At 63.3% G+C, this 57,671-nt stretch carries 50 protein-coding genes and 2 pseudogenes (1 of these 52 running past the window's edge); 34 read left to right on the top strand and 18 right to left on the bottom strand.

Features of this window, described 5'->3' with window-relative positions:
• Together DID96_RS12545 and DID96_RS12540 are read right to left on the bottom strand one after the other, a co-directional pair.
• On the bottom strand, positions 1-779 hold the 5' portion of the coding sequence (locus tag DID96_RS12545) for a helix-turn-helix transcriptional regulator (RefSeq protein WP_124599643.1). It extends 85 nt beyond the left edge of the window; only the first 779 of its 864 coding nucleotides appear in the window; it begins with the start codon at positions 777-779; its stop codon lies off the left edge, out of view.
• Between the two features lie 362 nt (positions 780-1,141).
• Complete coding sequence (locus tag DID96_RS12540; protein WP_124599642.1) at positions 1,142-1,486, bottom strand: helix-turn-helix domain-containing protein; 345 nt, start codon at positions 1,484-1,486, stop codon at positions 1,142-1,144.
• Positions 1,487-1,623: 137 nt separating this feature from the next.
• Between DID96_RS12540 and DID96_RS12535 the strand changes: the two genes are divergently transcribed.
• Positions 1,624-2,256 carry a glutathione binding-like protein gene (locus DID96_RS12535; RefSeq protein ID WP_124599641.1) on the top strand — a complete coding sequence of 211 codons (633 nt, stop codon included), beginning with the start codon at positions 1,624-1,626 and terminating at the stop codon, positions 2,254-2,256.
• Positions 2,257-3,087: 831 nt separating this feature from the next.
• Complete coding sequence (locus DID96_RS12530; protein WP_124599640.1) at positions 3,088-3,318, top strand: hypothetical protein; 231 nt, start codon at positions 3,088-3,090, stop codon at positions 3,316-3,318.
• Between the two features lie 197 nt (positions 3,319-3,515).
• Here the strand turns inward: DID96_RS12530 and DID96_RS12525 are convergent, their stop codons facing one another.
• The 9 genes and pseudogenes from DID96_RS12525 to DID96_RS12485 form a co-directional block, all read right to left on the bottom strand.
• Positions 3,516-4,502, bottom strand: coding sequence for a YncE family protein (locus tag DID96_RS12525; RefSeq protein WP_124599639.1), 987 nt, complete (start codon positions 4,500-4,502; stop codon positions 3,516-3,518).
• A gap of 246 nt (positions 4,503-4,748) precedes the next feature.
• The gene (locus DID96_RS12520; RefSeq protein WP_260463869.1) at positions 4,749-5,843 is read right to left on the bottom strand and encodes a hypothetical protein; all 1,095 of its coding nucleotides are present in this window, start codon (positions 5,841-5,843) and stop codon (positions 4,749-4,751) included.
• Between the two features lie 378 nt (positions 5,844-6,221).
• Positions 6,222-6,950 (bottom strand): hypothetical protein, encoded by a 729-nt coding sequence (locus DID96_RS12515; protein WP_124599637.1) that lies wholly within the window; start codon positions 6,948-6,950, stop codon positions 6,222-6,224.
• Positions 6,947-7,186: a hypothetical protein gene (locus tag DID96_RS12510; protein ID WP_124599636.1), complete on the bottom strand. Its 240-nt coding sequence runs from the start codon at positions 7,184-7,186 to the stop codon at positions 6,947-6,949. Before DID96_RS12510 ends, DID96_RS12515 begins: the two co-directional genes overlap by 4 nt.
• Positions 7,187-7,231: 45 nt before the next feature.
• Positions 7,232-7,891, bottom strand: coding sequence for a hypothetical protein (locus DID96_RS12505; protein ID WP_124599635.1), 660 nt, complete (start codon positions 7,889-7,891; stop codon positions 7,232-7,234).
• A gap of 585 nt (positions 7,892-8,476) precedes the next feature.
• Entirely contained in the window at positions 8,477-8,878 is a 402-nt protein-coding gene (locus DID96_RS12500) for an FKBP-type peptidyl-prolyl cis-trans isomerase (protein WP_260463868.1), read from the bottom strand.
• 91 nt (positions 8,879-8,969) lie between these two features.
• Positions 8,970-9,203: a hypothetical protein gene (locus tag DID96_RS38655; RefSeq protein ID WP_221624583.1), complete on the bottom strand. Its 234-nt coding sequence runs from the start codon at positions 9,201-9,203 to the stop codon at positions 8,970-8,972.
• 71 nt (positions 9,204-9,274) lie between these two features.
• The gene (locus DID96_RS12490) at positions 9,275-9,628 is read right to left on the bottom strand and encodes a copper-binding protein (protein ID WP_124599634.1); all 354 of its coding nucleotides are present in this window, start codon (positions 9,626-9,628) and stop codon (positions 9,275-9,277) included.
• Positions 9,625-10,665, bottom strand: a pseudogene (locus tag DID96_RS12485) (efflux RND transporter permease subunit); the annotation flags it as partial. The pseudogene DID96_RS12485 and the gene DID96_RS12490, both read right to left, overlap by 4 nt.
• Here DID96_RS12485 and DID96_RS12480 point away from each other — a divergent pair.
• The 7 genes and pseudogenes from DID96_RS12480 to DID96_RS12450 all read left to right on the top strand — a co-directional run.
• Positions 10,666-10,767 (top strand): annotated as a pseudogene (locus tag DID96_RS12480) (transposase domain-containing protein); the annotation flags it as partial.
• A 225-nt stretch (positions 10,768-10,992) separates the two neighbouring features.
• Complete coding sequence (locus DID96_RS12475; protein ID WP_124599633.1) at positions 10,993-12,000, top strand: sigma 54-interacting transcriptional regulator; 1,008 nt, start codon at positions 10,993-10,995, stop codon at positions 11,998-12,000.
• Positions 12,001-12,825: 825 nt separating this feature from the next.
• Positions 12,826-13,191, top strand: coding sequence for a hypothetical protein (locus DID96_RS38280; protein ID WP_185732237.1), 366 nt, complete (start codon positions 12,826-12,828; stop codon positions 13,189-13,191).
• The gene (locus tag DID96_RS12465) at positions 13,184-14,086 is read left to right on the top strand and encodes a hypothetical protein (protein WP_124599631.1); all 903 of its coding nucleotides are present in this window, start codon (positions 13,184-13,186) and stop codon (positions 14,084-14,086) included. The genes DID96_RS38280 and DID96_RS12465 overlap by 8 nt, the downstream gene beginning before the upstream one ends.
• 39 nt (positions 14,087-14,125) lie before the next feature.
• Positions 14,126-15,862, top strand: a complete 1,737-nt coding sequence (locus DID96_RS12460; RefSeq protein ID WP_124599630.1) for a hypothetical protein — start codon at positions 14,126-14,128, stop codon at positions 15,860-15,862.
• Between the two features lie 49 nt (positions 15,863-15,911).
• Entirely contained in the window at positions 15,912-17,351 is a 1,440-nt protein-coding gene (locus DID96_RS12455; protein WP_124599629.1) for a hypothetical protein, read from the top strand.
• Between the two features lie 79 nt (positions 17,352-17,430).
• Complete coding sequence (locus tag DID96_RS12450; RefSeq protein ID WP_124599628.1) at positions 17,431-18,615, top strand: hypothetical protein; 1,185 nt, start codon at positions 17,431-17,433, stop codon at positions 18,613-18,615.
• A 370-nt stretch (positions 18,616-18,985) separates the two neighbouring features.
• Here the strand turns inward: DID96_RS12450 and DID96_RS12445 are convergent, their stop codons facing one another.
• Entirely contained in the window at positions 18,986-20,386 is a 1,401-nt protein-coding gene (locus DID96_RS12445; protein WP_124599627.1) for a heavy metal sensor histidine kinase, read from the bottom strand.
• Positions 20,383-21,054 (bottom strand): heavy metal response regulator transcription factor, encoded by a 672-nt coding sequence (locus DID96_RS12440; protein ID WP_124599626.1) that lies wholly within the window; start codon positions 21,052-21,054, stop codon positions 20,383-20,385. The genes DID96_RS12445 and DID96_RS12440 overlap by 4 nt, the downstream gene beginning before the upstream one ends.
• A gap of 798 nt (positions 21,055-21,852) precedes the next feature.
• On the opposite strand from DID96_RS12440, the gene DID96_RS12430 reads away from it, so the two are divergent.
• The 16 genes from DID96_RS12430 (at position 21,853) to DID96_RS12360 (ending at position 38,489) form a co-directional block, all read left to right on the top strand.
• The gene (locus DID96_RS12430; protein WP_124599625.1) at positions 21,853-22,152 is read left to right on the top strand and encodes a hypothetical protein; all 300 of its coding nucleotides are present in this window, start codon (positions 21,853-21,855) and stop codon (positions 22,150-22,152) included.
• Positions 22,149-23,630 (top strand): TolC family protein, encoded by a 1,482-nt coding sequence (locus tag DID96_RS12425; RefSeq protein ID WP_124599624.1) that lies wholly within the window; start codon positions 22,149-22,151, stop codon positions 23,628-23,630. Before DID96_RS12430 ends, DID96_RS12425 begins: the two co-directional genes overlap by 4 nt.
• A 1-nt stretch (position 23,631) precedes the next feature.
• Entirely contained in the window at positions 23,632-24,927 is a 1,296-nt protein-coding gene (locus DID96_RS12420; RefSeq protein WP_124599623.1) for a copper oxidase, read from the top strand.
• A 65-nt stretch (positions 24,928-24,992) separates the two neighbouring features.
• The gene (locus DID96_RS12415; protein WP_124599622.1) at positions 24,993-25,340 is read left to right on the top strand and encodes a copper-binding protein; all 348 of its coding nucleotides are present in this window, start codon (positions 24,993-24,995) and stop codon (positions 25,338-25,340) included.
• A 64-nt stretch (positions 25,341-25,404) separates the two neighbouring features.
• Entirely contained in the window at positions 25,405-25,779 is a 375-nt protein-coding gene (gene copC / locus DID96_RS12410) for a copper homeostasis periplasmic binding protein CopC (protein WP_124599621.1), read from the top strand.
• Entirely contained in the window at positions 25,779-26,720 is a 942-nt protein-coding gene (locus DID96_RS12405; protein WP_124599620.1) for a copper resistance D family protein, read from the top strand. The genes copC and DID96_RS12405 overlap by 1 nt, the downstream gene beginning before the upstream one ends.
• 262 nt (positions 26,721-26,982) lie before the next feature.
• Positions 26,983-27,300: a DUF4148 domain-containing protein gene (locus DID96_RS12400; protein ID WP_124599619.1), complete on the top strand. Its 318-nt coding sequence runs from the start codon at positions 26,983-26,985 to the stop codon at positions 27,298-27,300.
• Between the two features lie 578 nt (positions 27,301-27,878).
• Entirely contained in the window at positions 27,879-28,052 is a 174-nt protein-coding gene (locus DID96_RS38275; protein WP_185732236.1) for a hypothetical protein, read from the top strand.
• Positions 28,049-28,417: a hypothetical protein gene (locus tag DID96_RS12395; protein WP_124599618.1), complete on the top strand. Its 369-nt coding sequence runs from the start codon at positions 28,049-28,051 to the stop codon at positions 28,415-28,417. Before DID96_RS38275 ends, DID96_RS12395 begins: the two co-directional genes overlap by 4 nt.
• A gap of 92 nt (positions 28,418-28,509) precedes the next feature.
• Positions 28,510-29,802, top strand: a complete 1,293-nt coding sequence (locus tag DID96_RS12390; protein WP_124599617.1) for a TolC family protein — start codon at positions 28,510-28,512, stop codon at positions 29,800-29,802.
• An 11-nt stretch (positions 29,803-29,813) separates the two neighbouring features.
• Positions 29,814-31,343, top strand: a complete 1,530-nt coding sequence (locus DID96_RS12385) for an efflux RND transporter periplasmic adaptor subunit (protein WP_124599616.1) — start codon at positions 29,814-29,816, stop codon at positions 31,341-31,343.
• The gene (locus DID96_RS12380; protein WP_124599615.1) at positions 31,340-34,546 is read left to right on the top strand and encodes an efflux RND transporter permease subunit; all 3,207 of its coding nucleotides are present in this window, start codon (positions 31,340-31,342) and stop codon (positions 34,544-34,546) included. The genes DID96_RS12385 and DID96_RS12380 overlap by 4 nt, the downstream gene beginning before the upstream one ends.
• On the top strand, positions 34,543-34,896 hold the full coding sequence (locus DID96_RS12375) for a copper-binding protein (protein WP_124599614.1): 354 nt from the start codon (positions 34,543-34,545) through the stop codon (positions 34,894-34,896). Before DID96_RS12380 ends, DID96_RS12375 begins: the two co-directional genes overlap by 4 nt.
• 111 nt (positions 34,897-35,007) lie before the next feature.
• Positions 35,008-35,325: a P-II family nitrogen regulator gene (locus DID96_RS12370; RefSeq protein WP_124599613.1), complete on the top strand. Its 318-nt coding sequence runs from the start codon at positions 35,008-35,010 to the stop codon at positions 35,323-35,325.
• Between the two features lie 178 nt (positions 35,326-35,503).
• Positions 35,504-35,905, top strand: a complete 402-nt coding sequence (gene cueR / locus DID96_RS12365; RefSeq protein WP_124599612.1) for a Cu(I)-responsive transcriptional regulator — start codon at positions 35,504-35,506, stop codon at positions 35,903-35,905.
• Positions 35,906-36,053: 148 nt separating this feature from the next.
• Positions 36,054-38,489 carry a heavy metal translocating P-type ATPase gene (locus DID96_RS12360; RefSeq protein WP_124599611.1) on the top strand — a complete coding sequence of 812 codons (2,436 nt, stop codon included), beginning with the start codon at positions 36,054-36,056 and terminating at the stop codon, positions 38,487-38,489.
• 138 nt (positions 38,490-38,627) lie between these two features.
• Here DID96_RS12360 and glmS read toward each other — a convergent pair whose 3' ends face one another.
• Positions 38,628-40,457, bottom strand: a complete 1,830-nt coding sequence (gene glmS, locus DID96_RS12355; RefSeq protein ID WP_124599610.1) for a glutamine--fructose-6-phosphate transaminase (isomerizing) — start codon at positions 40,455-40,457, stop codon at positions 38,628-38,630.
• 156 nt (positions 40,458-40,613) lie between these two features.
• Here glmS and DID96_RS12350 point away from each other — a divergent pair, with 156 nt between their 5' ends.
• Complete coding sequence (locus DID96_RS12350) at positions 40,614-41,105, top strand: Lrp/AsnC family transcriptional regulator (RefSeq protein WP_124599609.1); 492 nt, start codon at positions 40,614-40,616, stop codon at positions 41,103-41,105.
• A gap of 39 nt (positions 41,106-41,144) precedes the next feature.
• Here DID96_RS12350 and panB read toward each other — a convergent pair whose 3' ends face one another.
• Positions 41,145-42,011 (bottom strand): 3-methyl-2-oxobutanoate hydroxymethyltransferase, encoded by an 867-nt coding sequence (panB, locus tag DID96_RS12345; protein ID WP_124599608.1) that lies wholly within the window; start codon positions 42,009-42,011, stop codon positions 41,145-41,147.
• A gap of 79 nt (positions 42,012-42,090) precedes the next feature.
• On the opposite strand from panB, the gene DID96_RS12340 reads away from it, so the two are divergent.
• On the top strand, positions 42,091-42,909 hold the full coding sequence (locus DID96_RS12340) for a helix-turn-helix domain-containing protein (RefSeq protein WP_124599607.1): 819 nt from the start codon (positions 42,091-42,093) through the stop codon (positions 42,907-42,909).
• Between the two features lie 308 nt (positions 42,910-43,217).
• Positions 43,218-44,507 carry an MFS transporter gene (locus DID96_RS12335; RefSeq protein WP_124599606.1) on the top strand — a complete coding sequence of 430 codons (1,290 nt, stop codon included), beginning with the start codon at positions 43,218-43,220 and terminating at the stop codon, positions 44,505-44,507.
• Between the two features lie 31 nt (positions 44,508-44,538).
• Here the strand turns inward: DID96_RS12335 and DID96_RS12330 are convergent, their stop codons facing one another.
• Positions 44,539-45,588 (bottom strand): LacI family DNA-binding transcriptional regulator, encoded by a 1,050-nt coding sequence (locus DID96_RS12330; protein WP_124599605.1) that lies wholly within the window; start codon positions 45,586-45,588, stop codon positions 44,539-44,541.
• 153 nt (positions 45,589-45,741) lie between these two features.
• On the opposite strand from DID96_RS12330, the gene DID96_RS12325 reads away from it, so the two are divergent.
• From DID96_RS12325 to DID96_RS12300, 6 genes are all read left to right on the top strand, one after another.
• Positions 45,742-46,587, top strand: a complete 846-nt coding sequence (locus tag DID96_RS12325) for an NAD(P)-dependent oxidoreductase (protein WP_124599604.1) — start codon at positions 45,742-45,744, stop codon at positions 46,585-46,587.
• Positions 46,588-46,684: 97 nt separating this feature from the next.
• Complete coding sequence (locus tag DID96_RS12320; RefSeq protein WP_124599603.1) at positions 46,685-47,374, top strand: response regulator transcription factor; 690 nt, start codon at positions 46,685-46,687, stop codon at positions 47,372-47,374.
• Entirely contained in the window at positions 47,364-48,644 is a 1,281-nt protein-coding gene (locus DID96_RS12315; protein WP_185732235.1) for a HAMP domain-containing sensor histidine kinase, read from the top strand. The genes DID96_RS12320 and DID96_RS12315 overlap by 11 nt, the downstream gene beginning before the upstream one ends.
• A gap of 112 nt (positions 48,645-48,756) precedes the next feature.
• Positions 48,757-50,148, top strand: a complete 1,392-nt coding sequence (locus DID96_RS12310) for a TolC family protein (protein ID WP_124599601.1) — start codon at positions 48,757-48,759, stop codon at positions 50,146-50,148.
• Positions 50,145-51,209, top strand: coding sequence for an efflux RND transporter periplasmic adaptor subunit (locus DID96_RS12305; protein ID WP_124599600.1), 1,065 nt, complete (start codon positions 50,145-50,147; stop codon positions 51,207-51,209). Before DID96_RS12310 ends, DID96_RS12305 begins: the two co-directional genes overlap by 4 nt.
• Positions 51,210-51,251: 42 nt before the next feature.
• Positions 51,252-54,371 (top strand): efflux RND transporter permease subunit, encoded by a 3,120-nt coding sequence (locus tag DID96_RS12300; RefSeq protein WP_124599599.1) that lies wholly within the window; start codon positions 51,252-51,254, stop codon positions 54,369-54,371.
• A gap of 54 nt (positions 54,372-54,425) precedes the next feature.
• Here the strand turns inward: DID96_RS12300 and DID96_RS12295 are convergent, their stop codons facing one another.
• Together DID96_RS12295 and DID96_RS12290 are read right to left on the bottom strand one after the other, a co-directional pair.
• Positions 54,426-55,634: a glycosyltransferase family 87 protein gene (locus tag DID96_RS12295; protein WP_124599598.1), complete on the bottom strand. Its 1,209-nt coding sequence runs from the start codon at positions 55,632-55,634 to the stop codon at positions 54,426-54,428.
• Positions 55,635-55,861: 227 nt separating this feature from the next.
• The gene (locus DID96_RS12290) at positions 55,862-57,490 is read right to left on the bottom strand and encodes an NADP-dependent glyceraldehyde-3-phosphate dehydrogenase (RefSeq protein WP_124599597.1); all 1,629 of its coding nucleotides are present in this window, start codon (positions 57,488-57,490) and stop codon (positions 55,862-55,864) included.
• Positions 57,491-57,671 lie beyond the last annotated feature (181 nt).

Below are 57,671 nucleotides of genomic sequence, written 5' to 3'. Positions count from 1 at the left end.
AGCTTCGCGAACGCGCGCTTCACATACGACTCGGCGGACGCGACGCGCACGCCGAGGATCCCGGCCGTCTCGGGCACGGTCTTGCCGGACAGCAGGTGCTTGCAGGTTTCGTATTCGCGCTTCGACAGCTTGACGCCGTCGGCCGCGAGCCGCGCATCGAACTGCGCGAGCGGATGGACTTCGGGCGTCGGGTGCGCGACGCGCCGCGCGGCGGTGGTCGACGCGTGCAGTTCGAGCAGCGGGAACAGCACGTCGCTGATGCTGCGAAAGCGATTCATCTCGGCGAGCGTGAACGGCGGCCGGTCGCGGCCGCGCTCCAGCGCGATCGAGTGCTGCGAATAGCGCGTGCCGCGCGCGAGCACGCATTCGTGTGCGATCCGCACGTCGTCGAACAGGCGCTGGCGGAATTCGCCGGGCGGGATCGCCGCGATGTCGCGCACGACGAGCATCGTGCCCGTCTTGCCGCGCAGCCCCGCGAACAGCGGGTCGCTGTCGAGGAAGCGCTCGTAGTAGAGCGTCATCACGTCCGAGATTTCTGCCGATTCGGTGCCGATGCCGCTGCTGCCGATCCATTCGCAGCGGTAGCCGGTGGGCATCGTGCCGTCGACGCGCGAGCGCTCGACGTGCGCGACGTCGAGCGGCACGAGGTCGTTCAGCAACTGCGTGAGGCGTGGCACGAAATGAGGCGTGCCGACGGTTTCGATGAGGTCGCCCAACGTCTTGAACGACACGTTGCACGACGCGTCGTCGCGATGGAAGGGGTTCACGTTGAGCAGCATGCGGTTCCCCAAGGGCCTGTTTTTGCTGATAACGGACGTGGCTGGCCCATGAAAAGCCCGCGGATTGTAGCGTCTGCAACCAAAAACGTCTGTCAGGGGAAATGCCGACGACCGCTGCATCGCCTGCGGCTGCCCCGGAAAACGCCGCTTGTCCCCCCCGAAGGGGGGCATACCGGGGCAGCGCAAATGAGTAACTTTGTCTCTGCCTTTCAATCAAGAGAATAGAGATTCACATGAGCAAACTGATCAAGGACATCCTGCCGCTCGGCGCGAACGTGGGCGAAACATCCACGGAGGAAACCCGAAATGGCAGGGGATTGGAAGCAGCACATCGACACGGATGAAGTGCACTTGCTTCGCCGTCAACGCCTATCCGCACAGGCCGCTTCGGCATCGCGCGCTTTCAGCCAGAGCCCGAAATCGCGCATCACCTCGACGACAGGTCGCAGGCGGTTGCCGTCGTCGGTCAGGTCATATTCGACCTTGACCGGCACTTCCGGGTACACCGTGCGCCGCACGAGTCCGGCCTCTTCGAGCGCGCGCAGGTCGAGCGTCAGCATCCGCTGCGAGATGCCCGGCACGTCGCGGCGCAGGTCGCTGAAGCGCTTCGGCCCGTCCAGCAGGTACGACACCAGCAACAGCCGCCAGCGTCCGCCTAGCAGGCGCATCGCTTCTTCCACGGAACATCCGGTCGCACTCGTTTTCATTCGTCAGGCTGGGTTGGTAACGTTTTTGTGACTACGGCACAAACTACTGCCGTCTTCTCTTTCGGGCGTCGATGCGTGATATTAGCGCCCGCGTCGCGGCGAATCGACACACGGACCTCGAAACCTCAAGGAGAGACATGAAGCTCTATCACGCCCCTGGAAGCTGTTCGCAGGCAATCCATATCGTGCTGTGCGAACTGGACATGGACGCGGACATCGTCAAGGTCGATGCGCGCAAGCACCTGATCGAAGACGGGCGAAGCTATTACGACGTCGCCGAGCTCGGTTATGTGCCGCTGCTCGAACTGGACGACGGCACGCGCCTGCGGGAGGGCCCGGTGATCGCGCAGTATCTGGCCGACCGGCGGCCCGAAGGGGGGCTCGCGCCGGCGCACGGCACGCTCGAACGCTATCGGCTGATGGAGTGGCTCAATTTCCTGACGGCGGAGATTCACAAGGGATTCATTCCGTTGCTTTACGCGGTGCAGGCCGGCAAGTATGTCGAACCGGCGCGAGTGAAGCTCGAAAGCCGGTATGCGTGGATCGACCGGCAGCTGGCCGACAGGACGTTCGTGATGGGCGACGCGTTCAGCATCGCCGATGCCTATCTGTTCGCGCTGACGGGATGGGGGAGGGCGGCGTGGATGCGCTCGGTTTATAACGCAGACATCGATCTCGGCGCTTGCGCGCATCTTGGGGCGTGGTACGAACGGGTCCGGGCGAGGCCGTCGGTTCAGCATGTTCTGGCTAGTGATGGATTGCTGGGTTAGGGGGCGCTGACTCGCTGCGGTGCCTCGTTGTGGTGACCGCTTCCGTCCCGCGCGAGTGCGGCCTGTGCGGCGCGACCGGAGAGGATTCCGGCGCGCGCCGCTCTGTATTCCGGATTCCCGTGACGATCCGGAGCAAATACGCATGACCCAATCCGCCGAGGTTTCGACAGTGTTCGAACTCGAGCCTTCTCAACTTGGTCAGTTCCGTTGATGGGGATATGTGCTCACGCTTCAAGCAGAAACAGAAAAAGATTCGAGTCATGCATGGCGGGAAGCTGAATCAGAAAATTCCACCTTTAAAGATCGGCGTTGGTCGGTGTTTTAATTCGGCCTTTGTTTTAAAGGCTTTCTCCGTTCGTACAAGCGCTTGGCCACGATGTTCTGGTTGGACAATGGTAGGTTGATTTCAAATAAATAACGGGTTGCAGTTCGACAAACGCTGTTCTACGCTTTCTCTACCAACCCAAATAGATGTCGTTACTCACCTTCTCGTGAGCGTTAGTGGTGTCCGGGGATAGCGAAGTAGTCAACCAAAACGAATCGGCGACCATGGACACTTGCACGCGACACGCATTCCCTAATCTTTGTCAGTAGTGCCCAAGCGCACCTATTCGGTGCGTGCATGCGTTTACCTCTTCGCTTTCTGAAGAGCGGAGAACGTTTGCGCGTGGCGGCGCTCGCTCGTCCGGTTTCCGGACGGGGTGAACACGACGCACGGTGCTGCCGTGATCGCGCGACGTGCTGCCAGCCTGGGTCTTGAAGACATTCATTCGGTCAGCATCGGTAGACCGTTCCGATGCTCGACTATCGAGCCGTCTGGGAGGAATCGTCATGAACAAGAAAGAGCATCTTATGTTCGGTTTCCTGAATGTATCGGCAACCGCTGCCGTCCCGCTTGCGGCATGGGCCGATTTCGACGCGGGGCTGTTCGGCATGTTCGGTGTGATGGCCGGCGAAACGGCACGTCTGAGCGCTACCAACTTCTCGGCGCCTGCGACATATCCGGTCAGGTCGGGCGGCCGTCTGCTGGACCAGCGAGTCGTCGCGAGGGGTACGTACTGACGGCATCGCGCACGGTCGTGAGCGGGGTGAGCCTCCGTCAACACCGCAGTTCGACCTGACCAAGCCACGCAATGCCGTCATCTCGGCAACGCATCGGCATTCCAACCGGGGCGACTCGCGACATGGCGAGCTGACGCCCTCCTCGCAACTGGACTTCCAGTTCCTTCGAGCGAGGAGGACGTCCACCTAACCAGCCCTCAAGGCTGGCAGATGCCCATGCCGCATATGCCGCTCGCACAGTCAGTGCCCGCCTTGCACATTTTGCCTGCAGCGCACGTCGGGCAAACCCCGCCGCCGCAATCGACATCCGTCTCCAGGCCGTTCTTGATATTGTCGCTGCACGACGGTGCCTGGCAGATGCCTTGCGGACTGCAGACACTGCTCTGGCAGTCAGAGCCTTTCAAACACATTTGGCCCGTGTTGCACGGGACGCAGGTCGGCCCGCCGCAATCGACACCGGTCTCCTGGCCGTTCTTCATGCCGTCCGTGCACGACGACGCCGGAGTCGGAGCGGCCGGCGTGGCGACGTCGAAAGGATTGCCCCCGACTGGCACGGTGGACGAGACGGCATTGGTCGCGGTAGCGATGACGGACACCGTGTGGTCACCCGCATTCGTCACATAGACGCTCGCGCCGTCCGGCGTACTGACGACCTTGTTCGGGACGACACCGACGGATACGGTCGCCACCACTTTTTGCGTGGCTGTGTCGATAACGGAAACGGAATTGGCGCGCGAGTTGGCGACGTACGCGTGTCTCCCGTCTGGCGTGAAAGCGGTACTCACGGGACCCGAGCCCACCACCACCGTGGCGACTACCGTATTGCTCGACGTGGCGATGATGGACACCGTGTTCGTGCCGCTGTTGGCGACATAGACCTGGGTCCTGTCCGGAGTCACTGCAAGGTCAACCGGAACGGACCCGACCGCGATCGTGGTCACAACCGCATGGGTCGTGCGGTCGATGACTGATACGGTATTCGAACGAGCGTTGGCGACAAAAGCATGGTCTTGCGCAATCGCATCCTGCGCAGTTGAAACCATCGTGAGCACGAGGACTGCCAGGATGCGAAGGACGGCTCCGAATTTGAACTGAGCCAACCCCTCACGGCTCGCGGCGCGTAAAAGCACGCCGACCCATCCCAAGGGGAGTGTGAGTCGCTGATACTTTGCATTACGGTTCATATCGACCTCCAATGAAGCGTGTCTGCTCTGGAAGCGGGATTCGTCCGGCGCCTGCCGCCGCACTCCCGATCAGAAAAGCCAACACACGCGCCTCTCCTTCGGACAAGGTGGTGTGCAGCGCCCCACGCTTGTACCCAAGCGCCTGACAGTCCTCGACTATCACCTTGATATCCGGTTCGATTGCCACAATTCCTTCCACTTACCAAGATTCGCCGTGATGAACCACGCGAAACGCGCCAGGAAGATTCAGTCTTCGTTGTATTTAAGCGTCGCGGGGTCGCTGTTTCTGAAGACTGGATACCAGGGCTGCTCCAGCGGGCCGCCAGCGGAATAGGCCTTGACGATGATGTCGCAGTGCACAGGCGTTATCGCCGTACTGCAACGCCATACCTGACCGACCGTCGTGGAATTCATCGGGTCGCCGAACGTGATGGGGATATACAGATTGCTGTGGGGCCCGAAAACAAGTGCCACTTCATGGGCTCTGGGCCCGGGCGGCGTCGATAACGGAATTTCCGTGATGCGGGTTCCGGTCTTGCCATCGAGTTCGACGATTTTGTCGCTATCGTTCGCGTTCGCACGTGAGCTCGCAACCCACAAGTTGCCTGCGTTATCGAAGACCAAGCCCTCAGGGCGGTGCAAATCCGCCACGCTGTTGTTTGATGCGAAAACGTCAACAAATTTCTTTGTGCTGGCATCAAAGCGCAAGATGTAGCCGGTCAGCGGGTTGAAGTGCGGGTCCGTCGGGTCAAGGCAACCTGACGCCGAAACATACAAAAGACCGTCCGGGCCGAACACTACGCCGAGCGGATGGAACTCTGCAGTGAAGGCGTGCCGGTCGAGATTGCCCAGAAAGGCGCCCGCCGCATCATATTCCTTGACGTCGCCTTGATTGGCACATTGGCCATGGTTGAGACCCAAATCAGCCACGTAATAGCCGTTGTCCGGTCCTCCGCGCACAATACCGCGCGGCGCGAAGGGCGCGTTTCGGTCGCTCGAGGCGACAAGTTTGCCGACAAATCTACCTGTCGCGCCGTCAAAACGAAGAATCTCACCGGGATATGGCGTGTTCACATTCTGATTGACGACGATGAGTTGCCCGTCCGTGAAAATCATTCCCCGGGGTCCGTGCAGCCCGGCAGCCGCGGCCCCAGAGGCGACAAATGGACCAACATATGTCCCGTTTGCTTCGAACTGCTTGACTGAATTGTCACCACCGTCGCCAATGAAAAGCGACTGCGCCCGCGTGGCGGGGTCGACCGAAAACGCGCTGAACGCCACCGCTGACAGCAGGAGGGGGCGCAGTAGCGAGCGATAAATTGAACGAACGTTGGTTCGCAAGGAACCACAGCGCGAAGTACGATGAGAGCATGAAAACATTTAATGCCTCCATTTGGTATTGACCACTTCATGCGGACAGCAAGGTAATGCCAGACCCGGCATGGTGCATAGATGTCCTATCATTCGGTTGGTGGCGTCGACGAAGCCGAATTTTCCCCAACTCGCCAAAGGGACCGTGGTTTTCACCGCCATATGCGGTCAATGTCATTGCAGCCACGCTGGCGATTGCTATGCGAGTCTTTCTTGAACGATGAGACCAAGTCATTCATGGGCTCCTCCTCAGAGTGGGTTTGTTGTTGAGTATGTAATCCGGTAAGGCCGCAGCGCCGCTGCAACCTCACATGAACAACCGTTCCGTGCTGCAATCTCCTCTCAGCTCTATTGGACGTTGAGGTGGTAGAGCATGTTGATATTGACGATTCCGGGGAGGCTGGCTGAAAAGCTCAGGGTATGCTGGCCAACCGGCAATGGCTTGATTGCAATCCAATAGCCGTCCGATACGGAGATCGCTGGACCGTTGGTCGAATCGATGCCAGAATAGAAGATGAAATATTTGATTTGCGAGGGCGCCGTGAAAAAGAATGCCGGCGATTGGAAGTGAAACTCGCTCAGAAAATCGATGTTTACGCCATCGAGTGAGACTTTTAAATCGCTGAATTTTGGCAGCGCCTTTTTCGCGTTGGTTGGCAGCGGGACTAGCTGGAGCAGTGCGGCACGGAGGTCGGCGCCGCTGAAATTTTGAAGCTCCAGGTTGGACCATTCTTGATTGGCGATAGGAAATAGAATTGGGCTTCCCGCTGGCACTGTGCAATTGCGAACGACTTGCGGTTGCGGCGATTGCAAGCTAACGCCCGCAAGGAAGAAAACGGGCCCGGCCGGCTGGTTGCCGTTATTGCAGGTGTTATCCGCGGTGGCCACAAACGGGTGACTATTGTTAACGTTGGGGATTTGAAAATAGAACTGCCACCAGGCGGCTGTCCAGTCGCCATAAGTCATGCCAAAAATAAGCTCATTCGGCGCGTAGATACGACTGTCGAATGCTTGAGCATGGGGGATAGGGTTAGCGCATAACAGCGCGATTGCCAACGCAACTGTGCGTGCTTTCATGATGTTGCCTCCTGATTACTCGTGCGTAGCTGCCTACTGACGGTGGTCACAAAAGTGACTAACCCTTTTCCCCGAGTGTCAAAATTCGCTACCTTCCCGCGCTCGATCAAAAGCGCGGAGGCATGTGTCTCGCCTTCAGACAGTGTCGAGCCCAGCGTTTCAAGCCTTTGCCCAAGTGCGTCGAGGTCCGCGACCGTTACCTGGATATTCGATCCGGTTGCCATGATTACTTCCATGTCTTGCTCCCCCCGTATTGGCGGGTCGTCGCAAAAAGCCCCACGCTATCGCGTCACATCGACTTCGTGAGACTTGTTGTTGGAGACGACCGCGTAATACACGGTGAGCGGTAACGCCCCCTGTTGTGTCCATGCGCTCAGCGTCGCGTTCGCCAAGCTGACCGTATTCGCAAAGTGCGAAACGACCAGCGGCGTTCCTGACGGATACGTGGAGTGCGTTGAGCCATCGAGCTCATAGGCAAGGCCGACCCGATTGAGCGTGAGCTGGAAGCCCAGCAAGTCGGTCTGGCCGCCAGGTAACCCGGTCAGTGGAATCTGTCCGGATGCCGTCACGACACGCGGCGTGTCCGTGCCGTTACCGCCTTGGGACGAGAATTGAAAGGTGCTCGTCAAACCAAATTCAGACGTGTACGTTTTCGTGCAGGTATTCACCGTTGAAAGAGACGCCAGCGCCATCGGTGGAGCGTTGGATGAAGCGCCTTGCGACCCGGACGCTGCGACGAAAAGATCACCCGTGACGGTCGTGCAACTGTCCGGAGAAAAGGCGAACTGTGCCTCGCCGCTTGCCCCGATGAAGGACAGGTGGGTGGTGGTTGATTGCGCCAGCAACGGTGCAGACGCATAGCCGCAAGACAGGCACGCGATCGTTGAACATGCGAACTGTATGGCGCGACGTCGCGCGCCAAGGAGTTGGACTTCGCCCACTTGACACCTCCATCTGCGATTTTCAATCGTGGGGAATGTGCCCGGCGCAAGCTGTGCGAACGCGAACGCCGACACATGCAAACGCTCTCCGCACTTCAGAGAGCGAAGAGGTAAGCACGTGCGCGCACCGAATGGGTACGCTTGGGCGCTACGGGCAAAGGATCGGGAATGCGTGTCGTGTGCAAGTGTCCATGGTCGCCGATTCGTCTTGGTTGACTACTGCGCTGTCCCCGGACACCACTAACGCTCACGAGAAGGTGAGTAACGACATCTATTTGGATTGGTAGAGAAAGCGTAGAACAGCGTTTGTCGAACTGCAACCCGTTATTTATTTGAAATCAACTTACCATTGTCTAATCTGCGCATTTCGGATCGGCGGTGGTACGAAGAAAGGAGGCTTTCAAAACGCCAATTGAATCAGGAAGCTCGCAAACGTTATAAATCAGGGATGGCAATCCCTCGATACCAATTGGTTGAAAATACAGGCAGCACGGCCCACCAACAAAAACCCCCGCAAAAGCGGGGGTTGGGAGCACACAGTTCGCGCATCTCGCTCCAACTGATTGGCGACCGTGCGGCGGCGCATTACTTGACGATATCGACGAGTTCGACCTCGAAGTTCAACGTGCTGTTCGGCGGAATCGGGCCGACAGTCCGGCTCCCGTACGCCGTATCCGGCGGGCAGGTGAGCTTCGCCTTTCCGCCGACGCGCAGCTTTTGCACGCCTTGGGTCCAGCACGGAATAACCCGATTGAGCGGGAACGTGGCCACGTCGCCGTGCTTGGCCGAGTTGTCGAACTCCGTTCCGTCGGCAAGGGTACCCCGGTAGCGGACCTTGACGACGTCGGACGCGCTCGGGTGGGCGCCGGTTCCCTCCTGCGTGATTTCCACTTTGACGCCTGACGGCAGACTTTCGACAGTCCCGGCAGCGTGGACTGCCGAGGCACAGATTGCCAGGACGCCGACGGCCAGCATTCGTTTCTTCATATCCCCTCCTTGATGATGGCGGTCAATTCCGCGTGATATCGTCAACTGAGGCTGCCGTCCGCGTCAAGCCCTGCAGGAAACTCGTCAAAGTTCAAAGCGATCTGACAGTTACTTTCAACTTCATCAGTAGCAATGTCAGCAGCAGGCCGATACTGTCGAAGCTTGTCAACGCGAGCCGAAATTGCTCCTGGAACACGAACGGGCTAACGTCCTGCAAGGTCACGGTCGTCGCGAAGGAGCAATGACGACAGCGTGCGATATCGGTATAGCTGGCATGCTGCACGCGGAACGTGCGTGCGGTAACCAAGATTCGTGCGTTTAGCATCGGTTGCCCTCCTTCGCCTTGACGGCGCAGGCCACCCCGAAGGGTGAACCTGCGCGCGTTTCAGCACACCATCAGGATTGCTTCACCAGCTTCACGATGGTGAGCGTTCCGTTGACGTTCTCGACACGGACTTTGACCTTGTCGCCCTCATGAACCTGCTTGACCATCGCAGCATCCTTGGCCTTGAACGCCATCGTCATCGGCGGCATCCCGACGTTCTCGAGTGCACCGTGCTTCAGCGTAACCATGCTGCTGGCCGCATCGACCTTCTTCACTTCCGCGTCCGTGAGCGCGGCATTCGACGACGTCGATGCCGACGCTTTCATCGACATGTTCATGCCGGCCATGTCATCGCCGGCGAACGCCGGAGCAGCAAATGCGCCGATTGCACAGACAGCAATGGTGGTAACAAACAGACTCTTCATTGAGTTTCTCCAGATTGGGTAGAAGGCACTTTCATGCCAGAAGGGACTGCATGGAATGTCCGCATGTGATTCAGCTTTCGCGCGCGACGGCGCTGCAGCAGAAACCAGGCTGCGGGGATAACGAACATGGAAAGCAGCGGCGCGGTGACCATGCCGCCCACCATTGGGGCAGCGATACGTTGCATGACTTCGGAGCCGGCGCCATGCCCGACCATGATGGGGATGAGGCCCGCCAGAACGACGGCGACGGTCATCGCCTTGGGCCGCACGCGCAGGACGGCGCCTTCGCGAATCGCATCGAACAGGAGGGCTTCCGTGAGTGGCTCGCCGGCTTCCAGCCGGCGGTTCAACGCGCCCTTCAGGTATAGCAGCATCACGACGCCGAATTCGGCCGCCACCCCGGCGAGCGCGATGAAGCCGACCGACGTCGCGACGGAAACCGCGTGCCCCAGCACCCAGATGAGCCAAAAGCCGCCGACGAGCGCGAACGGCACGGTCGACATAAGCAGCAGTGCGTCCGCTGCGGAATTGAACGTCAGGAACAACAGCACGAAGATGACGACGAGCGTCACCGGGATGACCGTGCGCAACTTGGCGGCAGCTCGCTCCAGGTACTCGAACTGCCCGGACCAGGCAATCGAATAGCCCGGTGGCAGCTTGACCTGTTGCGCAACGGCCTTCTGCATCGCCTGAACAGCCGACTGAAGGTCCGTGTTGCGAATATCGACGTAGACGTAGCCTGACAGCCGCGCATTTTCGCTACGAATCATCGGCGGGCCGTCGGCAATCGTGATGTGCGCGACGTCCCCGAGCTGGATTTGTGCGCGACGGTCCGTGACAACCGGCAATTCACGCAGCCGCTCAAGCGAATCCCGAACTTCGCGCGGATAACGGATGTTGATAGGGAACCGCTCCCGGCCGGCAATCACCTCGCCGACGTTTTCACCGCCGACTGCCGACGACACGACCGACTGGACGTCCGCGACCGACAGGCCATACCGTGCGGCCGCGAGCCGGTCGATGTCGACGTCGATGTAGCCTATCTGAAGGACGTCCTCACACGCTTGCCGACCCACAAGGCCAGCGACATCGACGCGCTGCTGCCACATCGCTGGCAGCCTCTCTCGACCGCCGCCTAAACTCGGTCGTCAAGACGTATTGGCTGGCCGCTTACGATCGGTTTGAGAATATGCTACAAATGATTCGGGACGTCACCCAGCCCAATGCTGGCTCGTGCCCGCCCGCAGCGGTGAATCGAATGAGATGAATACCGTAATTGCTTAATAAAGCGCTCCGTCAGTCGGAAGCGAAACGCGCATAACTCGAATAGGCATTTCACGATGCCGCCACGGGGGAACCACGTCATGAACGATTTCGCGCGGCTGAACCTGATCGGTCAATCGCCGTGCTTTCTGGCGGCGCTCGAGTTGATACGCAAGTACGCGAACAGCACAGCGGCCGTTCTGATCAAGGGGGAAACCGGTACCGGCAAGGAACTCGCGGCGCGCGCGCTGCACTATCTGAGCGGCCGGCGCGACCTGCCGTTCGTGCCGGTCAACAGCGGCGCGATTCCCGAGCATCTGATCGAGAGCGAGCTGTTCGGCCACGTACGCGGCGCATTCACCGACGCGCGGGAAACACGGCACGGGCTGATCACGGAAGCGCGGGGCGGCACGTTGTTTCTGGACGAGGTCGAGGCCCTCAGCGCGCGCGCGCAGGTCGCGCTGCTGCGTTTCCTGCAGGATCGCGAGTATCGTCCCGTAGGCGGCACGCTGCTGCGCAACGCCGACGTGCGCGTGATTGCCGCGACCAATCTCGACCTCGCCGTGCTCGCCAGGAAGGGCCTGTTCCGCTGCGATCTGCTGTATCGCCTGGATGTGCTGCCGTTGAATCTGCCGCCGCTCAGGGAGCGTGCGGGCGACGTCACGGTGCTGGCCGAGACCTTCGTCGAGCGCCTGAACCGGCAGGGAAACGGACCGGTCAAGGCGCTGCTGGCGAGCTCCCGTGAGGCGCTGAACCGGCATGCGTGGCCCGGCAACGTGCGCGAGCTCGAAAACCTGATCCAGCGCGAATACGTTCTCGCCGGGGACGCTCGGCACATCGATCTGACGCCCGCCGACGACGGATCCGGCCCGGTGGCACTCTTCCCGGCCCCGGTGTCCGCGGACGAATCGTTCAAGGCCGCGAAGGCCCGGGCCGTCGCGGAATTCGAGCGGACCTACATGTTCGCGCTGCTGTCACGCTCCGGCGGCAACCTGAGCCTCGCGTCGCGATTGTCCGGCAAGGATCGCAGCGACATCGGCAAGCTGCTCAGGAAGCACGGGATCGAGCGTCAACGCTTTACGGGCGCGGCGCAGCACAATCCTGAATGACCGATGGGGTGCGCATGGCGTGGGCGTGTTTGCCTGCGTCGTAGCTTTTCTGTTCGCGTGCGTCGTAGCTTTTGCGATCGACCTCGTCGCCAGGTCCGTTTTTATTCTTCGTCCCCATCGTCCTCATCACCGTCTCCGCGCGCTGCTTTGCCCATCGCGCGGGCTCCGCTTTCGTCAGCCGGGGGGATTTTCCCCCGGGGATGCGGCCCGCCCACCCAACGCGCCGCACGTCGCGGCACAACGAACGACGGGCATCCCGTGCATCCCGGGATGAGGTGATTTTCCCCCCACCCGACCATCTGTCGCCACGCCCATCCCCTGACAGCTAAACCGTCTGCGGCCGCCCCGCCGCGTGGCATGGCGCTTGCGTAAGGAGTGGTATCAGCCACTGTCGCGTATCCGCCGGGATGAACATGACGCAGGACGATGACGTGCCCAACCGAATCGCCCAGACGATCGCTCGATACCTGACGAGCCATCCGAACGCGGCCGACACCGTGGACGGCATCGCTAAGTACTGGCTGGCGGAGATCGAAGAGACCGCGGACATGTTTCGGATCGCCCACATTCAGCTCGCGCTGGTCCAGCGTGACGACATTGTCGCCATCATCTCCAAGGCCACGAACGGTGCCAGCGGCATCGACGCGACTTATACAAAGTTCAAGCAGGCCGCCCGTGGCCTGAACTGCCCGTGGGGCTCCTACAACTTCGGCACGGGCGACGACATCCACGCCCAACTCGACAACAAACTACCTCAAGACGGCGAATCCCGAGCCTGGCGACCTGGTGTGCCTGGACTTCGTACCCAATCCTCACGGCTCCAGCATGAGCCTCAGCCAAGCGTGGGACTTCGTGGGCCTGTTCCGCCAAGTGGTCGGCCGGTACGCCGTGCTCTATGCCGGTCACGCGCTCAGGGAAATGCTGAACGGCCAAGCCGATTCGGTGTTGGCCTGCTGCGCGCTGTGGCTGGCCCAGTACGGCCCGGCGCCGGTCCTGCCGCCGGGCTGGGACCACTGCACCTTGTGGCAATTCACCGATGGCAACGTCGGCCCGATGCCGCACGATGTCGATGGCGTCGGCACGTGCGATCGCAGCCAGTTCGCGGGCTCGGTCGATGACCTGCGCGCCCAGTGGCCGTTCGAAGTCCGCGGACCGACAACCTCATCATCCCAGCGAGACCGCCATGCCTGACACACCCGATGCGTCGTATTTCACCGACGGCGAGCAGTTGTCCGACTTCATGAAGGACATGCGGGCCGCCGACACGTTGACAAAGTCGAGCCGAGACGATGCCCATCAGCTCGTGGACACGTTTCGCGCGGCCGATGGCGCCGGCGCCTGGCGCTCGCTCTCGCGTGATGCGGTCGCCAAGCGCCTGGACGATGTCGTCGACAACCCGCGTAGCATCCAACAGGGTCATCTGAACCTGTGCGGGCCGGCCAGCGTCATGTGCTGCTGGGCCGCGCGCGACCCGGTCGCCTTCGTCAATTACGCGACCGTCCTGTTCGAGACGGGAAAGTCGTCCATCGGCACGCTGGCGATCCAACCCAGCGATGCGCTGCTCAACCAAGACCTGAGCACGCTCGGGGACACCGGAACGGATCCCGCAGATTGGATGTTTCTCGGCGCGCTTCGCAACACCACCAACGTGTTCTGGCAGCCCGCCTGGGTTGGGGATCCACAGCAAACCCTGGCTGGCATGACGCGCCCCGAGGAGGTCGCGGCCTGGATGACCGCCACTGGCATCTACTCGCGCGTGCGCAACGAGGGCAACTGGGCTACCGTCGCCGGTCTTCCGCATGCCATGGACATCGATCTGGCCGAGGGCACCGATGTAATCCTGCTGATCAACGTGAGCCTGCTTGCGGCGGCCGACAGCAGTGTGCCCTTCGACCGCACGTTCCTCTTGAACCAGTTCCCCAACCACTACGTCGTCCTGCTCAGCGGCGTCGTGCCACAGCTCAACGGCGACATCGTCCTGCTGTCCGTCTGGACATGGGGGAACAACAAGGTCGACCTGAAGGTGCCCAAACAGGCCTTCATCGACAACTACTACGGGGCGGTCATCGCCAGCCTGGCGCACTGAATCCTCGACACCACCACCACTTCCTCACGGAGTTTGAACATGCCTGATATCGACGACTCGATGCAGAAGGCCGGCGCACTGGCAGATGCCCTGCAAGATCTGCTGCGCCAGATGATCGAGAAGATCATCGGCGGGCCCAGCAAAGGCAAGAACGGTGAACCGCTGCGCGACGTGTGCGTGATGGTGCGACCGCTGGGTGATCCGATCGATCCACGCGACTTCTCTTATGCTTGGGATCCCGCCGGCGGCGATTCTGCGGCGGACATGCAGGACGACGGCAAGCTCGGTACCTCCGCGCTCGCTGCAGCGCCTGCGCCGGCCCCCGGCGCGCCTGCGGCGGCGCCGGTCGTGGACGAGAAGCTGCAACACGCGCTGGCCAGCGCGCGCAACATCGCGACCAAGTTCGACCAGATGATGCGCGTCACCGACGACGGCTCCTACCGTCCGTTCACCAGCGCCGGGACGCTCAGCAGCTCCTACGAGGCCATCATCACCAAGGCCCAGGGCATTCCCGCGCCGCCGTTGCCGGCGAATATCCAGAAGCAGATCGACGATGCGATGCACGTCTTGTACGTCTTCGACGACGCCGGACAGCAAAAGGGACACACGCGCGACTATAAGACCTACCAGCAATTGCGCCTCGCCTATACCCAAGCGGAAGCGGACTTCGCCAATGCGCAGGCTGCGGCCATGTCCAACGCCGCGCTCGGCCAGGCCTGGCCGGTCGCCTCCAAGGCGCTGAAGGCTGCCGTGGACAACGCCTACGACGATTGGCGCTCGGCCAATGCCGAGAAGATCGAGAACGCGCTGGAGACGGTCAAAGGCATCGGCGGCTCGATCGGCAATCACTTCTTGGCGCAGGCGCGCAGCCTGTTCGATGCGTGGAGCCTGTCCTTGGCCGGTGGCGTCGCGGTCGGTGTCCCCTACACCCAGGTGATGCCGTCCACCTGGTACGACCCGAACGACAAGGAGAACGGTTTCACGACGATCACGGCCTCGAATTCCCAATTCCTCGCCTACGGGCAATCGCGCTGCGCCCAACAGGCGTCGAGCTGGTATCAAGGCCATTCCTCGTCGACTAGTGGCGGTGGCGGCGGCATGATCTTCGGCGTGACCTTCGGCGCCAGCGGGGGCCACAGCGATTCCGATCAGCACCAAGGCTCGCAAGGCTCCTCGTCGCAGAGCAGCTCGTTCAGCCATTCGATGAGCAACGTGAGCATTCAGATCGAATTCGGCCTGTGCGACATCTATCGCCCCTGGCTGCTGCGCGAGCTGTTCGTCATCGACGGCTGGTATCTGCCCGGCGAGAAGGACCAGGTCGTCAGCGACGGCACCATCGGCGGCCAAAAGGGCGACGACGACAAGCACCTGCTGCCGATGATCCCGACGCAGTTCCTGGTCGTGCGCAACGTCAAGATCACCGCCGACGGCTGGGGCGACACGGGCAACCAGATGAGCCAGTTCTGCCGCGACGCTTCGTCCGAGGGTGAGTCGAGCAGCAGCCACGTTAGCGGTGGCGTCGGTTTCCTCTGCCTGGGAGGCACGGTCAGCCACGACAACGCGGATTGGTCGGGCTCGGATTCCGAGTCCTCCAGCGCCGCGGGCTCCTGGTACTACAGCGGAGACGCCAACCACGGGACACTCGCGATCAACGGCTGCCAGATCGTCGGTTGGGTCGGCGAAATCGTGCCGGTGGCGCCCAAGATCGATGGCACCAAGCAGAGTGCACCAGCACCCACGCCCGGCCCGGCCCCGGCGCCGGCGCCGGCCGGCTAGGGCGGCCCGAGCCTGCAGCAACCCGCGAATCCAGCAAGGGAGCATCCGCATGGACACCTCGGCAATCGACCAGTTGGCGCAGAGCCTGAAGGAATTCCTTCTGGCGCAGTTCAATGCGCCACCCGGGACGAGCCACACGCTGGCCTTTCTGGGCACCGGCGTGGCGGTTCAGCCGGAGTCCTTCTTGAGCGACGGGCAGTTCAACCCGGCTCGCATCAACCACTGGCTGTCGGTGGTCGCAGATCCTTTGGCCTTGGTCCTCAGGCCCGAGAACCTCGCCCAAGCCACCCCCTGGACCGCGACGACGCTGATGGAAGCCTTGGCCACTCAGGCCCAATCGCTTGCGGCCCCGGACAGCGATGAGCAGAAGGGGTTTCAGCGCGCGCGCAGCCAGGCGGCGGAAAACCTTGGTGGCGACACCAGCGTGGCGACCGCGCCGCTGGATTGGTACGACCCGGCGCAACTACCGCAGTGGCCGCATTGCATCCTGCAGACAGGCCAAACTCAGGTGGACCGCACCGACACAGGGCCCGACGGACCCGGAGAGCGACGGCGCCCCCCCGAGCTTCCGCCGATGCAGGGCGGTGTGCGTCCACCACTGTGGGCCTGGCGCACGATGGCCGCGGTGCACGTCGAGGACAGCGATCAGTTCGTCTCGCGCTTCGCCACCGTGGACCAGCTGCACCTGCCACCGGGGCTGGCGACCCAATTGTTGCTTAACCAGCCCCTGCACGTGGTCGCGGCAGCCGCCGCACCTGCAGCGGCTTCCTCGCCTCCATCATTGAGCGAACCCATCGCGATCCTGCGGCAGCCGATCGCGATGAGAGCGTCTTTGGCCGCGGCGAGGATCGCTTCCAGTTCGATCGTCGAATCGGTCCCAGCGCATCCCGTGCCGACAGTCGAGCGACCGGTATCGGCCTTGTTGATGCCGCAAGCCATCCAAGCCGCCGTCACCGCCACGGCTCCCGCGACGCGTGCGCCGCTGGCCATCCAATCGGTGCCGCGGGCGCGCATCAACGCGCTCCAGGCGTTCGAAATGTCGCAGGCCATTTGCGCCGCCGCCGACACGGCATCGACTCAGACCGTCGCCGCGAACGCCTTCTCGCTGGACATGCGCTACCGCGTGGTCGAGTTGTCGCGTTTACCTTGGTGGAGCGAGCTGCTGTTGACCCTGGCCAATTGGTGCGTGCCGGGCATGGAGCGCGGTGCCCTGGTGGCCGAGGCTACGGCCGATCGGATGACGGGTTTGCCTGTCGCGCTACTGCTGACATCGGACGTCAAGCTGGAGTCCGACTGGTCCGAATCCGACCGCACTGCGGCCAGCAGCAGCACGCATTTTGGCCCGTGGATACTCAACGGCGCCAGCTTTTCATCGAGCACGCAGACCGGCAAGGCCGTCATGGCCATTCCCGGCATTCAGGTCATCGGCTGCATCTACCGCGAGCTGCCCGCACTACCGCCATGCGCTGCGGCGCCGGCTATAGCATGAAGGCGCTCGGTTGGCCGCCAGTCGGATCGCACATGACCGTGGGAGTAGCTCCAATGCAGAGGTTGAGAAAGGAGAAGTGATGACGATGCAGGTAACCGAGCACTCCGTCGCCGGTTGGCAGGCCTTCGCCAACACGGTCTCCTTCGTTCCGGATCCGATGATCCTGCGCGCGGGCGAGGTGTTCGCGAACGGAGCCAAGGGAGCCAAGGCGCTCGCGGCCTCGGACTTGGAGGTGATGACCGCGCTTCGCGACAACATTGGAGGGCTGATCGAATTCTTCGACTTGTTGGTCGCGTATGACCGGATGCCGCTGATCGACTACGAATACACCTTCGACAAGGACTCGGTGCCGATGCCGATCGGAACGTTGCTCGGAGACAAGGCGCTGCCGGTGACGATCGGCTACCGAGCCTATGAATCGGTCAAGATGGGCGCGCTGCGGTTGCTGGCGGCGATGGACCTCGGCCGCATTGCGCAGTTCGGCCACCAACTGGCTGAGTTGAACGCGCTGCGCTACCAGTGGCGGCCGCGTCTGGATGACGGCAACCAGGAGGGGTGGCTAGCTCAGGCGGCGCAACTAGACCCGGCGACGCAACTGGCGGCGCAGTTCCTGCTGGGCGGACTTATTTTCAGCGGCTTCGCGCAGGCGAGTGTCACCGACCACATCATGCAGCCCAAGCGCTCGCGCTTGTACCTAGCGCTGACCGCCGCGCCACCCACCACGGGCGGTGTGACGCATGAAGAAGAGGAGGCGGTGTTCACGGCGGCCGAGCAAGGCCTGCATGGGACGCGTGCGAGCGCACGCCGGCTAGACGCGCTGCCCCCGGTGCTGCCTTATCTGCTGGCAAAGGCTCCCGACACGGTGACGGCCGCCGACCTGCTGAAGCAGGCGCTGGACTTCGCCAACACGAACGAGGGCGACTCCTATCACCAGGCGGCGGCGCTGATCCGTGGGGATGGGATACAGGCGGCACAGACCGCCGATTTGGCGAAGGCCGCTAGGGCGCAGGCGCAGGCGCTGCTAACACCCTTCTCGAAGCTGGCGGATGGCGAAGGGGGGCTGAAAGTGGAGGCGAGCGTAGGGTTCGAAGGGCCCAAGCTGTCCGCCAGCAAGACGCTTTACGCGCCAGCCTGGCTGAAGCTGTGGTGGAACGACCAAACGCCGTTCGGCGGCTTGCGCAAGACCTTCCGCCGGATGTGGCTGGCCCACGAAAGCTATGAGGCGCTGGAGAAGCGACTGATCGCCGCATGGGCGCGGGGCTGACCCGTTTCCACGCTCCGCAGGCCTCCAGGAAAAGGTGTCTCGAAGGCACCGACGAGACGACCGATCGGCTCGTCGTGACGACCGCTACAGACCAATGAGCCGCTCTCGTTGTGGGCTGTTACCGTACCGCTCGTTGTATTTGCCGTGTGGTTCTTCGCGACCGGCGTATTCTTCGCCTGGCTAAACAATCGCCTCTGGCCAGACCGTTGACGAAGAAATTGGGTTCGCATATTCCACCTCGGATGTAGCAACGCATGAACGACAGGGGCTCTACGGCTTCACCCTCAACAGAGGGGCGTCAAGGGAGCACATTCCATTCCCTGTTCGAGGCGCCAAGAACGACCACTGGCAGTAGGCGTTGAGCATTGCGTCAAGCGGTGGAATTGTTGGGAAACTGCAATGCAAAGGTCGTTCCGGCATCGCCACTTGTCACTTCCACTTTGCCTCGGTGAAGTTCCATGATGGACTTGACGATAGCGAGCCCGAGGCCGGCATTCTTTGACGAACCGTGTCGCGATGGGTCCACTCGATAGAATCTCTCAAAAATTTTGTCGAGGTGTTCCGGCGCAATCAAGTTTCCTTGATTCGTTACCTCGATTACCGTGTATTGAGCCGAGTGCGTTGACTTCAGCCTTACGGTCGAGCCCGGGAAGGCATGGTCGAGCGCGTTCGAAACCAGGTTGCTGACCGCACGTCTGAAGAGCGTTGCGTCAGCGGAGACCTGGTCGGCTCCCTCGACGATGATGTTGACGTCCTTGTCCTCCGCGATGCTTTGGAAGTACGAAGCTAGCCGCCGCAGCTCAGCCGCCGCATCGATGTCGGATAGTTTGAGATGCTGTTGGGCGTTGGTGGTGCGCGCGAGAAACAGCATGTTCTCAATCATTCGCTGCAGGCGTTCGCACTCCTCGATGTTGGAGTCGATGAGCGCCTCGTATTCGTCGGTGGTCCTGGGGCGCGACAGCGTAATTTGGGACGAACTGATGACGTTCGCGAGCGGGGTTCGCATGTCATGGGCGAGGTCCGACGAGAACTGGGAAAGGCGTGCGAACGCCCGTTCCAGACGGTCCAGCATACGGTTGACCGAGGCGGCAAGTTCGTGAAGCTCGACAGGGCCGCCTCGTATATCGAGACGTTCGCTTAGATTGTGTGCCTCAATGTTCGAAGTCTGTCGACCGAGGGTCTTGACCGGCCGTAACCCTCGACGTGCCACTGCATAGCCTAGCGCTCCGACGAGAAACGCACCGGCGGCTACCGCAACCCAGATATCTACACGGTAGCTCTCGAGCAACGAGTACCGGTCGGTGGCAGTTCGCACGAGCGCTACACGAACGATTTCACCCGATGGCAGTTTCTCCTCTGCACTTATGCACCGGGATGTCCCAATACCGATGGGGGCGCACGTATAGGCCACGCGGGCGGAATGTCGGTCTTCGATGACAGATTTCAGTGTCCCGCCGGGCTTGTCGGTATGTTCGACTAATGGTTTGTTCTGTCCGTCGTAAATGGCGAGATATACCCCGGGATGCGACAGCAGCACTTCGTGGAAAACTGCTGGGTCCGCGCGCACGGCTGCCGCCGAACCGCTCGCCCGGACGAGCTGAAGGAATTGGCTGAGCTTGCCGGAAATTTCGATATCGTCACGCCGCTTCAGCTCCGCAGACAGAGACCGATAGAGGTAGGTGCCCGTCAGCGCGAATACGAGCGCCGCAACCACCGCGAACGCGAGGGTTAGCCGCCGGAGCAGCGAATACGGGGCCGAACGGTCGGTCACGAGCGGTCCTCCAGCACATAGCCCATTCCCCGAATCGTATGGATGAGCTTCTTCTCGTATGCATTGTCCAATTTGGCGCGTAGTCGCTTGATGGCCGCATCGACGACATTCGTGTCACTGTCGAAGTTCATGTCCCAAATCTGGGAAGTGATGAACGTACGGGTCAGCACTTCGCCTTCGCGTTCCGCGAGCAACTGCAGCAATGCGAATTCCTGGGCAGTCAAGTCGATACGATTCTCGCCGCGGCGCACGCGCCGCTTGATGAGGTCTACTTCGAGGTCGGCGACCAGCAGGATGTCGCGGACATTGCGTGGAGCACGACGCAGCAACGACCGGATGCGAGCGAGAAACTCGGCGTAGGCGAAGGGCTTCAGCAGATAGTCGTCGGCCCCGAGTTCGAGTCCGGTGACCTTGTCCTCAATTGCTTCGCGTGCCGTGAGGAGGAGCACTGGGGTCTGCTTCTGACCCCGAAGGCGCTTGAGCACCTCGAAGCCGTCCATCTCGGGCAGCATGACGTCCAGCACGATAAGGTCGAAGTCCTCGTGCAGGGCCAGGAACAGTCCGTCCCTGCCGTTCTCGGCGACATCGACCGTGTAGCTCGCCTCCATCAATCCCTTCCGGAGGTACGACGCCATTTTGAGTTCGTCTTCGACAATGAGTATTCGCATGGTTGAGCGAGCTGGCTGTTGGTCAGGCTGGACAGTTCACTGCCGGAGCTTACGAGGCCCGACATGCGCGAAAAATGACCATTGGATGACGATTTTTTCATGAAACGCCCGAAACGGTCATCCGGCCCCAGATGCATGCCGTCGCGTGGAGTGCTGTGTGAAAATTCGGTCATTTTGCGGCCACGCCGTCGTCACGCTGGTAGCTATAAGCTTCGGCCGTACATCGGAACCGGGTGAGCCCGATGCCAGTTACACCCTGACACCTTCTCGACCTATCGAGCCTGATGGCCGCGTGCTAGACTCCGCAACCATGTCGTATTGGCGCAAACTCTTCATCGTCGTATTGCTGGCACTGAGCCTTCCGGTTCAGTCGTTCGCTGCTATCTCGATGAAGTGCATTGCTGCTCACGCTGAAGCAGGTGAACCGGCAGTCCGGCACGTAGTGGAGTCGATGCCGGGGCACCACCATGAAGCACATGGGTTGGCGCTTGCCGACGGCGAGCATCTGCACCATCACCACGGGAATACCCAACACGCGCATTCGTGTTCAACATGCGCGTCTTGCTGTTTCGGAACCGGTCTACCCGTCATTCCGGTCGTTGCCGATTCCTCGGATGTAACCCGCGTTACTGTTCCGTTCCCGCCTTCCGCCGGTGCCCCGTCGTTCTTGACCGACGGCATCGAGCGACCTCCACGCAGCCTTCTCGTCTAGTCATCTGTCGCGGTTAGTACGCCGCGACGCGTTCCATTCTGGCGGTTTCGCAGGACACCGCCGGTCGACTCACGACGAGAAAACGTATGCGACTGATATTTGCAGCGCTGTTCGGCGCGGCGGCTACCTTGCCGTCGCTCGTGCACGCGACGACAACCATTCCTGACCCCACGGACGCAGCGGCCTCGGTGCCGGCCATCACCGTGCCGTCCGCCTTCGACGGATACCAGCCCTATCGGGATAGCGACGGACCGACGTGGCAACAACTCAATCGGGCCGTGATGGATAAACCCGCGAAGGGCGGCATGAAGCGCGATGCCATGCCAAAGAAGCCCACCGACAGCACCGGCACGCACCACTCGATGCACGGGGATGCGGCCCAATGACAAAGCGATTCATTTCCGCGCGGATAGGTACGGGGCTTGCCGTGATGGCGTTCCTCGCCGGCTGTACGACTTTTTCGAAGGATGGCGGATTCAACACGGTCTCGTCCACGGCATCGGAGCGGCTCGGCAAGGACGCCGTCATCGTCAAGACCGACGCTGACCGGGAATCGGTTGCCAAACGGACGCAAGACCTGCTGGCAAAGCCGCTGACGATGGATGATGCAGTACAGGTCGCGTTGCTGAACAATCGCGGCCTCCAGGCTTCCTACGCGGAGCTTGGGCTGTCGGAAGCTGACTTGGTGCAGGCCGGCCGGCTGCCGAATCCCGGCTTCACATTCAGCCGGACGCGTGCCGGCAATGGCGACCTGAGTATCGGGCGAACATTCTCGGCCAATGTTCTCAGCATTCTGACGCTGCCGTTCGCCGCGCACATCGAAGGCCGTCGGTTCGAGCAGACGAAACTCGAAACCGCCGACGCGATGCTGAAGGTGGCCGCCGATGCGCGTCGCGCCTATGTCAACGCAGTCGCCGCCGAACAGGCGGCAAAGTACGCGGAGCAGGTGAAGGATTCGGCTGAAGCCGGTGCCGAGCTCGCTTTGCGTATGCGTCAGGCGGGCAATTTCAGCAAGCTCGACTACGCGCGCGAGCAGGCTTTCTATGCCGACTCGATTGCGCAGCAGGCCAAGACGCGTCAACAAGCCGTGGCTGCACGCGAAAAGCTCACGCGCACGATGGGCGTGTGGGGCACGGGAACCCAATATCAGCTTCCGGAGCGCTTGCCCGACTTGCCAAAGGAGCGCCCAGACCTCAAGGACCTGGAAAGCTACTCGATGCAGAACCGCCTCGATATTCAGGCGGCAAAGCTACGGAACCAAGGCGTGGCTTCGTCGTTGGGACTGAGCAAGGCCACGCGCTTCATCAATGCACTCGACGTTGGCTATCTGAACAACTACGAGACCGACAAGGGGCACGAGCACGGCTACGAAATCAGCGTGGAAATTCCCCTCTTCGACTTCGGCAGCGCCAAGGTTGCCCGCGCGGAGGCCATCTACATGCAGTCGGCAAACCGGCTTGCGCAGACGGCCGTCGATGCCAGTTCGGAGGTTCGCGAGTCGTACTCGGCCTATGTGACCAGCTATGACGTCGCCAGGCACTATCGCGACGAGGTCGTTCCGCTACGCAAAACCATCTCGGACGAGCTGCTGCTTCGATACAACGGCATGCTGGCCAGCGTGTTCGAGCTGCTTGCCGATTCGCGCGAGCAGGTCGGTGCAGTCAACAGCTACATCGATGCGCTGAAGGACTACTGGCTCGCGGAAACGGACCTCCAGCAAGCGCTCGGCGGGCGTCTGCCTCGAGCGGATGAGGCTCAAGGAGCGAAGCGCGAACGCGCGGTCAACGCGGCTCAGCCCGCCGCGCAATCTACTTCGGCTCCTGCGGCGCAACCGGCGCCGGCAACAAATACGGAAGGTAAATGACATGGTGTCCCGTCGACAATTTTTGAGCGGCTCGGGGGCCGCGCTTCTGGGCGCTGCAATGGTCAGCAAGGCTGGCGCTGCAACGCTGCCTGAAGCGCCCACGATGGCGAAAGCCACCACGCAGCCGCCTCTCGTGCCGCCCAACGGACGCCCGTACACGCCGGTCGCGACGCTCAATGGCTGGACGCTGCCGTGGCGGATGAAGAATGGCTGGAAGGAATTCCATCTGACGGCCGAGCCGGTCGTGCGCGAAATGGCGCCCGGTATGAAAGCCAATCTCTGGGGCTACAACGGTCAGTCTCCTGGTCCGACCATCGAAGCCGTCGAGGGAGACAAGGTCCGAATCTTCGTCACGAACAAGCTGCCCGAGCACACGACCGTTCACTGGCACGGCATGTTGCTGCCCAATGGAATGGACGGTGTGGGTGGTCTGACGCAACCGCATATCCCGCCCGGCAAGACATTCGTCTACGAGTTCCAGCTCGAGAAGCACGGCACGTTTATGTACCACCCGCACGCCGACGAGATGACGCAGATGGCGATGGGGATGATGGGCATGTTCATTGTCCATCCGAAAGACCGCAGTGTGATGCCGGTCGACCGCGACTTCGTGTTCCTGCTGGCCGCATACGACATCGACCCCGGCAGCTACACGCCGCGCGTCAACGAAATGACGGATTTCAACATGTGGACGTTCAACTCGCGCGTATTCCCCGGCATCGACCCGTTGCCGGTTCGCGCGGGCGACCGCGTACGCATCCGGTTCGGCAATCTGACGATGACGAACCACCCGATTCACCTGCACGGCTACAGCTTTGAAGTGGCGGGCACCGATGGCGGATGGATTCCGCCGTCGGCGCGCTGGCCCGAAGTGACGGCGGACGTCGCGGTCGGCCAGATGCGCGCCATCGAGTTCACGGCCGACAGGCCGGGCGATTGGGCATTCCATTGCCACAAATCTCACCACACGATGAACGCGATGGGGCACCAGGTCCCCAACCTGATTGGCGTGCCGCAAAAGGACCTGGCGAAACGCATCAACAGGCTGGTGCCCGACTATATGGCCATGGGGAGTACCGGCGGCGCAATGGGCGAGATGGAGATGCCGCTGCCCGACAACACGCTGCCGATGATGACCGGCACGGGTCCTTTCGGTCCGCTCGAAATGGGCGGCATGTTCACGGTCGTCAAGGTGCGACAAGGGCTCGGCCGCAATGACTACCGCGACCCGGGCTGGTTCAAGCACCCCAAGGGAACCGTGGCTTACGAATACACCGGCGAGCTGCCGGATAGCTGAATTACACAACAAGGTCGGCACTAACCGACCATTGAATTCATCACCTCAACTCTGGAGAAAGCACGATGAAAAAGGCATTTGTTTCGATTGCGATGGGCTGTGCGCTGGCATTTTCCTCGGCGTCGTATGCGGCAGGCGACACGGCAAATACGGACGCGAGCGCCACTGCAAAGCAAAGCGGCGAGGTGAACAACAGCATGTCGCACGGCGAAATCAAGAAGGTCGATACCGCCAACGGCAAGCTGACCATCAAGCACGGTCCGCTCGAGAACCTCGGCATGGAAGCGATGACGATGGTCTTCAAGATGAAGGACCCGGCCATGCTGTCGCAGGTCAAGGTCGGCGACAAGATTGATTTCGTGGCCGAGGACGTGAACGGCGCGCTCACCGTGACGAAGCTGCAGAAGCAGTAACGGTGTCCGACGGCGGAGCGCTTGTGGCGTGCCCCCGCATCGACTCTACGAGACGAGAAAAAACATGAAAGCCCTGACTCTCAAACATTTGGCCGGATTGGCTTCGGCGACTGTCGTTGCTTTGACGCCGGTTGCAGCATTGGCACACGGGATACTGAAAGGTGCGACGCCTGCCGCCGGCAGCACGGTCGACGTTACGCCCGAAGCCGTGCGGCTGACCTTCAATGAAGGCCTCGAGCCGATGTTCAGCTCGGTGAAAATCTCCGACGCAAATGGCGCGGCTGTCACGCAGGAAAAGGCGAAGGTGGATGCCTCCAGTCCCAACGTCATGACCGTCGCGCTGCCGAAGCTGGCATCCGGCGCCTACACGGTGCAGTGGGCCGTGATGACCGCCGATTCGCACAAGACCAAGGGTACGTATACCTTCAAGGTGAAGTGATGAACGAAGGGTTCCTCGGCGTCCTCCGACTGGCCTCGGTGGCTATCCAGAACGTCGGTTTCGCCGTCATCGTCGGTGCGCTGCTCAGCAGCCAATGGCTTGCACGCGGTGCGTCAGCTTGGCAAGACCGTGTCGGACGGCGTCTGGCCGTGACACTGCGCGTCGCAGCGATTGTTTCGTTGCTCGCGAGCATGCTGTCTTTTTGGGCACACTGCGCGTTGATGGGCGATTCGACGTTGCTCGAGGCCGGACCGGCCGTTTGGTCGATGCTGGTTGGAACCGGGTTTGGGCATGCGTGGTTGGTCGCGGCCACATTCATGCTCGGCATCGTGATTTTGTCGTTCCTGCGCTCAGGTCACGAAGCCCGTTTCCCGTTTGCGATGTGGGTCGCCCTCGCTGGCGTGGCGCTGGCGCGCAGTAACGGCGGGCATCCGGTGGACTCTGGGCTTTTCAGTTTGCCAGTGTGGGTCGACTGGTTGCATCTGCTGGCTATCAGCGCATGGGTCGGGCTCGTGCTCGTGACAACTTATGTCGTCATGCCGCACCTGCTTGACGCACCGGGAAGTGAGCGGCGAAGCAGCGCATCGTTCGTTCAATCACTTTCGGACGCAGCGACGTACGCGCTCGTTATCCTGTTCAGCACGGGCGCGTACAACGGATGGCGAGGCGTCAACACGCCTGCCAATCTTCTTGTGTCGACGTATGGCCAGGTGCTGCTGCTCAAGTTGGCGCTTGTGCTGATTGCCGCAGTGCTGGGCGGACACAATCGCTTCTTCGAGATGCCGAAACTCATGGCTGCACTCAAGAGTCCCTCAGCAGCCGAGCCCGATGGCCTCCTTCGCCGCTTTGGCCTAGTCCTTCACATCGAGTCCATCGTGCTCGCCGGTGTTCTGATGGTGGCCGCCGTACTGGTTTCTAGCCCTTTGCCTGGTACCACATAATCCAGGTCATTTTCCCCGTCCGTCCACGCGGGTGGTTCGCCTATGAAGATACGGTCTTCTCGGTGAGCCATCTCTTGTAAGCCCGGCTCAGCAGCCGGGTTCCTTTTTTATGGAAGGCGTATAGCTTCCCGCGAACCGACGGATGAACGCGGTGTGACCAAAAGGTCATTTCCACGTCACCGCTCATTCAGAGTTCGCTCTCCAGAATGTTGACTGTCGGGGTTGCGTTTGACAGCCCCGCGATTCGAAACGGAGAGAGAACGTGAATACCCGAATTGTCGCTGCCATCATCGTTGCCGTAACTGCCGCCACGTCCGCATTCGCGGACGCCGGACACGACTACCCGAACACCGTCGTATCGACCGTCGGCAACACCTCGCCTGCCTCGACGGTAAACCAATCCGAAAGCACGGTTCAGCAAGGCAAGACGCGAGAGCAGGTCCGCCAAGAACTGATTCAGGCGTATCACGATGGCATGCTGCCTAATAGCAAGCGCGACTACCCGCCGAGCCGGGAAACCATCGCCCGAAATAAGGAACTCCACAACCTGTTCGAGCCGAAGTGGGCCGCGCAGCATTGACCCGTGAAAGGGCGGCGGTGGTGCAGGCAGTATCAAGGCCAGCGCCGACTGCACCATCCGAGTGGCATACCCAATGCTGGTTATCTGGATTTAATCCATTGAAAATGGTCGTGATGAACCCGACAAGGAAAGTGAAGCGGTATGCGTTGGCGTTCCTGACCATTCTCGTGCTTGGTGGCTGCACGAGCCTGTCAAGCCAAAGAGTTATGGGCACGTCCGAGCAGCCGATAGCGATGTCCTCCACCGTTCGGTTGCCGAAGTCTTATCCGTGTCAGAACCTTCATGTGAAGCTACCGAACTGCCCGCTGCGCTGAATCGGAAAAGCAGACTACCGAGAATGCCTTCGTCGGGGCACGGCGAAGGCATCAGATATGAGGTCCTGTTGCAAGAAAACCTCAGCGGGCCATCGCCCGGCGTCCTGCACGCACTGCTTAAAATGGTCGTGCGATGTTTCTCACACTCGGCTGCGCAGGCCGCAGACTGCTCCGCAGAGGGAAAAAATAGTCGTTTCCTGACTGCTGCCGCGTGCCATTGCGCCGAACGCGAGTCGGCAACGAGCCGAGAAGTTCAGGTCAAGTATGAATGCGGCCTTCACCGTACTGCACTACTTGCGGCAATTCAATTCGGTGAGTCAACGCCGCTGGCCCAAGGCGCTGCTCGGGGCGCTGTTCATCTTTATGGTGGGGGATTGTCCTATTTCGGCAGCGGTGTTGGTCTTGGATAAAATCGGCGCGCTATACTCCACACTATGAAATTGCTCCGGACCATCATCCTCTTGCTGCTTTGCGCGGTGCTGCCCATCAGTGGGCTGGCAGCCAGCGGCTTGACCGGCGAGTGTCCGATGCAGCAAGCCATGTCCATGGACACCGACTCGAACATGTCCGCCGACATGCCCGGTTGTGACTCGATGAAGTCCCAGTCGGTCGACAAAGCCAAGGCCAAGGGCATGTTCTGCAAAGTCACTGCCCAGTGCCAGTTCGGCAGCCTGTACCATCCAGCTGCCCGCGCCGATATCAGTCGCCCAGCAGCGCTCGTCCGTCCGGTCGTCTTCCACTACGGCGAATCCCTCTCCGTCCGTGACCCTAACGGGTTGTGGCGGCCTCCACGCCTCATCTAATCCCACGCTGACAGGTTCACCGCGAATGCGGTGAGGTTCGTCCAATACCAGGACGTGGAATCCCTATGGGATTTCGCCATTGGGGTTAGAACATGCCATTCATTTTTGGCACGCCGCTGAGTCGGCGTGTTCCGTGGCGCGCGCATACGCTTTTCGCCGCGCTTTTAATTGCGGGCGGCGCGCACGCCCAACAAACAGCTTTCACACTCGACGCCGCGTTGCAGTCGGCGACTGACCATTCCGCGTCGATGCAGGCGGCACAGGCCTCCGTTCGCGCCAGTTCGGAAGCGGCCGTCAAGGCCGGCCAGTTGCCCGACCCAATGCTCAAGGCGGGCGTCGACAATCTGCCGGTAAACGGTCCGCAACGCCTCACCATCGGCCAGGATTTCATGACGATGCGGCGCATCGGCATCGAACAGGAATGGGTTTCAGGTGAGAAGCGGCGTCTCCGCTCGGCGCTGGCCAGCGAAATGGTCGGACGCGAACGCGCCAGCTATTTGATGCAACTGGCCAATGTCCGCCAGCAAGCCGCGACGGCATGGCTGAATGCCATCTTCGCGAAGCAAGCGCTCGCGCTTCAGCAAGCGTTGCTGGACCATATGACCCACGAACTGGCGGCCACGAAAGCCTCCTACCGTGGTGCGAAGGCGAGCGCGGCCGACGTCGTTCAAGCCCAAGCCATGCTGGCGCAGACCCAAGACCAGGTGCTGAAGGCACAGCAGACCTACCAGACCGGACTGATTGGCCTGTCTCGCTGGACGGCGATGCCGGTTACTGACGTTACCGGGCAGCCGCCCGCGCCAGAGTCCTTCGTCTCATCGCTGCCCCCGGATGAACTGCGCCTTTCGCAGCCGTCGCTCGTAGCCGCAGCCGACGACATTGCTGTGGCTGAGGCAGATACAGCGGTGGCCAACAGTGAGCGCAGCCCAAACTGGACGTGGGAAGTCGCGTACCAGCAACGTGGCGGAGCGTACTCGAACATGGTGTCGGTCGGCGTCACCATCCCGCTGCCGCTCAATCGGAAGAATCGCCAGAACCGCGATGTCGCCGAGAAGACCGAACTGGCGACCAAGGCACGCCTGACGTACGAGGACACACTTCGACAGGTGCAGGCCGACATTCGCAGCCAGTCCGCCGTCCTGGCGAGCGGCCGTGAGCGCATCGCCAATCTGAGCCAATCTCTGTTGCCGGCGGCGGACCAACGTGTCCAGCTTGCGAACGCCGCCTATCGCGCCGGTACGGGGTCACTCGCAGACACGTTCGCCGCCCGCCGCGCGCAACTGGATGCCCAGCTTCAGGTGCTCGACCTCAAGCGCGAGGTCTCGCAGACCTGGGCTCAACTCGAATATCAGGTCGTGCCGTCCACGATGGCCGCTGCTCAGTGAGGGAGAACAACATGACCAACAATCCGCTGAAGCGCACCGTGCTGACCGTGTTCGCGGGCGCAGCCTTGCTTGGGGCTGGCTATTTCATGGGCACACGCCACACCTCGACCGGTGCTGCGGCAGCGCCTGCCGTAACGGTCTCAGCTGGCGACAAGATTGACCCGAAGACTGGCAGGAAGGTGCTGTACTGGCATGACCCAATGGTGCCGAACCAGCACTTCGACAAGCCGGGTAAATCGCCATTCATGGACATGCAGCTCGAGCCCGTCTACGCAGACGAAGGCGGCGGCTCATCCGGCATCAAGATTGACCCGGGCCTTCAGCAGAATCTCGGCATTCGCTATGCGACCGTTCGCCGGCAGGACACGACGGGCGGATTCGATGCCGTTGGCACGACGCAATTCGATGAGTCGCGCTCGGACGTCGTTCAGTCGCGTGTAACAGGCTATATCGACCACCTGTACGCCAGCGCACCGATGCAGCGAATCGCCAGGGGTGCGCCGATTGCGTCGCTGTTCGTGCCGGACTGGCTGGCGCCGCAAGAGGAATACCTCGCGCTCAAGCATGGCAGCATGGACAGTAGCCTCCTCGATGCGTCACGTGCACGCATGCGCGCGCTGTCGATTCCCGATGGCGTCATCGCCAATCTCGACCGGACCGGTAAAGCGCAAACCCACGTCGTTCTGACTTCGCCCGAGACGGGCGTCGTCAGCGAACTGAGTGTTCGGGACGGTGCGATGGTGGCGCCGGGACAGACGCTGGCCAAGATATCCGGTTTGTCGAAGCTTTGGCTCATCGTCGAAATTCCAGAAGCGCTCGCGATGAGCGTGCAGCCAGGCATGACGGTCGACGCGGCATTCGCAGGCGACCCGGCTCAGCATTTCGCAGGGCACATTCGGGAAGTTCTCCCTGGCATCAGCACCAGTAGCCGTACGCTGCAAGCCCGTCTGGAAATCGATAACAGCGCGATGAAGCTGACGCCGGGCATGCTGATGCGCGTGCGCGTCGGCGGGCAGAAAGCAGTGTCGCGCTTGCTCGTGCCGTCCGAAGCGGTCATCACGACCGGCAAGCGCTCGGTCGTCATCGTGAAGAACAGCGATGGCCGCCTGCAACCGGCGACGGTCACGGTCGGCAATGACGTCGGCAACGAAACCGAGGTGCTCAGCGGTTTGAACGAAGGCGATACGGTCGTCGCGTCGGGCCAGTTCCTCATCGATTCCGAGGCCAGTCTGAAATCGGTGCTCCCGCGTCTGGCGAGCAGCACGAGCGCGAGTGCCATCACACCCGCGTCTGGCGCAAGCGCTGCCGCGCAGACGTACGAAACGACCGGCAAGGTCGAAAAGGTGACCGCCACGGACATCACGTTTTCGCACCAGCCCGTTCCCGCGCTCGGCTGGGGCGCAATGACGATGGCGTTCAACAAGCCCGCTCCGAATGCCTTCCCGGACGTCCAGGCCGGGCAGACCGTGCACTTCGTCTTCAAGCAATCGGACGACGGTTATCAACTGACCAAGGTTGAACCGACCGGAGACGCAAAATGATTGCGCGCCTCATTCGATGGTCCATTCATAACCGGTTCCTTGTGCTGCTTGCGACCGTGCTGGTCACCGCATGGGGTGTTTACTCGCTGAAGGAAACGCCGCTCGATGCGCTGCCAGACCTGTCGGATACGCAGGTCATCATCAAGGCGTCGTATCCAGGCAAGGCGCCTCAGGTCATCGAGGACCAGGTCACGTACCCACTTACGACGACACTGCTCGGCGTACCCGGAGCGAAGACCATTCGCGCCTACTCGTCGTTCGGGGACGCGTTCGTCTATGTGCTGTTCGACGACAAGACGGACCAGTATTGGGCGCGCTCGCGCGTGCTGGAGTACCTGAATCAGGTGCAGAGCCGATTGCCGCAGGGCGCGACCGTCTCGCTTGGCCCCGATGCGACGGGCGTCGGCTGGGTGTATGAGTACGCGCTTGTCGACCGGAGCGGGCAACACGACCTCGGGCAACTGCGCGCACTCAACGACTGGTTCCTCAAATTCGAGTTGAAGTCGGTGCCGGACGTCTCCGAAGTCGCCAGCATCGGCGGGATGGTGCGTCAGTATCAGGTGGTGCTCGACCCGGACAAACTGCGCGCCTACGGCATCACGCAGGCGATGGTGGCCGATTCGCTGGGCAAGGCCAACCAGGAGTCCGGCGGCTCGGTCGTCGAACTCGCCGAGTCGGAGTACATGGTGCGCTCGTCCGGCTACCTGCGCTCGCTCGATGACTTCCGCAATATCGTGCTGCGGACGAACGACGCCGGCACACCGGTGTTGTTGGGAGACGTTGCGCGTATCCAGATTGGTCCGGAAATGCGTCGCGGCATTGCCGAACTGAACGGAGAGGGGGAAGTCGCGGGCGGCGTTATCGTCATGCGCTCAGGTAAGAACGCGTTGACGACCATCGATGCCGTCAAGGCGAAGCTCGCCGACCTGAAGCGTTCATTGCCGTCCGGCGTGGAGGTCGTCACGACGTATGACCGCTCGCAGCTCATCGAACGCGCAGTGGACAACCTGAAGGACAAGCTCATCGAGGAGTTCATCATTGTCGGGCTCGTCTGTGCGGTGTTCCTGTTTCATATGCGAAGCGCTTTCGTCGCCATCCTGTCACTGCCGCTCGGCGTCCTGGCAGCGTTCATCGTGATGCGCTACCAGGGCGTGAACGCGAACCTGATGTCGCTCGGCGGCATCGCGATTGCCATTGGCGCGATGATTGACGCGGCCATCGTGATGATAGAAAACGCGCACAAGCATCTGGAGGCGTACGAGCACGAGCACCCAGGCGTGTCGATATCGACCGCACACAGGTGGGAGCTCGTCGCGACCTCTGCGGCGGAAGTCGGGCCCGCACTGTTCTTCTCGCTGCTCATCATCACGCTCTCGTTCATTCCGGTGTTCTCGCTGGAAGGTCAGGAAGGCAAGCTGTTCTCACCGCTCGCGTTCACGAAAACCTACACGATTGCCGCTGCCGCCGGACTGTCGGTGACGCTCGTGCCCGTGTTGATGGGATATCTCATCCGTGGACGCATTCCGCACGAGAACGCGAATCCCATCAACCGTGCGCTGATTCGGCTATACAGGCCGCTGCTCGAGGGAACGCTACGACGTCCGTGGTTCGCCATCGGTCTGGCGGCCGTGGCACTGGTACTGACCATCATCCCGGTCTCCCGTCTCGGAGGTGAATTCATGCCGCCGCTCGACGAGGGCGATTTGCTGTACATGCCAACCGCGTTGCCCGGTATTTCGGCGCAGAAGGCATCCGAACTGCTGCAGCAGACCGACCGCCTCATCAAGACGGTGCCTGAGGTCGCGACCGTATTCGGCAAGTCCGGGCGCGCTGATACGGCCACAGACCCCGCACCCCTCGAGATGTTCGAGACGACGATTCAATTCAAGCCGCGTAGCCAGTGGCGTCCCGGCATGACGCCGGAGAAGCTGGTCGACGAGCTGGACCGCACCGTCAAGGTTCCCGGCCTGTCGAACGTCTGGGTACCGCCTATCCGGAACCGCCTCGACATGCTGTCCACGGGAATCAAGACGCCGGTCGGGGTCAAGATTTCCGGCCCGGACCTGATGCAAATCGACAGCATTGCGACGCAAGTCGAAGCCGCCGTGAAGAGCGTGCCCGGCGTGACGTCCGCGCTGGCGGAGCGGCTGAATGGCGGCCGGTACATCGACGTCGACATCGACCGGCTCGCGGCCGCACGGTATGGCCTGTCGGTCGCGGACGTCCAGTCGGTCGTGTCGTCGGCTGTCGGCGGTGAAAACGTCGGCGAGGTGATTGCCGGCCGGGAGCGGTTCCCTATCAACATCCGTTATCCGCGCGAAGTTCGGGACTCGCTTGAGCGGCTGCGTGAATTGCCGGTTGTCACGGACCGTGGCGCACAAATCCAGCTCGGGGACGTCGCGCACATCACGATTGCCGACGGCCCGCCGATGATTCGTAGCGAAAATGCGCGGCTGTCAGGCTACGTCTACGTCGATATTCGCAACACGGACCTTCAGTCGGCTGTTCAGGCGATGCAGAAGGCCGTTGCGCACCAGGTCAAGCTGCCACCGGGCTATTCGATTGCCTGGTCCGGGCAGTTCGAGTACATGGAGCGAGCAGCCGCCAAGTTGCGCACGGTCATCCCGGTGACGCTCGTCGTCATCTTCGTGCTGCTGTTCCTGACGTTCAATTCCGCAGCGGACGCACTGCTGCTTATGTCGACCGTGCCGTTCGCGCTCGTCGGCGGGTTCTGGCTCATCTGGGTGCTGGGGCACGCGGTTTCCGTCGCGACGTCGGTGGGTTTCATCGCGCTCGCCGGCGTGGCGGCCGAATTCGGCGTCGTGATGCTGCTATACCTGAAGGGCGCGCTGAACCGCCGGCTGGAAGCCGGCGAGCCACTCACGGAAGCCCTATTGTTCGACGCGATTCGCGAAGGCGCTGTACTGCGCGTGCGGCCCAAGGCGATGACCGTCGCCGTCGTTCTGGCGGGCCTCATCCCCATCATGGTCGGGCATGGCGCCGGCTCCGAAGTCATGCAACGCATTGCTGCCCCAATGGTGGGCGGCATGGTCACCGCACCGCTGCTTTCCATGTTCGTTATCCCCGCAGCCTGGTTTCTGCTGCAGCGCCGTCGCGCGCGAAAGCTGAATCACATGCGGACATTCCATGCAGTCCCATCCGGCGTGAAAGTGCCTTCTACCCGATCTGGAGAAACTCAATGAAAAAACTGTTTGTTACCACCGTCGCTGTCTGTGCTATCGGCGCGTTTGCCGCTCCGGCGTTAGCTGGCGATGACATGGCCGGCATGAACATGTCGATGAAAGCGTCGGCTTCGACGTCATCGAATGCCATGCTCACCGACGCGGAAGTGAAGAAGGTCGACGCCGCCACCGGCATGGTCACACTGAAGCACGGTGCACTCGAGAACGTGGGCATGCCCCCGATGACGATGGCGTTCAAGGCCAAGGACGCCGCGATGGTCAAGCAGATTCACGAGGGTGACAAAGTCAAAGTCCGTGTCGAGAGCGTCAACGGAACGCTCACCGTCGTGAAGCTGGTGAAGCAATCCTGACGGTGTGCTGAAACGCGCGCAGGCTCGCCGTTCGGGGTGGCCTGCGCCGTCACAGCGAAGGAGGACAAGGGATGAGCGACTGAAGCTTCTATCTAGGAACAGGAGGGTGCTATGGAACTGAAATGCGTTATCGCGGTGGTACGTCCAGACGTGTTGAAGGTGCTTGAGCGCCGCTTGGGCGCGCTTCACATCCACGGTATGACTGCAACCAACGTTCGGGGATTTGGTGCTCATCCGAATCTCTTCGCGAACGACTGGACGACGGAGCACATCAAGATTGAAGTCTTCACAACGGTTGACAACGTCGATGCGCTCACGAAGGAAATCATGGGCGTCGCAGAGGAGCAGTCGGGCTGCGACGGCATTGTTGCTGTCATACCAGTTGAACGCTTCTGGCGCGTGAGTACTGCTTCGGAATCGGTGCCTTGAGTCGTATCAAGCCCGCCGAGTGCACAACCTCCGGTGGACGAAGCCTCCCGCCTTGAATTATCGACTTGTCCGACTGTCCTCGTCGTGGTGCCAGCGTCCATCGGCGCCCTTGACTCTCCCATTGTGGGAAGGTTGAGGATGTAGCTGATAAGGTGGCGGTTGCGCCAAGGGAGGGCTCATGAATATCGGAGAAGTCGCGAAATCATCGGGTGTTTCGGCCAAGATGATTCGCCACTATGAGGAGTCCGGGCTTATCCGGCCTGCGACGCGCACTGATTCGAATTACCGTCTGTACACCAGGCGGGACGTTGAGGTTCTACGTTTTATACGGCGGGCTCGCCATCTTGGCTTTTCGACCAAGCAGATTTCGGCGTTGCTGGCGTTGTGGGAAGACCGCGACCGGCCGAGTAGCGAAGTCAAGCATCTGGTTGCAGAGCACATCGATGACTTGAACGAGCGCATCCGGGAACTCGTAGAGATGAGGGACACACTCAAGTATCTGTCGGACCACTGCAGGGGCGACAACCGCCCTGATTGCCCCATCCTCGACGAGTTGGCCGGTCAATTGGATTGTGGTTGACCCAAGACAGCAACAAAACGCGGAAACCGTGCCCCAATGCACTCAACCCCAATTGAAGTCAACAATGGACCTTATGGCATGGACGGCACGCGCAAAAAATGCCGTACTTCATGTGATGACGTCCTGGAGTGACTAAAGGAGCGTCGAGATGAACGGTCATCGTGGCGTAGTCAGGTCGTACCAGCGACATGTTCAGGAACAACCTTTGCCGGACGCGCATCATGTCCATGACGGACATGGGCACAGTCATTCCGCTGGGAACGCAAATGATTCACAAGCCCATCATCACGGAGACGGTGCCTCTGGCCATACATTGCGCGACCCGGTTTGTGGAATGGCGGTTACTGAGGAATCGCGCTTCCACGCTGACTTCAGTAGCAAGAAATATTTTTTTTGCAGCGAGGCATGTCTGGCCAAGTTTCAGTTGGCGCCCGAGAAATACATCGAACCAACCACGCCAGAGGCTGCCCCGTCAGCGCCGGAAGGGACAATCTATACATGCCCGATGCACCCGGAAATCCGCCAGGACCATCCGGGGCAATGCCCCAAGTGTGGGATGACCCTTGAGCCGGTTTTGCCCAGCATTGAGGAAGGCGAGAATCCGGAGCTAGTCGATTTCCGACATCGATTTTGGCGGACGCTGCCACTGACGGTCATTGTGTTCGCGCTGGCTATGTTCGGGCATAGACTCGAATTGATGTCCGCGTCGACTGAAAGCTGGGTCGAGTTCACTCTGTCCACACCGGTTATTTTATGGGCCGGATTTCCATTTTTTGCCCGGTGCCTGCAGTCGTTCGTCAACCGCAGCCCCAACATGTGGACGCTCATCGGGCTGGGAACGGGCGCGGCCTACACATATAGCGTCATCGCGACTATTTTCCCCGGTGTGTTCCCAGAAACGTACAGCGCTCACGGACACGTCAGTGTGTACTTCGAAGCCGCTGCGGTCATCATTTCGTTGACGCTGCTCGGGCAACTGCTCGAGCTGAAGGCGCGCTCGGAAACGTCTGCCGCCATCAAGGCGCTTCTGGGGCTTGCGCCAAAGACCGCGCGTCGAATGAACGTTGACGGCTCGGAGGAAGACATCCCGTTGTCGCACGTGCACGTTGGGGACCTGCTTCGAGTGCGGCCGGGCGAAAAGGTGCCAGTCGACGGGGTCGTGACGGAGGGTTCCAGTTCGCTCGACGAGTCCATGATTACGGGGGAATCCATGCCCGTAACCAAGCGCGTCGGCGACCATGTGATAGGCGCCACGATGAATGCGACCGGTAGCTTGGTCATTCGCTCCGAAAAGGTGGGTTCACAGACCGTGCTGTCGCAAATCGTGCAGATGGTCGCGCAGGCTCAGCGGTCGCGCGCACCTATGCAGCGTATGGCCGACAAGGTCGCGGGGATATTTGTTATCGCCGTGGTTGGCGTCGCTCTGCTGACCTTCGTGGCCTGGGGACTTTTCGGACCCGAGCCGAGCTGGGTATTCGGTCTTATCAACGCCGTCGCGGTACTCATAATCGCGTGCCCTTGCGCGCTCGGTCTTGCTACGCCGATGTCCATCATGGTGGCGAGCGGCAAAGGTGCATCAACGGGCGTTCTCTTTCGGGACGCCGCCGCCATCGAGAATTTGCGGAAGGTCGATGTTTTAATCGTCGACAAGACCGGAACCTTGACCAAAGGCCGGCCAGCGTTCGAAAGAGCTGTTGGCGCGAACGGGTATACCGCCGACGAGGTGCTGCGGCTCGCTGCCAGCTTGGACCAAGGCAGTGAACACCCACTGGCTGCGGCCATCGTTGCGGCAGCACGCGGAAAGGACTTGCCTCTAGACCGAGCGGAGAATTTCGAGTCGGCAACGGGCATCGGCGTTCGAGGAACGGTTGCAGGCCGGAGGCTGGCGCTTGGCAACACGGCACTGATGCAAACCGATTCGGTATTGGTAGAGGCACTTGCCAAAGAAGCTGACGCGATGCGTGCGCAAGGCGCGAGCGTCATGTACCTAGCGGCTGACGGTCAGCTAGCTGGCCTGTTGGCGGTTGCCGACCCGATAAAGGAGACAACACCCGAAGCGCTCTCAACGCTAAAGGAAAACGGAATCCGTGTCGTGATGGCGACAGGGGACGGTGTGGTCACGGCTAAGGCCGTCGCCGAGAAGCTGGGGTTGGATGAATACCACGGTGAAGTCAAACCGGCCGACAAGCTCGGCTTGGTTTCGAAGATGCAGCAAGCCAAACACATCGTGGCGATGGCGGGGGACGGCATCAATGACGCCCCGGCGCTCGCCAAGGCTGACGTCGGTGTTGCCATGGGAACAGGCACAGACGTCGCGATGAGCAGCGCGCAAGTGACGTTAGTCAAAGGGGACTTACGCGGCATCGCCCGCGCCCGAGAACTGTCGGAGGCGACTGTTGCGAACATGAAGCAAAATCTCGGCTTCGCATTCGTGTACAACGCGTTTGGCGTTCCCTTGGCTGCGGGTGTCCTTTATCCGTTCACGGGGTTACTGCTTTCGCCGATGATTGCGGCGCTTGCGATGAGCTTGAGTTCAGCCTCGGTGATTTCAAACGCGCTGAGGTTGCGTAACGCCAAGATTTAGGCGGTGTCTCCTGCGGAATGGCAACGTTCGGGTCTCCGCGCGCGCAGTTCTCGGGTCGATGCCGAGCTCGAGAATCCGTGCGCTGACTCGCTCGTCACGCCCTCGGACGCGGAATCCGGCGAAACCCACCCCCACCCACTACTCCACCGTCACCGACTTCGCCAGGTTCCTCGGCTTGTCAATATCCGTCCCCCGCGCAAGCGCCGCATGATACGCAAGCAACTGCATCGGGATCGTATGCAGAATCGGCGACAACGGCCCGTAATACTCACTGAGCCGAATGACCTCGATCCCCGCACCGGGCGTCAGCCCGCAATCGACATCGGCGAATACGAACAGCTGGCCATTGCGCGCACTGACCTCATGCATGTTCGACCGCAGCTTTTCCAGCAGCGCATCGTTCGGCGCGACCGCAATCACGGGCATCTCGTTGCTCACGAGCGCGAGCGGCCCATGCTTCAGTTCGCCGGCCGGATACGCCTCCGCGTGGATATACGAAATCTCCTTCATCTTCAGCGCGCCTTCGAGCGCGATCGGATAGTGCATCCCGCGCCCGAGGAACAGCATGTTCTCGCGGCGCGCGAGCAGTTCCGACCACGCGATGATCTGCGGCTCGAGCGCAAGCACCTTCGACATCGCGTCGGGCAAGTGACGCAGCGCGCGAAGATGGCGCTTCTCGTCGTCGTCACTCAGCCGCCCGCGCACCTGCGCGAGCGCGAGCGTCAGCAGGAACAGCGCGACCAGCTGCGTCGTGAACGCCTTCGTCGACGCGACGCCGATCTCGATGCCCGCGCGCGTCACGAACTGCAGCGCACATTCGCGCATCAGCGCACTCGTCGCGACGTTGCAGATCGCGAGCGTGTGCCGCATGCCGAGCTGTCTGGCGACATGCACGGCGCCCAGCACGTCGGCCGTCTCGCCGCTCTGCGACACCGCGACGACGAGCGTGCGCGGATTCGGCACGCTGTCGCGATAGCGGAACTCGCTCGCGATCTCGACGCTGGCCGGCAGCCGCGCGATGCTCTCGATCCAGTACTTCGCGGTGAGCGCCGCGTGATAGCTGCCGCCGCATGCGAGCAGCAGCACCGAGTCGACGTCGTTGAACACGCGCCAGGCCGCGTCGCCGAACAGCTCCGGCATGATCGACGTGACGTCGAGCAGCGTATCGGCCACCGCCTGCGGCTGCTCGAAAATCTCCTTCTGCATGTAGTAGCGGTACGCGCCGAGATCGGCCGCGCCGCTGTGCGCGGCGACCCGCTGCACGGTGCGCTCGACGCGCCGGCCGCCGGCATCGACGATCCAGTAGCGATGCAGCTGGATGTCGGCGACGTCGCCGTTCTCCAGGTACGCGATCCGGTCGGTGATGCCGGCGAGCGCGATCGCGTCGGACGCGAGGAAGTGCTCGCCGTCGCCGACGCCGACGACGAGCGGCATGCCGTCGCGCGCGCCGACGATGCGGTGCGGCTCGTCGCGGCACATCACCGCGATCGCGTAGCTGCCCCGCAGTCGCGCGACCGCACGCCGGACGGCATCGAACAGGTCGCCGTCGTACAGGTGATCGATCAGGTGCGCGATCGCCTCGCTGTCGGTCTGGCTCGCGAACACGTAGCCGTGCGCCTCGAGCTCCGCGCGCAGCGCGTCGCAGTTCTCGATGATCCCGTTGTGCGACAGCGCGATGCGCGCGTTGTCGTCGCCAGGCGAGAAATGCGGATGCGCGTTGAGCGTGACCGGCGCGCCGTGCGTCGCCCAGCGCGTATGGGCGATCCCCGTGTAGCCCGACAGCGCCCGCTCCGCGATCTCGCGGTGCAGGTTCGCGACGCGCTCGACGCCGCGCGCCCGCACGAGCGCCCGGTCGCGGTACACGACGACGCCGCACGAGTCGTAGCCGCGGTATTCGAGCCGCTTCAGGCCGTCGACGAGGTTCGGCAGGATGTCCCGCTGGGCAACGGCTCCGACAATTCCACACATGGCGCGCTCCTTGGAAGGTGCTGTTTCGGTCAGTGACAGCGATGGTAGGGGCGGCGTGATGGAATTAAATTTCAAAAATGATTCGATCTTGAAACGGCTCGGCGGTCACGTATCATGCTGAAATTAAATTTCACATGCGGCTGACCGGAGGCGACCTTGGCGAGCGTGACCCTCGACGATCTGGACCTGCGCATCCTCGCGATCCTGCAAGCGGACGCGTCGGTGTCGAACCTGGAGCTGGCGGAGCGTGCGCTGTCGTCGCCGCCCACCTGCATGCGCCGCGTGCGCCGGCTGCGGGAGGCGGGCGTGATCCGCCGGCAGGTTGCGATTCTCGATCAGCAGATGATCGGCTCGGCCGTCACGGCGATCATCGAGATCAGCCTCGACCGCCAGACGGCGGAGGACTACGACGCGTTCGAGGCTTACGTATGCGCCGAGCCGGCCGTCACGCAGTGCTATCGCGTGTCGCCGGGGCCGGACTTCGTCGTGCTCGCGGATCTCGCGGACGTCGCCGGGTACGACGCGTTCGCGCGACGGCTGTTCACCGGCGCATCGAACGTGCGCAACGTGCGGACGTTCTTCTCGACGCATCGCGCGAAGTTCGAGGCGAACGCGCCGGTCGCGCATGCGCTGCGCAAGCACGGGTGACCTTCGGCATCGGCGACGGTCACGCGCAGCCGTGCGATTTCACGCGGCCTGTCGGTCATCGGGGGCGCCGGCGGACAACTGCAGCGGCTTGCCGGCCGCGAAGCAATGCTGCAGTTCCGGAAATGCCTGCTGCCGCACGTCGTGCGCGTATTGCGCGATCGCGACGCGCATCACCGCGTTGACGTCCGCATAGCGCTTCACGAAGCGCGGCGTGTACGTGTCGAAGCCGCCGACCATGTCCTCGGTCACCAGCACCTGGCCGTCGCACACGGGCGACGCGCCGATGCCGATCGTCGGAATCTCGAGCGTGGACGTGATGTGGCGCGCGAGCGCCTCGGCGGTGCCTTCGACGACGACGCTGAACGCGCCCGCCTGCTCGACCGCGCACGCGGCTGCGAACACGCGCTCGGCGGAGCATGCATCGTTCCCCTGCGCCTTGAAGCCGCCCGTCGCGTTCGCCTGCTGCGGCATCAGGCCGATGTGCGCCATCACGGGCACGCCGCGATCGGTCAGGAAACGGATCGTGTCGGCCATTTCGGCGCCGCCTTCGAGCTTCACGGCCTGCGCGCCGGTTTCGGCGAGCACGCGCGCGGCCGAGCGGAACGCCTGCGCGGGCGATTCCTGATACGTCGCGAACGGCAGGTCGACGACGACGCACGCACACTGCGCTCCGCGAACGACGGCCGCGCCGTGTGCGATCATCATGTCGAGCGTGACGCCGAGCGTGCTGGGCATTCCGTACAGCACCATGCCGACCGAATCGCCGACGATGATGATGTCCGCGAATTCGTCGACGAGCCGTGCCATCGGCGTCGAATAGGCGGTCAGCGACACGAGGCTGCCGGCGCCCTTCGTGGCGCGGATCGCGGTGACGGTCTGGCGGGTCGTGTTGGTATGCGCGCTCATGAATCGTTGCCCTGTCGGATTGGAGGTGCGTCACGGTATCACCGCGCCGTCGCGCGCAATGGCATTCAGAGGACGTCTTATGCTGCTCGCAGGACAATCGGAAAACGCCTACACGGTGCCGGCCATCGCAAGGTTGCCGAGGCCGCTTTACGTGCGGGCGTTCGAGATGCCCGGGCACGCGAACGTCGACGCGCACAGCCATCCGTGGGCGCAGTTCATGTATGCGACCGCCGGCGTGATCGAGGTCGACACGCCATCCGGGCGGCACCTGCTGCCGCCGCACTATGCGATGTGGATCCCGCCGCAAATGCCGCACGCGGTCTCGACGCGCGACTGCGTTGCATTCCACAGCCTGTACCTGGACGACGCGATCGTCGGCGCCGATGCCGGCGATGCGTGCCGGATTCTGTGCATGACGCCGTTGCTCCGGGAGCTGATCGTCGCGACGGCGGAACTGCCGGTGGACTACGACGAAGCGGGGCCGGACGGCGCGCTCGTCTGCGTGATCGCCGATCGCATCCGGCGCTTGCGGCCCGCACCGCTCACCGTGCCGCTGCCGCGCGATCCGCGCCTGCTGAAGATCGCCCGCGCGCTGCATGCCGATCCGGGTGACACGCGCAGCCTTGAAGCGTGGGGGCAGCACGTCGGCGCGACGCGTCGCACGCTGTCGCGGCTGTTCCGGCTCGACACGGGGCTGTCGTTCACCGAATGGCGGCAGGCCGTGCGCCTCCTGGCCGCGGTGCCGCTGCTGGAGGCCGGCGCGGCGGTCGGCACCGTCGCCGCACAACTGGGCTACGACTCGACGTCGTCGTTCATCGGGCTCTTTCATGCGAAATTCCACGTGACGCCCGGCGCGTTCGCGAAGCGGGCGGCGCGGCGGACGACGACGGCAGGTTGAGCCCGGGCTGGCAGTCGGAATGCTCGAGTCCCGGCCGCCACGACCCCAGACGGCACGATAAAAAACGATTAACTCCGATATCTGGGTAGGTCATCTCTTTTCCATCTCCTGTCGAGAGATGACTCATCGAAATCCCGCACTGGTCAGACGTCTGAAATCTCCCTATTCTTTGAAAAACGTTTTCCAAACCGATGGGCGGGACGTGGCGCGGCGGGCACGACGCATCGCGACGCCACCCGCCCCGGCGCTCGTCGCCGGCGATAGACAGCGTGCGGTGCGACGAGCGACGCCGCGCAACGGAGACATTCATGCAATCTGCCGTCGTCGGCGTCGCGCGCGCCGCGAGCCGCTACCGCTGGGCCGTGTGCGGGCTGCTGTTCCTGGCCACTGTCATCAACTACATGGACCGCCAGATTCTCGGCCTGCTGGCGCCGATGCTCCAGCACGACATCGGCTGGACCCAGGTCCAGTACGGCCGCATCGTGATGGCGTTTTCCGCGTTCTATGCGATCGGCCTGCTGTGCTTCGGCCGCGTGGTGGACTGGCTCGGCACGCGCGTGTCGTATGCGCTCGCGATGCTGTTCTGGAGCATCGCCGCGATGCTGCATGCGCTGGTCGGTTCGGTGATGGGCTTCGCGTTCGTGCGCGCGTTGCTCGGCATCGGCGAGGGCGGCAACTTCCCGGCGGCGATCAAGACCACGGCCGAGTGGTTCCCGCGCCGCGAGCGTGCGCTCGCAACCGGCATCTTCAACTCGGGCGCGAACATCGGCGCGGTGTTCGCGCCGGCGATCATTCCGGCGATCGCGGTCGCGTACGGCTGGCGCGCGGCGTTCGTGATCATCGGCGCGATCGGCCTCGTCTGGCTCGCCGTATGGCTCGTGTTCTACAAGCCCGCGGACCCGCAGGCGCTCGCGCAGGAATTCGACGAGCCGCGCGACGAAGTGGAGGCGCTCGACGCCGGTAACGCGAATGCGGGCTCGCCGGGCTGGGGGATGCTGCTGCGCAAGCGCGAGACGTGGGCGTTCCTGATCGGCAAGTTCCTGACCGACCCGGTCTGGTGGTTCTACCTGTTCTGGCTGCCGAAGTGGCTCAACGAATCGCGCGGGATGGACATGCAGCACATCGGCATGCCGCTCGTCTGCATCTATGCGCTGACGACGGTCGGCAGCATCGGCGGCGGCTGGATCTCGTCGACGATGCTGCGTTCCGGCTGGAGCGTGAACGCCGCGCGCAAGACCGCGATGCTGATCTGCGCATGCTGCGTGCTGCCGATTGCGTTCGTGTCGCAGGTGCAGAACCTGTGGGGCGCGGTGCTGATCGTCGGGCTTGCCGCCGCCGCGCACCAGGGCTGGTCGGCGAACCTGTTCACGACTGCGTCGGACCTGTTTCCTCGCCGCGCAGTTGCGTCGGTGGTCGGCATCGGCGGGATGGCCGGCTCGATCGGCGGTGTGCTGTTCTCCGAAGTAATTGGCCAGGTGCTGCAGCGCACGGGCCACTACTGGGTGCTGTTCGCGATCGGCGCGCTTGCCTACCTGATCGCGCTTGCGGTCATGCATGCGCTCACGCCGCGCATGAAGCCGGCGAAGCTCGATGCGTGATCGAGAAGGCGCTCGGCACAAGCCGCCGCGCTCACGCGCTGGCGGCCGTCGACGCGCGCACGATCAGCCGCGGCTCGAACGACGAATAGCTGACGTCGGTCTGGCCCGCGAGCGCGTCGATCAGCTTCTGCATCGCGAGTTCGCCCATTTTCTCGCTCTGGATGTCGACGGTCGTCAGCGCGGGCGCCGCATACGCGCCGTACGGCACGTTGTCGATGCCCGCAACCGACACGTCCTGCGGCAGCCGGAAGCCGAGCGACGCCGCTTCCTTCATGAAGCCGAGCGCGATCAGGTCGTTGTAGCAGATCACCGCATGCGGGCGCTGCGGCCCGAGCATCACGCGCGAGCAGGCACGCTCGCCGGCTTCCGCGGTGGGCGCATGCGCATCGTGCACGTCGAGCGTGAGCCCCGCTTCCGCGAGGCAGTCGCGCGCGCCCTCGATGCGTTCGTCGTTGATGCGCGTCTGCCCGAAGCCGAGATACGCGATGCGCCGGTGGCCGAGATTCAACAGATGGCGCGCGAGCATGTAGGTCGCCATCCGGCTGTCGATGCCGACGCCCGGAATCGGCAGATCCGGGCTGTGCCGCAGCAGCACGAGCGGCTTGTGGAGATCGAGCATCCACCGCACCTCGTCGTCGGGCAGGCGAGAGCTGACGATCAGCCCGTCGACGCGCGGCGCGAGCGCCTCGATCAGCGTGCGCTCGCGGGCCTGGTTCTCTTCGGTGTCGACGAGCAGCAGCGTGTAGTCGTGCTGCAGCGCGATGCGGTTCGCGCCTTTCACGACGTTCGTGAAGTGCGGGTTGCTGATGTCGAGGATCACGAGGCCGATCGTGCGCGTGCGTCCCGTGATCATCGAGCGCGCGAGCGGGTTCGACCGGTAGCCGAGCTTGTCGATCGCGGCCTTGAGCCGCGCCTCGACCGACGGCGAGAAGCGCTGCGCGCCGTTCACGTATTTCGACACCGTCGCGACCGACACGCCGGCTTCGGCGGCGACGTCGCGAATCGTCGTGGAAACTTTTTTCATGCGAAGGGTAACGTTTTCGTCCGGTAGCTCCGGATTGTGGCAGAAAACGGCCGGCACGCGGCGCGGCGCCGGGCTACGGAAACACCGGGGATCGCCGACGCAGCGTGCGATTGACGCCGCGTCGGCGTCGAAGCTATGATTGGAAAACGTTTTCCCTGCGCTTTCCAATTCAGGTAAAAAATTCAGGCAAGACTCAAGGAAGGAGACTCAATGAACGCGTCATCTACTGATGGAGCGCGCAAGCCTTTCGGGCGCCTGCTGCTGACGGGCGCGGCCGGCAATCTCGGCTGCCAGGTGCGCGGCGCGCTCGCGGACTGGGCGGACGTCGTGCGCGTCAGCGATATCGCGGCGGTCGGCGAAGCGGCCGCGCACGAGGAAACCCGCGTGGTCGATCTTTCGGACCGGCAGGCGGTGATGGCGCTGGTCGAAGGTGTCGATGCGATCGTGCATCTCGGCGGCATCTCGGTCGACGCGCCGTTCGACGACCTGCTCGAAGCGAACATCCGCGGCACGTACAACCTGTATGAAGCGGCGCGCAAGCACGGCGTGAAGCGGATCGTGTTCGCGAGTTCGAATCACGCGATCGGCTTTCATCCGGTGACGGACGTGCTCGACGCCGATTCGCCGCAGCGTCCGGACAGCCTGTACGGCGTGACGAAGTGCTTCGGCGAGGCGCTGTCGCGCTACTACTACGACCGCTTCGGGATCGAGACGGTGTGCCTGCGGATCGGCTCGTCGTTCGACGCGCCGAAGAATCCGCGCATGCTCGTCACGTATCTCAGCTATCGCGACTTCATCGAGCTCGTGCGCTGCTCGCTGTTCACGAACCGGGTCGGGCACGTGATCGCCTATGGCGTGTCGGACAACCCCGTGAAATGGTGGGACAACACGAAGGCCGGCTTCCTCGGCTTCCGTCCGAAGGACAGCTCGGAGCAGTTTGTCGGGCTGTTCCCGGCCACCGCGCCGACCGCCGACTACGACGACCCGGCGCAACGCTTCCAGGGGGGCGGATTCGTCGTCGGCGAACCGATGGCGCGGCGCGAACAGGCGGAGTAACCGGGCGCGATCCCGGATGCGTTCTCGAATTGGGGGCATGCGGCACAGCGCGCGCATGCCAAAATAAACCCGGCTCGACGACCTATGGGAGAACATCGTGCGCGTACTCGTCATCGAAGACGATGCCAGCATCGCGACCAACCTCTACGATTATCTCGAGAGCGCCGGTTACGAAGTCGACACCGCGGCGAGCGGCCCGGCCGGGCTCCAGCTCGCGACGGCGCAGGCCTGGGATGCGATCCTGCTGGACCTGTCGCTGCCGGGCATGGACGGGCTGACGCTGTGCCGCAAGCTGCGCGAGGAGGTCCACCGCGATACGCCGGTGCTGATGCTGACTGCCCGGGACACGCTGGACGACAAGCTCGCCGGCTTCGTGCATGGGGCCGACGATTACCTGGTCAAACCGTTCTCGCTGAAGGAAGTCGGTGCGCGGCTCGGTGCGCTGATCAAGCGGTACCGGGGGCAGGTCACGCAGGCGTCGCTGTGCTGCGCGGACGTGCGCCTCGACCTGCAGACGCTGAGCGTCGAGCGCGCCGGGCGGCCGGTGAAGATGCCGCCCAAATGCCTGCACCTGCTGCGCCTGCTGATGCAGACGCCGAACCGGGTCATCGGCCATGCGGAACTCGAAACCGAAATCTGGGGCGACGCTTTGCCCGACAGCGACACGTTGCGCGCACACATCTACACGCTGCGCCGCGCACTCACCGCACATGGCGAGCCCGATCTGATCGAGACGGTTCACGGGCTCGGCTACCGGCTCGTGGCGGGTGACGACGATGCGTCGTAGCCTGCGCGTCAAGGTCGCGCTGTTTTTCTCCGGGCTGACGATCGTCCTGCTGATTGCGCAGGCGCTCGGTGTAAAGGCACTCGCCGAAGCCCAGGAAGAAAGACTGATCAGCGCACTGATTCGTGACGACCTCGCGAACCTGTTGCGGTCCTACCGCAGCGACCCGGCGCTGTTGCCGCCGTTCGACGCGCGCCTCGAAGGCTACGTGTCGTCGGCAGACCGCCCGCCGCTTGCGCTGCCGGCGTCGGTCAGGCAGCTTGCCGACGGCACGCACGAGATCATTCTCGACGGGCGCGAGATTCATGTCGCGGTCGTGCCGTTTGGCCCGAGCCGGGTCTATCGCGTCTACGACTTCAGCGTGTACGAAGAGCGCTTCAGGCAGGTGATCAATGCGCTGATGGCCGGCACGGGCGTGTTTGCGCTGTTCACGATCTGGTGTGCGTTCTGGCTGTCGGGCCTGCTGGTCCGGCAGGTCGCGGGCCTTGCGCAGCAGGTGAAGGCGCTCCGCCTTGGCGGATCGGTGTCGATCAATCCCGGGAAATACGACGAGGCGGAAGTCGCGGAACTGGTCGATGCGTTCAATGACTATCATCGGCGCATGGCCGAGATGGTCGAACGCGAAAAGGACTTCACCGGCAACGTCAGCCACGAACTGCGCACGCCGCTCACCGCGATCAAGACCAGTTGCGAATTGCTCGAGCAGGACGAATCGATCGGCACGCGCTCGCGCGCACGTGTGCGGCAGATCGAACGCGCGGCCGACAGCATGAAGGATCTCGTCAATGCGCTGCTGCTGCTCGCGCGTGAAGAGTCGCCCGCCGATGTCGGTGCGGTGCGTCTTGCCGGCGCGATCGAGGACGCGCTCGATCCGGCTGCCGCGACGCTGAAGGCCAACGATGTCCGGACCCGGATCGATGTCGATCCCGCGCTGCACGTCGACGCGAACCGGTCCGTGCTCGTGCTCGTGCTGTCGAACGTGGTCGACAATGCCGTCCGCTATACGAATCGCGGCGAGATCCGCTTCGTGTTCGCGGATGGCTGGCTGCACATCGAAGACACCGGGCGCGGCATTGAGCCGGATGCATTGCCGCACGTGTTCGATCGTTTCTATCGGGCAGGCCCGGCAGGTGCCGCGGCGCAAGGCTTCGGCATCGGCCTGTCGATCGTGAAGAAAATCTGCGATGGCCATGGATGGTCGATCCGGATCGACAGCGAGCCGGGAAAGGGCACCTGCGTGTCGATTCGCTTGCCGACGACGAAGCGGGCGTGAGTATGCGTCACTGGGGCCCGACACTTTCTTGACGAAAACTTCACAACCGCTTGCGTAGCATTCGGACCAGAAGCCGGCATACCGTCGGCAATGGAACCGCGTGGATATTCGTATGCGCCGAGCGCTGCTGCTTGTCTGTGTGTTGTCGGGCGGCTGTTCGACCTATCATCCGCAGCCGATCGCGCCTACCGAGCTCGCCCGGCAATTCGAGGAACGCACGCTCGCGAGCAACGAACTGCATGCGTACCTCGCCCGCGAACTCGGACACGACGTCGAGCCGTGGCCGCTGCCAAGCTGGAATCGCGAGACGCTGACGCTCGCGGCCTGGTATTACAGTCCGGCACTCGATGTGGCCCGTGCGCATTGGGGGACCGCGAAGGCCGGCATCGACGTCGCGGGCTCGATCCCGAACCCGGTGCTGCAGTTGCCGTTTCAGTGGGCGACGCCGAACCCGGGGCCGGGCGCGCCATTCACGACCGGCCCCGCGCTCGATATCCCGATCGAGACGGCGGGCAAGCGCGGCTATCGGATCGACCAGGCGTCGCACCTGTCGGAGGCCGCTCGACTCGCGATCCGCAACGAGGCGTGGAAGGTCGGTGCGCAAGTGCGCGACGCGCTGCTCGCGCTCTATGCGGCGCGCACGCGCAGCGCAGTGCTGTCGCGCAAGGTCGACGCCGAACGGCAGATCGTCGCGATGGTCACGAAGCGCCGCTCGGTCGGCGAGAGCGCCGGCCCCGACGTCGATGCGGCGCTCGTCGTGGCCACCCAGGCACAGGCGGACCTGGCCACCGCCCAGGCCGCCGAACAGGATGCGCGCGCGCAGCTCGCCGCGGCGATCGGCGTGCCGGTATCCGCGCTCGATGGCGTCCGGTTCGACCTGAACGGATTCGACGCCGTGCCGCCTTCACCGCCTGTGGCCGACGCGCAGCGCGACGCGATCCTGCATCGCGCGGACCTGCTGGGCTCGCTCGCCGAATACGCGGCGGCCGAATCGGCGCTGCAACTCGAAGTCGCGAAGCAGTATCCCGACATCCACCTCGGCCCCGGCTATACGTACGACACCGGCACGCACAAGATCGGATTCGGGCTGGCCGGCATCACGCTGCCGATCTTCGACCAGAACCAGGGCGGCATTGCCGAGGCCGAAGCGAAGCGCAAGGAAGGCGCCGCCCGCACCGCTGCATTGCAGGACACGATCCTCGGCGATCTGGACCGCGCATTGACCCGCTATCGCGCCAGCATCGATGCGTTGACGCTGACCGAAGCGCATCGCGCCGCCGCGCGCAGGCAACTCGACAGCCAGGCCGCGGGTTTTGCGGCAGGCAACGTGGATCGCCTCGCATTCACGCAGGCAAAGGCCGATTACGCATCGAGCGAGATCGCGCACCTGGACGCGATCGTCGCGATCCGTCAGGCGGCCGGCGCGCTCGAGGACACGATGCAGCGCCCGCTGACACCGGTAACCGGCCGCCCAACCGACACCTCGCGCGAGAGTGCACCATGAAGCTTCGATTGCTCTTTTTTTCCGTCGTCTCCGCGGTGCTGGCCGCCGGCGCCGGGTGGTACATCTACCGGACGCTCAATCCGGTCGCGCCGCCGTCGGCCGCAGCCACGCCGACGACATCGCAGCCCACCGTACAGACGGTGAACGGCGAAACGGTCGTCGTCGTGCCGCCGGACGAACAGCGCGCGAGCCGCATCGAAGTCGCGCCGCTGGCCGCGACGACGGTCCGCTCCGAGCGCACCGCGTATGCAACCGTCGTCGACCTGCAACCGCTGTTCGACCTGCACAACCGGCTGGCGTCGGCGCTCGCCGACCGCGACAGCGCGCGAGAGCTGGCCGCGACGTCGCAAGCACAGTACGAGCGCAGCCGCGTGTTGTATGCGGACGATCGCAACGTGTCGCAGAAGGCATTGCAGGATGCGCAGGCCGCCGCGCAGGCCGCGCGGGCCAAGCTGCAGTCCGCCGATGCGACGCAAAGCGCATTGGCCGCGACGATGCGTCAGCAGTTCGGCGATGCATTGACGGGCGCCGCGATGACGCCCGATGCGGGGCTGTTCCCGCGCCTGCTTGCCGGCCGGGCGGTGGTCGTGCGCGTGACGCTGCCGTCCGGCGACGCGGATGCCGCGCCCGCGCGCGTCACCGTCGACGGGCCGGATGGCCAGCCGGTCGCGGCGCAGAAGCTCTCGGTGTCGCCGCTCGGCGATCCGGCGGTGCAGGGGATGCCGTGGCTGTATGTGGCCGAGCGTGCGCTGCCGGTCGGCATGCGCACGAGCGCACACCTGCCGTCGCCAAACCCGGGCGCGGCCACGCTCGTGATCCCCGAACGCGCGGTGGTGTGGTATGGCGGGCAACCGTGGGCGTATGTGCGCACCGCGCCCGACCGCTTCACGCGTCGCGCGGTGCCCGCCGATTCGGCCGGCGATCGGGGTTTCGTCGCGACGACCGGTTTTCATGCGGGCGATGCGCTGGTGACGCAAGGCGCCCAGCTGCTGCTGTCCGAGGAGCAGAAGCCGCAGGGCATCGCGACAGCCTGCAAGGATCCGCCCGAATGCGACGACTGAAACCGACGCCGGTCCTGCACGACACGAATCCGACGACTGCCCATGCTTAACGCGATCATCCGTTTCTCGCTGCGCTTTCGCGGCATCATCTACGCACTGGCCGTGCTGGCTGCCGGTTACGGCCTCTATACGCTGACGCGCGCGAAGCTCGACGTGTTTCCGGAGTTCGCGCCGCCGATGAGCATCGTCCAGATCGAGGCGCCGGGCTTGACCAGCGAGCAGGTCGAAACGCTCGTGACCCAGCCCGTCGAGAACGGCCTGGGCGGGATGGTGGGCCTGCAGTCGATGCGCTCGCGCTCGATGCAGGGCCTGTCCGCGATCACGCTGGTGTTCGACGCGCACGCGAACGTGATGCAGATCCGCCAACTGGTGTCCGAGCGCGTGAATGCGCTGGCCGCGGCGTTGCCGGCGGGCGTGTTGCCGCCGCGCCTGCTGCCGCTGACGACGACGACCAGTGTGGTCCGCACGATCGGCCTGACGTCGAAGACGCGCTCGCCGATGGACCTGTACGACATCGCGCAGTGGATTGTCAGGCCGCAACTGCTGAGCGCGCCGGGCGTTGCCGATGCGATCGTGTTTGGCGGCGAGACGCGACAGCTGCAGATCCAGGTCGATGCCGCGAAGCTGATGCGCTACGGCCTGTCGATCCAGGACGTGATCGCCGCCGCACGCCAGTCGACCGGCGTGCGCGGCGCCGGCTTCATCGAGAACGACAACCAGCGCATCGCCGTCAATGCGGACGGCCAGATCGCCACGCCCGACAGGCTCGCGGGCGTCGTGCTGCGCTGGAGCAACGGGGTCGCCGTGCACCTGGCCGATGTCGCGACCGTCACCTGGGGCAGCGCGCCGCTGGTGGGCGCCGCGTCGATCATGGGGAAGCCGGGCGTGATGCTGGTGCTCGAAAGCCAGTACGGCACCAATACGCTGGCCGTGACGAACCATATCGACAGTACGCTCGACGCGCTCCGGCCGGTGCTCGCCACGCAAGGCGTCGACGTGCAGCCAGACGTGTTCCGACCGGCCAGTTTCATCGACGCGTCGGTCGGGCACCTGCGTACCGCGCTGCTGGTCGGCGCCGTGCTCGTGATCGCGGTGCTGTTCCTGTTCCTGCTCAACGTGCGCACCGCGGTCATATCGGCTGTCGCGATCCCGCTGTCGCTGCTGGTCGCGATCATCGTGCTGACCTCGTTCGGCGTGAGCCTGAACACGATGACGCTCGGCGGCCTCGCGATCGCGCTCGGTGAAGTGGTCGACGACGCGATCATCGATGTCGAGAACATCTACCGACGGCTTCGCGAGAATCGCGCGCGGCCCGCGCCGTTGCCCGTGTTTCGCGTCGTGCTGCGCGCATCGCTCGAAGTGCGCAGCGCGGTCGTGTTCGCCACCTTCATCGTGATGCTGATCTTCCTGCCGGTGCTGACGCTGTCGGGGGTGGCCGGCAAGCTCTTCGCGCCACTCGGCATCGCGTACATCCTTGCGGTGCTGGCGTCGCTCGGCGTCGCGCTGACGCTCACGCCGGCGATGGCCCTCGCATTGCTCGCGCGCGGACCGCTGCCCGAGCACGAGCCGCGCCTGATTGCGCGGCTGAAGGAGCGCTATGCGGCGCTGCTGCTGAAGGTCGAGCAGCGCGTCAAGACCGTGATGGCGGTCGTGGCGCTGCTGTGCGCTGCCGCGCTCGCGGCGCTTCCGTTCATGAGCGGCAACTTCATCCCGGAGCTGCGCGAAGGGCACTATATCGTCCACATGGGGCTTGCACCGGGGTCGTCGCTGGCCGAGTCGATGCGCATCGGCACGCAGGTCTCGCACGCGTTGATGCAGGTGCCCGGCGTGCGGCTCGTCGCGCAGCGCGCGGGGCGCGCCAACGACGTGGTCGACCCGATGGGCGTGCAACTGAGCGAATTCGAGGTCGATCTGAAGCCGATGGGCGCGTCCGGGCAGGGCGAGACGCTGCGCCGCATCCGGCAATCGCTTGCGCAATTCCCGGGGCTCACCACGTCGGTCAACACGTTTCTGGTCGAACGGATCGACGAGACGATTTCGGGCGTGACGGCGCCCGTCGTCGTCAACGTGTTCGGCGACGAGCTCGACATCATCGATCGCAAGGCGCAGGAGATCGCCCGCCTGCTCGGGACGATGCACGGCGTCGCGAGCGTTCGGGTCGAGTCGCCGCCCGGCATTCCCGAGCTCGAGGTGAGGCTCAGGCCCGAGCAATTGAGCCGCTGGGGCTTCCGGCCGGTGGACGTGCTCGACGCGATCCAGGGCGCCTACCAGGGCACCACGGCGTCGCAGGTCTATCAGGGCAGCCGCACCTACGACGTGGTCGTCGTTCTGTCGCCGGATGCGCGCCGGAGCCTCGCCGACGTCGGCGCGCTGACGATGCGCAATCCGGAGGGGCTCGCGGTGCCGTTGCGCGCGCTGGCAACCATCGGCCAGGTGTCGGGCCGTTACCAGATTACCCATGACGGCGGCCGGCGCATGCAGACGGTCTCCGTAACCCTCGGCAGCCGTTCCGTCAGCGATTTCGTGCGCGACGCGCAGGTGCGCGTGAGCCGCGAGGTCGCGATGCCCGCGCGCACCTATGCGGTGTTCTCCGGCGAGAGCGAAGCGCGTTCCCAGTCGCAGCACGACCTGCTCGTCTACGGCGCGATGTCCGCAGTCGGCATCGCGTTGCTGCTGTTCCTCGCGATGAAGAGCCCGCGCGGGGTCGCGCTCGTGATGATCAACCTGCCGTTCGCGCTGGTGGGCGGCGTGCTGAGCGTCGTGCTGACGGGCGGCGACCTGTCGCTCGGCGGCATGGTCGGGTTCGTCACGCTGTTCGGCATTTCATTGCGCAACTCGATCATGCTGATCAGCCATTACGAGCATCTCGTCCACATCGAGCGCATACCGTGGGGGATCGACACCGCGGTGCGCGGCGCATCGGAGCGCCTGATCCCGATCCTGATGACGGCGCTCGTAACCGCGCTTGCGCTGTTGCCGCTCGCCTTGACGAGCGGTGCCGCCGGCAACGAGATCGAGGGGCCGATGGCGACCGTCATCCTCGGCGGCCTCGTCACGTCGACCGCGCTGAACCTGATCGTGTTGCCCACGCTGGCGCTGCGGTATGGGCGTTTCGAGCGCGACATGCTGACGGAGTCGCCGGACGCTTCGTCGAACGAGTGAGCCGCATGCGCGCATGCGTGTGCACCCATTGCCTTCGCGGGTCGACGGGTATCGCTACGACGCCGGCGTCGTGCGGCGCGCCTGCCTGTCGGCTGGCGCCCCGGCCGCCGCGCGCCGCACGATGAACCCGAGCAATGCGATCAGCAACAGCGGTGCGATCTGGATCGACAGCAGGTTGGCGATCGACGCCATCACCATCGGCAGCACCCATGCGGCCACGAGTGTCTCGCGTTCGCCGCGCAGCCACCCGGTCCGCAAACCGGCGAATGCCAGCCATGCGATCGGAAACGCGAGCCACGCGAGGTCGTAGTCGTACACGTACGGGCTGATCAGGAACGTGCCCGTCATCAGCGACGCGCCGCGCAGCGCCGGATCGGCGGAGCGCCGCCACACGTGCCAGACGACGCCCGTGGCGCCGAGCGCGACGATCGCGTGCACGACGTAGGCGCCGGCGACCGGCACGCCGGCCATGCGGGCAAGCGCAAACACGGTCGGCATCTTGGCCCACGGCAGCGCACCCGTTTCCACGAAGCCGCGGGCTTGCTGGACGCTGGCGAGGAACGCTTTCAACGTGCCGGTACCGAGCGCGACGGTGCCGGCGGCGGTGACGGCGATCGCGGTTGCCGCGGCCGACGCGATGGCCGGCCACGCGCGCGCGGCGAGCAACGCGACGGGAAACAGCAGCGCCAGGTGAGGCTTGATCGCGAGCAGCCCGACGAACACGCCCGCGATGATCGGGCGGCGCTCGATGCACAGCAGCGCGGCACCGGCCAGCGCGGCGGTGAGGAACGCATTCTGGCCATGGAGCAGGTTGGACCACAGGCCGGGAAACGCCGCGACGCACCAGAGCGCCGCGCGATTCCGGCCGATCACGCGCAGCAGCACGAACACGTATGCGGCGAGCGTCGTGCCGATGAACACGCAGTAGGCGACCAGGTACGGCATCAGCGCGAGCGGCAGGACGACCAGATAGAACGCGGGCGGGTAGAACCACGCGAACACGCTGCTCGTACCCGGCACGGCGACCTTCGCGGATTCGACCAGCAGCCGGATGTCGTAGGCGTCCAGCGCGTGGCCCGCGAGCGCGAGGCGGGAGGCCGCCCAGAACGCGATGAAGTCGTAGCCGAGCGGTTTGCCTCGCGGGTCGACGAGATGCTTCGACATCGTCACCCACGTGACGCAGAGGAGCCCGAGCATCAACAGGACGACGCGCGGGTACACCTTGATGCGCTCCGCATTCAGCCAGTGTTCGCCGGTTTTCATCGAGGCTCCCCGTGTCCCGATCCGCGCCGTGTGGTTCGCGGTTTCGCTGTTTGCTGCAGGTATGGTGCGGCCAGCCTGTCGAGCAGAACGCGACGGGCTGGCCGCGCGGCTGGTGACAGGCATCTTAATTCAGCCTGACGGAAGACGATAGGCGGGAATGACCGCACGCGACGGGGAAGACGGGAAGCAGAAGAGGCAGGCGGGCGCCCCCGCGCCCGCCGCCGGCATCAGAAGATGAAGCCGGTGTTCACGAACTTCGAATGGTGATCTGACACGATCGCGTCGAGCAGCTGCTTGCTGCTGTCGGTCTGCTTCGCGGCGACCATCGAGCGGATCGAGAACGCGCGCAGCGCATCGCTGACCGACAGCGTGCCTTCCGCCGAATCCTTGCGGCCCGCGAACGGGAACACGTCGGGCCCGCGCTGGCACTGGCAGTTGATGTTGACGCGGCACACCTGGTTCACGAGCGGATCGACGAGCGCGCCGATCTGCGCCGGGTCCGAACCGAAGATGCTGACCTGCTGCCCGTGGTCTGACGTCGTCACGTAGTCGAGCGCGGTGTCGACGTCGTCGAACGGCGCGACCGGAATGATCGGCCCGAACTGTTCCTCACGATACAGCTTCATCCCTTCCGTGACCGGATACACGACGGCCGGATAGAACAGCGTCTTGCTGAACACACCGCCCGATTCGTTCACGACCTGCGCGCCTTTCTCCTTCGCGTCGTCGATCGCGTCGGTCATGTACGCAGTGCGATGCATGCCCGGCAGCGGCGTGATGCCGACGCCTTTTTCCCACGGCATGCCGATCTTCATCTTCGCGAGTTCTTCGGTGAAGCGCTTCAGGAACGCATCGACGATCGACCGGTGCACGAGCAGCATCTTCAGCGCGGTACAGCGCTGGCCGTTGAACGACAGCGCGCCGAGCAGGCACTCCTTCACGGTCAGATCGAGGTCCGCATCGGGCAGCACGATCGCCGCGTTCTTCGCGTCGAGCCCGAGGATCGCGCGCAGCCGGTGCGACTTCGGATGCTGCTTCTTCAGGTGATCGGCGACCTTGCTCGACCCGATCAGCGCGAGCACGTTGATCTTGCCCGACGCGAGCATGTGCGGCACGACCACCGCGCCCGGCGCGTAGATCGTGTTGATCACGCCTTTCGGGAACGCGTCGCGGAACGCTTCGAGCAACGGTTCGAACAGCAGCGTGCCGTACTGGGGCGGCTTGAACACGACGGTGTTGCCCATCAGCAGCGCCGGGATCAGCGTCGCAAATGTTTCGTTCAACGGATAGTTGTACGGCCCCATGCACAGCACGACGCCGAGCGGCGTGCGGCGGATCTGCCCGATCGTGCCTTCGGCGATCACGAAGCGCGAGTTCGCGTTGTCGAGCTCCTTCAGCGCGTCGATCGTCTGCAGCATGTAGGTGACGGTGCGGTCGAACTCCTTCTGCGAATCCGCGAGGCTCTTGCCGATCTCCCACATGATCAGGTTCACGACCAGTTCGCGCTGCGCGACCATCCGCTTGATGAAGTCCTGCATGCACGCGATGCGCTGCTCGACCTTCATCGTCGGCCATTCGCCACGGCCCGCGTCGTACGCGCGCACCGCGGCGTCGAGCGCCGCGTCGCTTTCCGGCTCGCCCATCACGGGGTAGCTGCCGATCTCGAGCTGCTCGACGCTGCCGTCGGGCTGCCGCACGCAGACGGGCGACAGCACCGTCTTGGTCGCGCCGTCCCACGGTTTCAGTTCGCCGTCCACGAGCGACACGCGCTGGTGGATCGGGGCTTTCAGCCGGACGTCGGCGGGAATCTCTTCGAGGGCGGGAAACAGTTGCTGCAGGGAGGCGGAATCGGGCATGACGGTCTCGCTTGACTGGGTGTCCGTGATGGACGGGCGATGCGGAATCCTCGGCTAGGAGTCTGGGCGGCAGACGGTTTGCAGCGGTTAAATGAGGTCAACTCAGGCGACGCGACGTCGTCGGGCGCTGCAAGCCGGGGCCGCGCTGCGCTCGAGACCAGCATGCGTGCACAAGGCGGCT

This window comes from Burkholderia sp. Bp8963 (assembly GCF_003854275.1).
Taxonomy (GTDB): Bacteria; Pseudomonadota; Gammaproteobacteria; order Burkholderiales; family Burkholderiaceae; genus Burkholderia.
The sequence above is the reverse complement of the archived record's forward strand: the minus strand, read 5'-3'. Positions and strand labels throughout refer to the sequence as shown.

What these genes read in the sequence shown, in the direction of transcription:
- DID96_RS12540 (WP_124599642.1), bottom strand. Translation starts at nt 1,486, where the DNA reads ATGAAAACGAGTGCGACCGGATGTTCCGTGGAAGAAGCGATGCGCCTG.
- DID96_RS12535 (WP_124599641.1), top strand. Translation starts at nt 1,624, where the DNA reads ATGAAGCTCTATCACGCCCCTGGAAGCTGTTCGCAGGCAATCCATATC.
- DID96_RS12530 (WP_124599640.1), top strand. Translation starts at nt 3,088, where the DNA reads ATGAACAAGAAAGAGCATCTTATGTTCGGTTTCCTGAATGTATCGGCA.
- DID96_RS12525 (WP_124599639.1), bottom strand. Translation starts at nt 4,502, where the DNA reads ATGAACCGTAATGCAAAGTATCAGCGACTCACACTCCCCTTGGGATGG.
- DID96_RS12515 (WP_124599637.1), bottom strand. Translation starts at nt 6,950, where the DNA reads ATGAAAGCACGCACAGTTGCGTTGGCAATCGCGCTGTTATGCGCTAAC.
- DID96_RS12510 (WP_124599636.1), bottom strand. Translation starts at nt 7,186, where the DNA reads ATGGAAGTAATCATGGCAACCGGATCGAATATCCAGGTAACGGTCGCG.
- DID96_RS12500 (WP_260463868.1), bottom strand. Translation starts at nt 8,878, where the DNA reads ATGAAGAAACGAATGCTGGCCGTCGGCGTCCTGGCAATCTGTGCCTCG.
- DID96_RS38655 (WP_221624583.1), bottom strand. Translation starts at nt 9,203, where the DNA reads ATGCTAAACGCACGAATCTTGGTTACCGCACGCACGTTCCGCGTGCAG.
- DID96_RS12490 (WP_124599634.1), bottom strand. Translation starts at nt 9,628, where the DNA reads ATGAAGAGTCTGTTTGTTACCACCATTGCTGTCTGTGCAATCGGCGCA.
- DID96_RS12475 (WP_124599633.1), top strand. Translation starts at nt 10,993, where the DNA reads ATGAACGATTTCGCGCGGCTGAACCTGATCGGTCAATCGCCGTGCTTT.
- DID96_RS38280 (WP_185732237.1), top strand. Translation starts at nt 12,826, where the DNA reads ATGAGCCTCAGCCAAGCGTGGGACTTCGTGGGCCTGTTCCGCCAAGTG.
- DID96_RS12465 (WP_124599631.1), top strand. Translation starts at nt 13,184, where the DNA reads ATGCCTGACACACCCGATGCGTCGTATTTCACCGACGGCGAGCAGTTG.
- DID96_RS12460 (WP_124599630.1), top strand. Translation starts at nt 14,126, where the DNA reads ATGCCTGATATCGACGACTCGATGCAGAAGGCCGGCGCACTGGCAGAT.
- DID96_RS12455 (WP_124599629.1), top strand. Translation starts at nt 15,912, where the DNA reads ATGGACACCTCGGCAATCGACCAGTTGGCGCAGAGCCTGAAGGAATTC.
- DID96_RS12450 (WP_124599628.1), top strand. Translation starts at nt 17,431, where the DNA reads ATGACGATGCAGGTAACCGAGCACTCCGTCGCCGGTTGGCAGGCCTTC.
- DID96_RS12440 (WP_124599626.1), bottom strand. Translation starts at nt 21,054, where the DNA reads ATGCGAATACTCATTGTCGAAGACGAACTCAAAATGGCGTCGTACCTC.
- DID96_RS12430 (WP_124599625.1), top strand. Translation starts at nt 21,853, where the DNA reads ATGCGACTGATATTTGCAGCGCTGTTCGGCGCGGCGGCTACCTTGCCG.
- DID96_RS12425 (WP_124599624.1), top strand. Translation starts at nt 22,149, where the DNA reads ATGACAAAGCGATTCATTTCCGCGCGGATAGGTACGGGGCTTGCCGTG.
- DID96_RS12420 (WP_124599623.1), top strand. Translation starts at nt 23,632, where the DNA reads ATGGTGTCCCGTCGACAATTTTTGAGCGGCTCGGGGGCCGCGCTTCTG.
- DID96_RS12415 (WP_124599622.1), top strand. Translation starts at nt 24,993, where the DNA reads ATGAAAAAGGCATTTGTTTCGATTGCGATGGGCTGTGCGCTGGCATTT.
- copC (WP_124599621.1), top strand. Translation starts at nt 25,405, where the DNA reads ATGAAAGCCCTGACTCTCAAACATTTGGCCGGATTGGCTTCGGCGACT.
- DID96_RS12405 (WP_124599620.1), top strand. Translation starts at nt 25,779, where the DNA reads ATGAACGAAGGGTTCCTCGGCGTCCTCCGACTGGCCTCGGTGGCTATC.
- DID96_RS38275 (WP_185732236.1), top strand. Translation starts at nt 27,879, where the DNA reads ATGAATGCGGCCTTCACCGTACTGCACTACTTGCGGCAATTCAATTCG.
- DID96_RS12395 (WP_124599618.1), top strand. Translation starts at nt 28,049, where the DNA reads ATGAAATTGCTCCGGACCATCATCCTCTTGCTGCTTTGCGCGGTGCTG.
- DID96_RS12390 (WP_124599617.1), top strand. Translation starts at nt 28,510, where the DNA reads ATGCCATTCATTTTTGGCACGCCGCTGAGTCGGCGTGTTCCGTGGCGC.
- DID96_RS12385 (WP_124599616.1), top strand. Translation starts at nt 29,814, where the DNA reads ATGACCAACAATCCGCTGAAGCGCACCGTGCTGACCGTGTTCGCGGGC.
- DID96_RS12380 (WP_124599615.1), top strand. Translation starts at nt 31,340, where the DNA reads ATGATTGCGCGCCTCATTCGATGGTCCATTCATAACCGGTTCCTTGTG.
- DID96_RS12375 (WP_124599614.1), top strand. Translation starts at nt 34,543, where the DNA reads ATGAAAAAACTGTTTGTTACCACCGTCGCTGTCTGTGCTATCGGCGCG.
- DID96_RS12370 (WP_124599613.1), top strand. Translation starts at nt 35,008, where the DNA reads ATGGAACTGAAATGCGTTATCGCGGTGGTACGTCCAGACGTGTTGAAG.
- cueR (WP_124599612.1), top strand. Translation starts at nt 35,504, where the DNA reads ATGAATATCGGAGAAGTCGCGAAATCATCGGGTGTTTCGGCCAAGATG.
- DID96_RS12360 (WP_124599611.1), top strand. Translation starts at nt 36,054, where the DNA reads ATGAACGGTCATCGTGGCGTAGTCAGGTCGTACCAGCGACATGTTCAG.
- glmS (WP_124599610.1), bottom strand. Translation starts at nt 40,457, where the DNA reads ATGTGTGGAATTGTCGGAGCCGTTGCCCAGCGGGACATCCTGCCGAAC.
- panB (WP_124599608.1), bottom strand. Translation starts at nt 42,011, where the DNA reads ATGAGCGCGCATACCAACACGACCCGCCAGACCGTCACCGCGATCCGC.
- DID96_RS12340 (WP_124599607.1), top strand. Translation starts at nt 42,091, where the DNA reads ATGCTGCTCGCAGGACAATCGGAAAACGCCTACACGGTGCCGGCCATC.
- DID96_RS12335 (WP_124599606.1), top strand. Translation starts at nt 43,218, where the DNA reads ATGCAATCTGCCGTCGTCGGCGTCGCGCGCGCCGCGAGCCGCTACCGC.
- DID96_RS12325 (WP_124599604.1), top strand. Translation starts at nt 45,742, where the DNA reads ATGAACGCGTCATCTACTGATGGAGCGCGCAAGCCTTTCGGGCGCCTG.
- DID96_RS12315 (WP_185732235.1), top strand. Translation starts at nt 47,364, where the DNA reads ATGCGTCGTAGCCTGCGCGTCAAGGTCGCGCTGTTTTTCTCCGGGCTG.
- DID96_RS12310 (WP_124599601.1), top strand. Translation starts at nt 48,757, where the DNA reads ATGCGCCGAGCGCTGCTGCTTGTCTGTGTGTTGTCGGGCGGCTGTTCG.
- DID96_RS12305 (WP_124599600.1), top strand. Translation starts at nt 50,145, where the DNA reads ATGAAGCTTCGATTGCTCTTTTTTTCCGTCGTCTCCGCGGTGCTGGCC.
- DID96_RS12300 (WP_124599599.1), top strand. Translation starts at nt 51,252, where the DNA reads ATGCTTAACGCGATCATCCGTTTCTCGCTGCGCTTTCGCGGCATCATC.
- DID96_RS12295 (WP_124599598.1), bottom strand. Translation starts at nt 55,634, where the DNA reads ATGAAAACCGGCGAACACTGGCTGAATGCGGAGCGCATCAAGGTGTAC.
- DID96_RS12290 (WP_124599597.1), bottom strand. Translation starts at nt 57,490, where the DNA reads ATGCCCGATTCCGCCTCCCTGCAGCAACTGTTTCCCGCCCTCGAAGAG.